Raw genomic sequence first — 57,671 nt, 5'->3', positions numbered from 1 at the left:
GGTGCTATGATTTTCCGTTCTGTTAAGGACGATCACGGTTTCCACTTACACAAAGAAGAAATTCTTGAAATTGAAGAACATCTTTACGGCAAAGGAGGAAATAAATAATGGATTTCAATACTAAATTTACTCCTCATACTTGGCCAGATCATCCTGAACAAGCGACGATGGAAGGGAAAAATAAAGTTGTTGGTTTCTGGATTTTCCTTGCCTGTGAAGTTGTACTTTTCGCAAGTTTATTCGCTACTTACCTAGCACTTAAGAACAAAGGGCCTGCTGGCATGGAGTTCACAACACAAGATTTATTTGAATTACCTTTAGCTTTTGCTATGACGATGTTATTATTAACATCTTCACTAACATCTGTTTATGCCATTTACCATATGCGTAACTTTAACTTTAAAGCTATGCAAACTTGGTTTGGTATAACATTACTTTTAGGTCTTGGATTCTTAGGTCTTGAAATCTATGAATTCAATCATTATGTAGGTCTTGGTTTTACATTTGACCAATCTGCATTCTCAACTGCGTTTTATTCATTAGTTGGTACACATGGTTTCCACGTAACATTAGGTCTTGTGTGGTTTGCTACGTTAATGCTTCGTAATGCTAAGCGTGGTCTTAACTTATACAATGCACCTAAATTCTTCGTGGCTGCTTTATACTGGCACTTTATCGACGTAGTTTGGGTATTCATCTTTACGGTAGTATACTTGATGGGAGTGATCGGATAATATGTCTTCACACGATACACCTATAGTTGCTAAGTCTCAGGCACAATACGAGTATGATCGTCATCATAATGCCGTTCATATGCGTAAACAAGTTATCAACTTTGCGATTATGATTTTCTTTACGTTTATCGCATTCGCAGTAGTTGCAGCTGATTTTTCTAAATACTTAATATTACCGCTTATTTTATTGCTTGCTGGTGTTCAAGTTGTTCTTCAACTTTACGCTTTCATGCACTTAGAAGACAAAAAAACACACTTCGGTGGTGTAATTGGCTTCTTCATGTGGATGGGTATTTTAATCGCATTTACATTCTTCTTAGCATTTTTAACAATTATTTGGTGGTAATCACCAAAAAAGCACGTTCTCTACTTCGGTAGGAACGTGCTTTTCTTTTTGGGTTCTATTCACGTTATAGTGATGAGCCGGTATGAATTAATATAATTCATGTGAGAATGATTTTCGTTCCAGGTTACTCGCGTTCCTGTGGGCGAGCGTCGAGCCGCTTCCTTCGCTGTTGTTGTTGCTGTCGCTACGCTTTCGCACAGATAAAACATTTGCTGCCGCTACGTTAGCACTACGCTTTCGCACAGAAAACATCCGCTCCGTGCAGGGTCTCGCCTGTCTCGCTTTCCCACGGGAGTCGAGTAGCCTTCCACTCCAATCAGCAATAGCGTAGAATTTTTATAAATTTTATTCATTTCAATAGTGGACGCTATGGATAACACACCATAATGAATAGAATAGACTTGTAACAGTGACGTAATTGTACATTTCTGTTGGTTTTACACAGACAAACCCTTTTGCTAAAGATACGTTTTCATTTAAATTAAGAGAATACATGCTATGTGAATCAGTTGATTGGAGTGGAGACTGGGCGACTCCTCGGGGATTAGCAATAGAGGAGCGAAGGCTAAAACCATCACGTCCTGTGATAACGCCTTCGTGACCAACATCGTGTTGGCCCGAGACCCTGGAGCGAGCAGCGCGAGTGAAGCGGCTCATCGGACGCCCCCAGGAAAGCACCCAGCCGGAACGGAAATCACCCCACGTTATGATGATGAGCTAGCAAAAAATAATATAATTCATGTTGGGTTTTTATACTCTGAATATTTTTTCTATAAATATGATAATCCTGTAAGAGAGGTAAACTGTAGATAGTAATTTGTTCACCTTTCGTTCATTGCAGAATAAGTGTAAGCGTTCTATAATAGGGGTACTGAAGTTAAAGGAGTGCGTTCTGTATGCCACTTAGTATATTTGGTTTCCAAGCTTTATGGAGCCCATACTTAATAGGGGTTCTTGTTTTCATAACAGTCATCTATTTTCTAGTCACAACAAAGTGGCGCAAGGATTTTAAAGTAAGTGAGCCTTTGAAAAAGGAAGAGGCTATTTATTTTGTACTGGCAATGGTAACGATTTATATTATTAAAGGATCACCGATAGATTTAATGGCGCATATTATGTTTACGATGCATATGGTGCAAATGGCTATTTTATTGTTACTTGTACCGATTTTCATAATTAAGGGAATTCCTTGGTGGGTATGGAAAGTAGCGATTGAAGCACCGGTTGTTAAATCTTTATTTAAAGTATTTACACTCCCTGTCGTTGCGGTATTTGTGTTTATTGGTTTATTTTCTTTTTACCACTTACCTGCAGTATTAGACTACATTAAATTAACCGAAACTTTACATGGTACATATACGTTTGTATTATTTGTTTCTGCAGTTTTAATGTACTGGCCTTTGATTCAAAAGATGCCTAATCGTCCGCAAATGAAACCTTTGTATAAATTAGGCTATATCATTGCGAATGCGGTATTAATTACACCTGCGTGTGCGTTAATAATTTTTGCACCAAACGCTATGTATGAAACATATACAAATGGTGATGCATGGCTAAAGGCAATGGAACTTTGCGTACCAGTTTCCACATTATCTAGTTTATCTCTTTCAGGACCAGAGCTCTTTACAAATATGTCAGCTGTTGCCGATCAGCAACTAGGCGGTGTTTTAATGAAGATTTTACAAGAGCTTATTTTTGGGGTATTACTCGGATCAATCTTTATTAAATGGTATCGTTCAGAACAAAAGGATCCTGATAAAATTACTGCTGATGCATTAAAAGAACATCAAAAGAAATGGGAAAGTCAACAACAACAACATCAGTTGTAAAAAAGAAACTTAAATTTGTATAAGGGGTTTTGTAAATGGAATTGCAAATTTTGCCTACTATAAGTACGTCATTCATCGTTATTAGTGCTGTACTTGTAGCTATTGGTTGGGGCTTAATTATAAAAGGAAAAGTAGAGGCACATAAAAAAGTAATGCTTGCAGCAGGAGTTGCAGCACTTATCTTCTTTATTATATATGCTACACGTACAGTCTTTATTGGTAACACGGCTTTTGGTGGCGGAGAAGATTTAAAGCCATATTATACTTTCTTCTTAATTTTCCACATTACTCTCGCAACAACTGGAGCAGTATTTGGAATTGTTAGTATTATTTCTGGTTTGAAAACTAATCTCAAGCTTCACCGTCGTATTGGACCGATTACAAGTATTATTTGGTTCTTCGTAGCTATTACCGGAGTTTTAGTATACATTTTACTATACGTAATGTTTGAACCAGGTGAAACAACATCTGTCTTTAAAGCTATATTAGGCATTTAACCTCTTTCGGCAGGTGTTTAAACATTTAGTACTACGCTTTCGCACAAAGAACATCTACCGGCTTAAACACAAAGCCAATTCAGGACGCAATTATGCTGAGGCATAATTGATAAAAAAAATCTCCCTCCTTATTTTTGAGAAGGTGGGAGATTTTTTATGGATGTTTGATTAAATAGGGAAACGATGACAACAACGAGTAAAGGACCAATTAAAATACCGAAAAATCCAAACATTTTAAAACCGATAAACATGGCAATAAAGGTTGTTAGTGAGGAGAGTCCAACTTTATTTCCAATAACTCTAGGCTCAATCATTCGTCGAACTAAAAATTGTGCGATCGTAAGTATGACTAATATAAAAGCATAGATATATTCGCCTGTAAAGGCTTTGTATATTGCCCAAGGAATAAGTAAAATAAATGAATCTAAAAAAGGTACGAAATCTAAAATGACTAGTAAGAGTGCTAAAATAAATGGGAATGGTGTTTTAAGAAAATAAAAGGTTCCAAAAGCTATAGCAAAAATGCAAATACCAACTAAAAATTGTGCTTTTACAAAACCAAATAAAGCCAGTTTTACACGCTGTCCAATAAATAGTATTTTTTGATGATAGTGAAACGAAATAGGTGCTAACATTTTACGGTTAATATTCGGTAGTTCTAAAAGAAACATATATAGTACAATCCAATAAACAAAAATATCGAACAAACGAGAAGTTATATACGTAATTGAAGATGACCAAACATTTACATTTGTTAAAGAAAGAGCATATTTCTCGATTGAAGATAGAGCCCGTGCTATCATAAGTTGAATCTGTATAACAAGATCTAAGGGCAAGTGATAAGTATAGTTGGAAAGCTTGGATTGTGTTTGAATCCATATTGCTGATAACTGATTGAGGTACTCTGGAATATGAATGATAAATGTTGAAAATTGTTTCCAACTTATAAATATAATGAGAATACATAATAGTAATGTCATGCTTGAAAAGAACAAGAAAAAAATAGATGCGACTATTTTGCGTTTTTTTCGGAACCGTTTACTAATTCGTATGATGACAGGTTCCAATAATAATGCAGTTACGTAGGCAAGCAGTATGGGTAATGACAGGGATATAAACCAGAGAATTGCAATTCCGATAGCTATAACGATGATCGGATGGCGAAAAAAGGGGTGTTTTAAAAATTGTAACATTTATCTCACCTACATCATGTAAAAGATATAGTTAGTATGAGGAGAAATAAAATTTTTACTCAAAATAAAAAAGACTGGACCACCAGTCTTTTCAGATTTAGCTATTGCACTGCATGCTACTGTTGCCGATTTACTGTTAACCCTAATAAAAAATAAAATAATTTCGATGTTTAATCGACATGTATGCAAAGTGAAAATAACTATCTAAAATTATGCATGAATTTCAAAAGCTTCTAGGTCTAGTTTAACCTTTTTTAAGATTTCTTCACATTTTTTTACAAGATGAGCTGGATAAACTTCATCATCACCATACTCAACACCGTGTGGATAGTAGTACTTACCAAGTGCTGGTTTCATTAATGTTAGAATTGCATCGTGTGCACCAACATCACCAGATTTAGCATATGAGAATACACGTAGATAATAACGACCTTCGCGAGTATCGAAACGCTTATCAAATGTCATACGTTCGTAATCCCAGCCGCCATCACATTCTAAACCGTTTTTTTTCATGACGCTTACAATAAGTTCTTGATCAGCTGTTAAATTTTCAAGGTTAGTATTTTCGAAATACATCTATAATCCTCCTTTAGGTTCTCGTACAAAGTATACGCTCATTTTTATAATAGAGCATATTCGACATTGTTGCAATGACAACATTGTGTCAACCCAATTACAATTGATATAGTAAATAGAATAATGTGATAAGAAGGAGTCATGTATGAAAGCTTTATTTCGCATTTTTATGGCATGTGCTGCAATTGCATTGATTGGCTTTATGTTTTTTAATACACCACCACGTGAAAATGAGCCATTAAAAGGCCCAAATGCCAATTCAAATATTATTCCCAAAACTGAATTAAAACAGCCTGAAATGGGAGCAACGACACGTCCGAAAAGCGGGATGTCGACATTAATCGGTCAAGAAGCTAAGGTAGTTTTGGAGAAATATGGTGAACCAGCACGAAAGGAACCATCCTCCTTTGGATATGATTGGTGGGTCTATAACTCCAGTTCCTCTACATTTTTTATGGTAGGCGTTGACAATAATATTGTGACACAAGTTTACATTGCTGGTGAAGGTTTGGATGCTACTCCTTTTAAGGTTGGTCAGAAGCGCGATGATATATACCGAATGACAATTATTGATTATGAAGTAACTGCGAATGTCGGTAAAAATATTTTCGTTTTCTCGATGAGTGAAGAAGATATGCAGACACGACTGCTTGTGAAATTCGATGGGCTTTTTGCACAACTTTATATAGATAGAGAAACGGGTAAGCTACAAGGAATACGCTTTACTAATAGTAAAACCCTTGTTCTTCATCAACCGTATGAAATGACTTATCAAGGTGAGCTAGTTATACCAACACCACCATCTTCCTTTTTACAGCAGGAAATTAATGTAGCAAGTGCTGCACAGCTTGACGATTTAATAAATGTAACAAGAGTTCAACATGATTTAACACCATTAAATATTGATGATTCATTAGAAGAAGTTGCAAAAATGCATAGTGAAGATATGAAGGTTCACAATTTCCTTGCTCATGAATCACCAACAAATGGAGATTTAAAAAAGAGATTAGGAACACAGGGAATCGAATATAGTGAGGCGAATGAAAATCTTGCGACTGATTATTTTGATGCGATTGAAGCAATGCATGGCTGGCTTAATTCACCTGAGCATCGAAATGTCATTTTAAATGATAAATATACGACAGTGGGATCTGGAGTATTTTTAAACTATTATACGCAAATATTTTTAGAATCTTCTTCTCAGGGGCTGGATAGTGAGAATAAAGACTCTGAGGAACCAGTAGAAAATATTGATGAATCATCACCATAAATAGAAATTTGAGACTGAAGATAAACTTGGCGAAATCAAGTTTATTTTCAGTCTTTTTCATTTTTAACTTCTTTCAGCAATTGTATTGTATAGCGAAAACGAAGCGCCAGCTACAAATGTCTTTTGTACCGAAAAGCGTAGAAAAGGTACATAAGACTCCCACCTCTATAGGTGAGATTAAGCACAATAATCGCCTACATTTTTCGTCACATCGTTACATACGCCGTCATATGATAGAGAACCGAAAGGGGGAATGAAGCTTGCAATTAGCGGAGCTATTAAAAGATTGGCCATGTAGCGTAACTGGGGGATCAATTCGCACAACTATTACAGGAGTCGAGGATTATGCTCAGGCAGTAAAACCTGGGGACATTTTTATTGTACGTAAAGGTAAGAAAACATCGGGAAGTCGTTTTGTAAAAGAAGCATTAGCTCGGGGTGCTGCCGCGATAGTATCAGAGGAAAGTATTTCAATGCCTATTACCGATCAAAATATTCCTTTTGTTTGGGTTCCAAATACATCCTTATTTTTATCGTATGCAAGTGCAAAGCTTTCAGCCTTTCCCGCAGAAGCATTAACAGTCATTGCGATTACAGGTACAAATGGTAAAACAACAGTGAGTCATTTTGTGAGCCAATTATTAAGAGCCCTACATAAAAACGTTGCAGTTATTGGAACTGTAGGATTTTTCATCAATGAACAGAAACAACAAACTGTGTATGAGCAATTAACTACATTACAGGCAAAAGAGTTGCATCCGATTTTAAAGCAATGTGTACGAAATGGTGTTACACATGTTGTTTTAGAAGCTTCATCAATGGGATTACAGCAAAATAGACTTGATCATTGTGATATCGATTGTGGTGTTTTTTTAAATTTATCGGAGGACCATTTAGAAGATCACGGAGGACTTGAGGCATATAAGCGTGCGAAAAAAAGGTTGGCAGATTTATCAAAAAAGCTAGTGCTAAATGGAGATGATAATTTTTGCCGTTCCGTCGGTATTTATGATAAGAAAAAATCCTGCTCATTTGGCTTTGATAATCATAATGATTTACATATCCAAATTGTCAGTGAATCATTTGGAAAAACGGTACTTTGTTTACAAACATCATCGACTGAGCATATTGTAGAAATCCCTTTTGTCGGTAAATATCATGTGCAAAATGCTGTAGCTGCGTTAATGACTTTATGGCGCCTAGGCTTCTCAATTGAAGAGATAGCAGAGCATATGTGGTTGTTAAGGCTACCAGAAGGAAGACTTGAGAAAATAGACAATCCATTTGGGATTGATGTGTATGTAGATTATGCACATACTGCAGAGGCATTACAGGCTGTTCTGCAAACTTTTGATCGCTCGAAAACCCTTTACCTTGTATTTAGCTGTGGGGGAAATCGAGATAAGGCGAAACGTTTTGCGATGGGAGCAGTAGCTAGTAAGTATGCGGATGTCATTTTTTTAACAACTGATAATCCACGCGATGAAGACCCAATTTTAATTAATGAAAGTATTATTGCTGGTTTTACTGAGCAGCAATATTATGAAATCTATCTAGATCGGAAAGTTGCTATTCATCAAGCAATAGCAAAGGCAGAAAAAGGTGATATTGTACTTGTTGCCGGAAAAGGGCATGAACAGACCCAACAAATAAAAAATCAAAAATTCCCTTTTTCCGATCAACAATGTATTCGAGATTACTTTTTAAATCTTATGTCTAAGGACGGCGTTGAATGACAAAGAAAGAACCAGTCGCAATAGCAAGTTTTCGTCCTGTCTCATCCTCGATATCACATTCCATCACAAGTGTCTGACGCCCTTTATGTACGAAACGTCCACGAGCGATTAGTTCTTTATTAGTGGTTGTAGCAATATAAGAGATATTCATATTGGTTGTGACAACATTAAAGCCTTCTGGTACTGAACGTGAAGCAAGTCCTCCCATTGCTGCATCTGCAATTGTTGCAATAATCCCGCCGTGTGGTACCTTAATGGTATTATGGATAACAGGTGTAATGGGAATGCGAACTTCGCTAACTTCAGGCTCAAATTTGCCAACCATGTGTAAAGCAGCATTAATATAACGTCGATGAATACCTTGTTGTTTATCGTGAAGGCCAGACAATAAATGTAGTAAAACTTCCTCATCTTCAGCTGTACTATGTTGTAAAATCTCTGCAAGTAATTGTTCTATTTCTTTTTTAGACGATGGTACCAATTTAAAAACTCCTTCTTTTAAAAATATCAATAATGTAAAATTACCATAAAATCTGTTATGATGGGAAAGAGATTGGGGGAATTAAAAATGATGATGACCTCTGACTGGGCAATCATTTTGGATGAGGCCGATGCGCTTTGTGAGATGATTCTTTCCTCTGAGCCTGCGAAAATGCTGCAGCAAGCATATGATGCTGTGTATAGCGATGTCCAAATAGTCGAAGCTATTTATGCATTTAATCGCATGAAAGAGCAGTATGAAGATGTACAACGTTTCGGAAAATATCATCCGGACTATCATACAATTATGAAATCGATTCGTCAGCAAAAGCGCGCACTCGATTTAAATGAAAAGGTTTCAGCTTTAAGAATTGCTGAGAACGATTTTCAAGATTTACTTGATCAAATAAGCTTACTTATAGGGAAAACTGTTTCAGAAGCGGTAAAAGTTCCTGTAAGTAATCCGTTCTTTGCATCAGGTTCTTCATGTGGTGGAGGATGTGGCTCAGGCGGTTCATGCTCTTGCTCTGCATAAACAAGGTAATACTTTTTTTAGACTGTATGTAAACTCGGGTGAGTTTCTATACAGTCTTTTTTATACTATGCTACAGTAGCGACAGCCATAAACATCAGAGTGTAATTACTGCAGAAAAATTGTATAGTAATTGTATAGGCGTTATGGAAATTAAAGGAGGATTAACAGATGAAGACTTATCGAATTGCCGTTATACCAGGAGATGGGATTGGTAAAGAGGTTGTACCAGCGGCGATAGAAGTTCTTGATAAAGCCGCTCAATTAGATGGCAGCTTTCAATTTGAATGGACAACATTCCCTTGGGGTTGTGATTATTATTTAGAGACAGGTAAAATGATGCCTGATAATGGTATTGAAATTTTGAAAGGTTACGATCAAATCTTTTTAGGTGCTGTAGGCATGCCAGATCTAGTACCAGACTACATTTCATTATGGGGGCTACTTATTAAAATCCGCCGTGAGATGAAGCAATCTATTAATGTGCGTCCAGCAAAGCTACTTCAAGGTTTGCCTTCACCTTTACGTAATCCAAATGGCTTTGATTTTGTTGTTGTACGTGAAAACTCAGAGGGAGAGTATGCTGAGAGTGGTGGCAGAATACATAGTGGACAGGATGAGGTTGCGATCCAAAATGCTATTTTCACAAGGAAGGGAACAGAACGTGCAATGCGATATGCATTTGAAATGGCAAAAACTCGACGCCAGCATGTTACAAGTGCCACAAAATCTAATGGAATTACATACAGTATGCCTTTTTGGGATGAAGTATTTGCAGAAGTAGGTAAAGATTACGAGAATATAGGACAAGTATCTAATCATATTGATGCTTTAGCTGCCTTTTTAGTAATGAAGCCAGAAAACTTTGATGTTATTGTTGCATCCAATTTATTTGGAGATATTTTAACCGACTTAGGTGGTGCAATTATGGGGAGTATCGGAATTGCTCCAGCTGCAAATTTAAATATAGAACGACAATATCCATCTATGTTTGAACCAGTCCATGGCTCTGCTCCTGACATTGCAGGACAAGGGATAGCAAATCCACTTGGACAAATTTGGACAGGCAAAATGATGCTTGATTTCTTAGGTTATCATGAGCTTGGCGCCAAAGTGCTAAATGCGATGGAAGCAACATTAGCTGAAGGTATTAAAACAGGTGATTTGGGAGGAAAAGCGACATTACGTGATGTAACGGATGCCGTATTACATCATCTACAATAAAGCAAAACTTTTGGAACAGTGGGGTTTTCTAATTTTGGGTAGGAATTATTAACACCAATCCCTAAATCTATTATAGAAACGAAGCGAGGTGTAAAATCAAAAGAGGCTGGGACAAAAAGAAATGTTAGACCTAGATATAATCGGTCTAACATTTTTTTGATTTTAAATAGGGAATTCACTTTGGTGAAGCGAAAAATTATTATCTCTTTTTGTTATTTTTCAAAATAAACGAGTTCTGTCCCAGCCTCTATTTTTTCCTTAACAATGTATCCCCAAGAGGGATTCCAACCACAACAACCAAAACCGTTAGAATTACCAGGGCTTGAAAAATAAAATACGCAACTTGATCGAACATCGTATCTCTCCTTCTTTTTTTAATAATTCCTACCTTATATTCTGTAATTATCCAACCCTTGTTGAAGAGAAATAAAGCACAAAATCATTCGTGCTTTTAATAATATAGTTTACTTCATTACGACGTATGTATGCACTTTTTATATTTTGTGATCTTCAACAATAGGTCGCGATTGTTTAATATAAGCTTCGCTGTTCTTCTTAAATTAACGAGTTCTTTAGTAGCAGAACTTTGAGCTGTTCAGACAGCTCTTTTTTTATTCAACTTCGTGGCAGAATAATAAAAAGATAAGACAAATGAACAATTATTTAATAAACTAACGATTATATATTAACTACTTTTGTAGGAGGATTACTATGTTAAACTTAACGGAATATTTGTACAAAAAGATAAAACCGATTATTGAAAATTGGAATGAGGAAGGAATATATGCATTATCTTTTTTTGTATATACAAATGAAGCTTCAGATAATATCCCTAATTTTGTAATCAGTTATAATACCGAGGAAGATTGTGAGTATAGTTCACAGCTCAGTGAGCAAAGATGGAATTACGCCTTTTGGAGACAAGATGAAAATGAAATTATTGGCGATGAAGAATCAACAAACATATTATTACAATGGTTTAAGGAAAATGGCATAAAAGATATTGGGTACGAGGACGAAACATTAATGTATGATGAGGATTATAATTATATAGGAAAAGGACCGAACGGATATTATGAGTTTTTACAGGTAGTTTCTAATGTAGCAAAAAGATTACACGACAATAAAGTTATTATACATACTTTTAACAGAGAAATACCCATAATTATTCACGATTTGGAGTATTCTTGGTTTTCAGAAGAAACAACGAAAAATGGAAACCCTGATGGGATAGCCGAGATATTTTTGGAAGCATTACGTCTAGAATTTCCAGAGTGAATTCTTGTATATAATGAACATAACTTATATTTAACTTATTTATTCTTCTTAAAAACATTTAAAATTAAGGGGAGATTGTGAATTTATGTACTTAAAGGCAGCTTTCTGTGTGGGCAAGAGAGTTAGATTTATCCCGGTACCCACTAATTATATAGGTAGAGAAATTAATAAAAGGTAAGGGCTGTTAAAAGAAGGCCCTCACCAATCAATGTGTTAACCATAATAAAATGGAGATTAGGCTCCATTTTATTATTCTTATTTTTGTAGTAAATCTGCAGCAATATCAGGTCGATCTGTAATAATACCTTTTGCACCGTTTTGAATTAGTTTATTCATTGTTGCTACGTCATTGATAGTCCAATAATGAACAGGGATGTTTAAATTGTTCAGAAACTGGATAAACTTTGGAGATTCTAGTGTGATTACTCCTGATTTAGGCGGTATCTGGAATACGTCTACCTTTGGATGATATAAGTGTCCAAACTGGCTTGAGAAAGAAGCAAATGCTTTACGAACATCTGATTCACCTGCACCGAGCGCTACTTGATTTTGTGCATATAAATTAAAGCGATCGATCTGTTCACCGTAAAAGCTTGTGACAACTACTCGATTCTCAGCACCAAGCTCTTCAATTAAACGCCATAGTTTAGATGGCATTAAACTTCCTTCATACGTATCTGGTGCATCTTTAATATCAATATTTACTAACAAGTTTGGATAAGTTTCTAATAGTTCACGTAATGTGACAACGTCTATTTTTTCATCTCGATAAGGAAATTCCCTATCTAAATCTTCAAATTGATAGCCGTGGTTTAGTGCATTTATTTCCGCTAAAGTCATGTCTGCAACAAGTCCATAGCCATCTGTCGTACGATCGACAGTATCATCGTGGAAAACGATAATTTCCTCATCTTTGGTTAAGCGAATATCTATTTCAAAGCCGTCAACACCTAACTGTGCGGCTTTTTCAAAAGCAGGCATTGTATGCTCAGGTGCTATATGAGCACCGCCACGATGTGCGAGAATAATTGGGTGATCAAATTGTAATGCTTGTTTACCTTCTCGTTGTTGAGGTTTAGAAATAGCTTTACTACCTGCCCAAGCCGCTGCACTTGCCGCTGCGATTGCAAGCGCAATCTTTGTTTTCTTACCCATATTCGTCCTCCTTAACAATTAAATTAATATAAATAGTACTGGCAATTTCACTTTTTAACTTTTTTCAGCAATTGTTTTTGTAGCGAAAGCAAAGCGTCAGCTACGATTATGCCGAGGCATAATTGTGAGCAAACAAAAGTTCTACGTAAACTAGTACTCTATAACTTGCATAAGTGAATATAAAACTCTAAGTCAACGTTGTATGCTTTACCATTATAACGGAAAATTGAGCGTTCTGTCAGCTAAACTCTGTTGCTATCATTTTCCGGTCTATGGTATTCTTTTATGTAAGAAATGAGGGGAATACTATGAACGAACGCCAAGGACTAATCGTTTACGTCCATCAATTAAAACATGCGAAGTCTCTTCGAAAATATGGTCATGTTCTTTATATTTCTCGGAGGCAAAAATATGTGGTGATTTATTGCGAGCGAGAGGAAATAGAATCAATGACAACAAAACTACAACGCCTTCCATTCGTGAAAGACGTTGTAAAATCTTATCGTCCATTTGTTAAAACTGAGTATGAAAATGCAAAACCAGATAAAGCGAAAGAATATGACTATAAAGCAGGTCTATAATACTATGTCAACGCCGGGATGTAGTGATGAAGTCTCATTATTCCAATCAGGTATTGATAAAATAGTTTTGATTCCGAAAATATAGAAGAGTGCTTTATTTCTACAACAACCGCTTTTCTATCTAGTCGTTTAATACTTTCTTCAAACATTTTTTGTCGCTGTGAAGGCTGCTCTTCATTATAAGGGATGCCTTCTCGACAAATATAAATCGGCATGAATTTACTTTCACCGACTGGTTTTAAAGCGACTGCTAAAGAGGCAACCTTTTTTTCTTCTTTAGTGGATGTTAGTATAAAGGCTTGGTGGAAGCGATCTTGGTTGGTTTTCACTATTTCAAGTAGCTCATAAACATCACCATAGCCCTCACCTAATTCTATAAATTGTTGTGGCATAAAAATTGCACATCCTTTCCAATACACATAGTATCATGCTGCGGGAGGTCAAGCACATGAAATTTGCAATGAGTTTTTTTTCCATTCTAGCACTAATCATTACCGGAACGTTATTTTTTCAGTACCATGCTTATTCGTCTGACTTAGAGACAGGCAATGGCGAATTCCGTTATTCACAAGAGATAGAAATTGTCTATCGAGAAAATAGCTTGGATATTCGTCAACATTTTAAAAATTTACCCAACCAAAAAGTGAAGATAGAGTGGCCAGAAAATGCGATAAATCCTAGTTGCTTTATCGATAACGAAAAAAGCTGTGATCGCTTATCAAAAGAAGTCTCATATTTTGAAAAAGGGGAGACTAAATCACAATCTGTTTCATACATAATTCCGATTAAGGGTGGCTTAAAAGATAAAATGCTCATCCAAAATGTTTTCGCCACATTAACGAATGGTGAATCATCTTATTCTGTTGTACATATTTCAACGGATAGTAAAATTGTTGGTCAGTGGATAACAGGCTTGCCTTTAGTAGGTCAGCAAAAACTATCACTTGTTAACTATACAATGTTTAGTGGTTATGGTACAGTTCGTGATATTTATTGGCAGACGGGTAATTTAAAAGTACAAGAGCAAACTCCTGTGTTGTCTATTTATGCCCCAGGAGCTATTTCGAAGGATTTTTTGAAATCATTGGAGAATTTTAAGTTTTTGAATGATCAACATATTGCTATTATTCAAGAAAAGAATCCAGTGAAAGAACATGATGACCGACTTTTATTTTTACCAGAGCTAACTGAACAAGCTGTTGAACAGGAAGTTATACTGTCACAAATAAAGTCGCAATATAAGTTTAAAGATTCACCGGCATGGTTGCCAGAAGTGGTGGCATCCTATTTAGTGAAGGATACGATTGGCTCAGATAAAGCAAAGAAAATCGTGAAGACGTTAAAAGAATATATGACGGCTAATCAAGAGTCGGCATGGCAGGAAGCTTTGAATAAACTTGGGGAAGAGCCGATTTCCCCTGCTTCAATGGACGATCTTTTATCCGAGGTATTAGATGCAAAAACGTCTTATTTTAAGTTGAATGCTGCCCAAGAAAGTGGCACATATCCACTATTATTTGAGGATGACCGAAGTATTTACGTGAATGATGTTTTGAGAGAAGATGTTCATGTGATACTTTATGAAGGGCAAGTATTATATAATGCTGATAAATTGTTACCTTATTTAGGTTATACTGCTGGTGAAGGTGAAAATGGATATTATATCAATAGTGATAATCGTACTTTCCGTTTCCCTAAAGAACCAGGATTTTATGTATTTAATCAACGTAGATATTCGACTATTTCAGAACCGCTTATTAAAATTGCCAATAATTATTATGTTGAAGAAGCTTGGCTACAACGATTATTTTTAGTAGAATTACAAAAAAGTGATGGTCGTATCAATATTAAGTTATTAACACAAGAACAAGAATAAATTTTTTTGCAGCGGAGGTTCGTCTTTCGCTGCAAAAATGCTTTTATCTTCAATCAGCAGGTTGTTGTTGCAGCAACAACAGGGTTTTGTCTGTGCGAAAACGAAGCGACAGCAACAACAGGTTTTTTGTCTGTGCGAAAGCGAAGCGACAGCAACAACAGTTTTTTTGTCTGTGCGAAAGCGAAGCGACAGCAACAACAATTACGCTAAGGCGAAATTGATTTATGGAAAAAGAAAGTACGGTGATTTGCCTATGAGAGTTGTAGCAGGAGAACGTAAAGGGATGCCTTTAAAGGCAATTGCAGGGAACACGACGAGACCTACAACTGATAAAGTAAAGGAATCCATATTTAATATTATTGGTCCATTCTTTGATGGAGGTATAGCGCTCGATTTATTTGCAGGGAGCGGTGGCTTAGGTATCGAATCTTTAAGTAGAGGGGCTGAACACGCCGTTTTCATTGAAAAGGATGCAAAGGCGTTCCAAGTACTACAGGAAAACATAAAAAAATGTCGTTACGAGGATTGCTCTGAGCTTTTTCGTATCGATGCGAAGCGTGCTGTGAAAGCGTTATTAAAACGTGATATTACGTTTAAATTAGTATTTTTAGATCCACCATATCATCTCAAAGAATATTATGACTTAGTGCAGATTCTTGTCGACAATGATAAAATTCAACATGATGGCATTATTTTATGTGAGCATGCAAAAGAAGTAGAATTACCACAGAGATTTGGGGATTTTGTATTAAAAAGACAAGAAACATATGGCGGAACGATTATATCCGTTTATCTTCATTCAGAGGGTGTCTAAACACCCGTGGAAATTGATCGTTGCATAGAGGGAGAGGGAGAATAAGTTGTCAGAGAAGATTGCTGTAGTTCCTGGAAGTTTTGATCCAGTGACATTTGGTCACTTAGATATTATAAAACGGGCGGCAGATGTATTTGACACAGTTTATGTTGCTGTTTTAAATAATTCATCCAAGCAGCCGTTATTTTCAGTAGAAGAGCGCATGGCTTTAATGGCGGAGGTTACTAAAGCATTGCCTAATGTACGTATTGAAAGTTCATCGGGGCTATTAATAGACTATGCTAAGGAAAAAAAAGCAAAAGCGATTGTTCGTGGTTTACGTGCTGTTTCGGATTTTGAATACGAAATGCAAATTACTTCGATGAACCGTTTTCTTGATGAAACCATTGAAACGTTTTTCATCATGACAAAAAATCAATATTCATTCTTAAGCTCAAGCATTGTTAAAGAAGTTGCGAAATATGGTAGTGATGTTACTGAGCTTGTTCCTGCTTGTGTTGTAGAAGCTTTAAAAGAAAAGTATGGGTTTGAAAAATAAACTAAAAAAGAGAGGCTAGGGCAAAACTGGCCAAAGCCTTGAAAAGCGCGAGAAATCAATTTTAGCAATGTTGATTTCTCGCGCTTTTTGGATGTGAATTTTTCCCTGTTTTTATTTATTTGACAAAAAATGGATTCTAAAATTATCATAATATTTTCTGCTATTTTATGTGGTTCTTCGGAGGGAAGTTATAAGAGTAGGGAAATGATTGAATTCCTCTGCTGTGCTTACTCCTAAGTCCGATCTTTACTCCTCGCTCCAATCAAAAAAACTTAAATGCTAAACCTTTTTTTACTCTAAAGAACGATTATTTATTTTAAGAAAAAAAGAGCATAAATAGTGGGTACAATGATTATGCTAAGTAGGCGGAATTTTATATAGGGTCGAACGGAAAGCTTGGCTGATTTCGCGATTACGAAAATTTGTAAGTGAATGCTTATACTTTGCATTGTTAACAACATAACAACTAGTAACGGTAAATATGGAAAGTTTGGAAAAGCTGAGACGGTCATTTTAAGACCATTTGTAACTTCAAGAATAGCGGCTATGGAAAGCTCAGCTGTATAGGGAAGTTTAGGTAGCAGTGAGTCTAAGCCTTGTTGGACAATCGTCTGGATGGTAGTGAAAAAAATTATTGTAGTTCCAACTAATAGTATTGTCGGTGCTGTTTCTTTAATGCTTTCAGAAAATGGTGCTGTATGCAAAGGTGTATTGTGTATGGAGATGCTAGGAGGATCTGTTTTACGAAATAAGAAGTAACCAGTTATTAAACAGCAAATATTAAAACTATGTAGTAAACATAAAAACATCCATCCGAACGTATTACTGTGTAATAAATCAAGGCTTACAAATCCTAGAACGAAAAGAGGACTAGGTGCGTGACATACGGCTAATAAAAAATTTGCTTCTTTTGGATGTAGTTGCCCACTGTTTTTTAAGTAAACAATCGTTGTTGCTCCAGATGGATACCCCCCGAGTGCGCTAATAATGTAGGCTTGTACGTATAGAGAAGCTCTTTTTGTTTTCGTTCGCATAGGAGCCGTTAAACGGAGAAGCCATTGCGTTAAAATAAGGTAAGGTAATAAATACGGGAAAAGGGCCTCCATAAATAGGTTTAAACCTAAATCAGTACCGTTATGAGCAGTTTGTGGGAATAACAAGAGTAATAGAATAAGAACTATGCAAATCGCTATTTGAATTATCGCATACATGTTATCATCTCGTTTCAACTTTTTGTCATTCACATAGGCAAATGCTAAAATCAATATATGTAAAAAAGGCAAAAACATGAACGTATGGTTTTGTGAGCGTCCTAGGAGGTGTTTTTCTTTGAAGAAAAAAATTAGTATTTATGCAGTGTTATTAGTCGTGATTTGTTTTTTTATGTTGTACCGACTAGACGCTTATATCATGAAGCCAGGAAGTGCTTATGATGTCAGTAAATTTGTTAACGTCGAAAATAGCCATACCGATGATAAAGGATCCTTGAGTTTAATGACGGTGGCTATGCAGCAAGCTACGCCTTTTTCATATGTATGGGCGAAAACTCAAAAATATCAAAAATTAATGGATATTGAACAAGTTCGAAATCCATTAGAGGATGAAGAGGAATATAATGTTCGACAGTTAAAATTAATGTCTGATTCTCAATTTAATGCAAAGTATGTAGCTTTTCAGAGGGCTGGCCTCCAAACAAAAATTCTCTTTAATGGTGTTTTTGTATTAAATGTATTAGATGGCGGTGCTTCAGATAATTTGTTAAAAGCTGGTGATGAAATTATTGAGGTTGATGGACAAAAAATTAAAAACCAACAAATGCTTGTAGACCTTTTAAAGCCGAAGCAACTTGGTGATAAGGTGACAATTAAATTTGATCGTAATACAAAAGAACAAGAGGTAACGATTGCATTAAAGGAAATCCCTGAGTCAGAAGAGAAAAGGGCAGGGTTAGGTATTACTTATACTGAAAGTAAATCTATTGAAACAAATCCAAATGTGTCAATGAAAACGGAGGATATTGGAGGTCCGTCTGCTGGGTTAATGTTTACCTTAGAAATTTTAGACCAACTTCTCGAAGAAGATTTAACGAAAGGTTATGCTATTGCAGGGACAGGGGAAATGCTGGTTGATGGCTCTGTTGGAAGAATTGGTGGAATAGACTATAAAGTCATTGCTGCTGATCGCGATGGTATGGAAATCTTTTTTGCACCAGATGATGAAATTACTCCAGAAATGAAAGCTAAATATCCTGAACTGGAATCTAATTATGCTACAGCAGTAAAGACTGCGAAAGAAATTGGAACAAAAATGAAAATAGTTCCGGTTAAAACTGTGGATGATGCGATCGAATATTTAAAACAGTTACAGCCGAAATAAAGTTTTTTCTGTAGCGTGGGGTTGATTTCCGTTCCGGCTGGGCGCTTTGTTGCTGACGCTTCGCTTTCGCGCAGAGCAGAGCTTCCTAGGGGCGTCCGATGAGCCGCTTTTACGTTTTAACAAAATGACATCCAACTTTTTAGTTTGAGCGGGACCTTTTCAGGAATTATCACCCAACTTTTAAATTTTATCTACCAACTTTCATGTTTTATCACCTAACTTTTAATTTTTATCGACATCCTCCTTCAGAAGAACAAAAAGGATTCACACACAAAACTGTGAGTGAATCCTTTTACTTTATTATGTTGCCCAGTCTCGACTCCAATCAATTCATTAGTAAGTGTCTTTTAGCATTTCACTCTTTAATTTATAGTGATAGTATGCAAAATGTTTGCGTAGCAGATGTACAATAACATTCTCTATTCTGTTTGATTATGGTAAGTGGCCATAGCGTTCATTCTTAATTGCATAAATTAAAAGTACTGCGCTATCATTGATTGGAATGGAAGGCTACTTGACTCCCGTGGGAAAGCGAGACAGGTGAGACCCTGCACGGAGCGAGTGTTTTCCGTGCGGCAGCAACGTAAGCGGCTCAACGGCGAGTAGCCTGGAATGGAAATCACCCTCATTTAAAGCGCCACGACATTTCTTGACCATTTTGTTTGTCAACAACATAAAAGGATGCTAGAAGAATTTCTGGCATCCTTTTTCGTTACTTAAAAACGAATCGGTGGTGTTTGATAATCTTTAGGAAGACTTTGCTCTTTTATTCCTTGTTCTATACTTAAATTGTATACCTCTGCAGCATGAATATCTACAGCAAGCATAGCATCATCCATAGCGGCTACACGACTGATTAAAGGTAAAGGTATATCTTTTTTATGCATGCCTAAATAGCCTTGTCCCTTCTTGCTCATACCAAGTAAACGTATACTAGATGGAGCGTCAAAGCTTTGCAATTGTTCCTTTGTAAACCCAGTATAAATGTGTGTGAGCATACGTTGAAGACGCGTCCAAGTATAGCGTTTTGATTTAATTTTCTCCATAAAACTACTGAATGAATGACTTGTTTTCGCTGCTTTAATTAGAGCATTCTCAATGCCTTCTGTTACTTCAGCGTAGCGCGTAAGTTCATGAGGTGTGTGCCGAATAAGCGTAAACTGTAACAATGGCCAAAAAGTTTCCCAACTTGCAAATTCCCCATATTTTTCGTGCCAATCAGCTAAATAATCAAACGATGCTTTAGGGAGAAAATCTTCCACACTTTGTAGGGTGCTAGTTGTTGCTAGAGCCTTGCGAATTCCTGTGGCACTAGCAATAGATGCACCTTCTTGTAAAGCGTCATGGTAACCTGCAACGATGCGTGGGATTGTTAAAGGCTTAATGTTACTACTTAGCACTTTGGCAGCCTCAATATAATGAAAACCAAGTATATTGTTTGGCTGTCCCAAATCAATGTATGTTGCAGGGAATTTTTGAGAAAGCTGTTCATAGGCGTAATGTAGACTTTTAGGATAGCTTGCACCCGTTTTAAGGCTTTCTTTAATAAGAGTGTTATATTCAGTGCGATGATTATTAATGAGCTGAAACGTATTCATAAAGGGTTGAATGGAACCATCTTCGCTTCCAAAGGCAAAAGAATCGCAACCAATTGCTGATAATAAGGAAATTGCACCTTTTGCGAAATCGGTTGCAGGTGCGGTACTATAAACGTAGGGTAGCTCGATGACTATATCAACGCCACCTGTTAGAGCCATTTTTGTACGTGTCCATTTATCGACCATGGCTGGTTCACCACGCTGCAAAAAATCCCCGCTCATGATGGCGATGACAATATCCGCTTGTGCTACTTTTTTTGCCTGTTCCAAATGATAGGCATGTCCGTTGTGAAAAGGATTGTATTCAACAACTATTCCGACTGCTTGCAAATTTAAGCCCCCTTTTTCATTTGCTTCTCGTTCTTATAAATTTGGAGCCTTTTGCTTATTATAGAACGATTTGGAGCAAATTCACTTAGTATAATATATAATTATAGGTGGGTTTTATTGTGGTGACAAGAAATTATCTTGACATCTATTTTTGCACATTATATAATCAACATTGTTGTCTCGAGGTGATTAAACGAATGAAATGGTCAATTCATCAATTATCTAAATACCGCCAAAACGGGATGCCAATCGATGCCTATGTCCAGTTGGACGAGGTGATGGAGCGAAACCAGGATATTCGAGCAATTTCGCCCGTTCATGTAAAAGGGCTATGTACTTTCGGTGCATCGCAAATGACATGTCAGCTAACTGTGACAGCGACGTTAACACTACCATGTGCACGCACATGGGAAGATGTTGAGTTTCCTATCGAAGTTGAGACAGTTGAAATTTTCAGCTGGATTGACGAGGATAAACGAGGGGAAGATGACGGAGAAATTCACTATATTGATGGTGAAGTAATCGACATGAAGCCGGTTATCGAGGAGTTAGTGCTTCTTGAAATACCTTTGCAAGTGTTCAAGGAGAATACCGAAGGACAAGTGCAAGGTGGTAAAAACTGGTCTTACGCAACAGATGAAGACGTTGAACTACACAAAAAAGCTGACACACAAAAAGTGGATCCAAGACTTGCTAATTTAGCTAAGTATTTTGATCAAACAGACGAATAGACGATCTGTAAGGAGGTGCCATCAATGGCTGTACCATTTAGAAGAACTTCTAAAACTGCAAAAAGAAAGCGTCGTACGCATTTCAAACTATCTGTACCTGGTATGGTAGCTTGCCCAAACTGTGGGGAAGCAAAATTATCACACCGTGTTTGCAAAGCTTGCGGACAATACAAAGGTAAAGAAGTAGTAAGCAAATAATACAGTGTTTGCTCACTTAAAAGGCTAGTAGAGAGACCATGGCTCTTTACTAGCCTTTTTGTTAGTTTGAAGAGACGGAATTTTCCGGCAATAACGAAAAGATATATAGTACTATAATAATTGTATGATACAATTTATCCATCGGGACAAAGGGGGAAATAGTGTGGCTTACATAATTGATAACAAAGAAGGTATTATGACGTTTACGATTAATCGAGAAGAAAAACGGAATGCGGTTAATGATGAGGTTATGGATGGGCTCCAAGAAGTCATTACATATATTCGTAATCATGATGATGTTCGTTTCTTGGTCGTGACGGGCGCGGGGGATAAATCATTTTGCTCAGGAGGCGATTTATCTGAGTTTCATTCGCTTGAAACAGAGGATGAAGCGTTCGGGATGTTAGGTAAGATGGGTAAAATATTATATGACCTTGCAACATTGCCTGTACCTACGATTGCGTTAATTAACGGAACAGCGGTTGGTGGAGGTTGTGAAATTGCAACAGCTTGCGATTTTCGTCTAGTGGCAAGTCATGCGAAGTGCGGTTTTATACAGGGGACATTAGCAATTACAAGCGGTTGGGGTGGCGGTACATACTTATTCGAACGAGGATTACGCCATGATCGTGCGATGAAGATGCTAGTCGATGCGAAGCCTTATCCGGCGGAATTACTATATGAGATTGGTTGGGCAATGCGCGTTTTTGAAGGTTCAAAAGAAGCGGCATTGAACGATTTTATCGAACATATGCGTAAAATTCATCCTTCTGTTCATAAGGCTTATAAAGAAATTGAGCTTCGTAAGTGGCGTGAACGTAATATGTATGAACGTGTTATGGAGGAAGTTCGAACATGTGCGAAATTGTGGGAAAGTGAAGCTCACCACGAGGCAGTTGCTAATTTCCTAACAAAGAAAAACAATAAATAATGTATAACGGCAGTGATTATAAGAAAACATAATCACTGTCTTTTTTAATTCGATGATTCTATTTTGCTCGCTCACGCATATAGTAGTAAAAAATGCGAGGGTGATAGATTATGGAATTGAAAAAAAGAAAAGATCAATGGACAAAGGAAGACGATGAAAGATTAGCAGAAATTGTGTTGCATAATGTGCAAAATGGCAAAACACAGCTAGAAGCTTTTGAATTGGCTGCTGCTGAACTAGGTCGTACAAAACAAGCTTGTGGTTTCCGTTGGAATAAAACATTACGTAGTCAATATAGTCAGTCACTACTAGCTGTCCGAAATCAGCCACAACAATCGATGCGAAGCCATTTGAAGTTGGCATTAACAAGTTTTGATGAATTAACAGAAGCCTATCAAAGTCTCGAAGTAAGGCACCGCGAATTACAAAATGAGCACGATAAACTAGTGAAATGGTTGCAGCAAGGGTATTCTTTAATGAAAGATTAAAATAAGGAATCTGACGAAAGTTAAAAGTGCTGTAGAGTAAGGTACTTAGAAAAAATGTAAACTTGAATGAAAACATAATGCTGCGCTGAGTGTTTCAAAAAATATTTATCCCTCATTAACGGTCCGTAAAATTCCAATAGGTGAAGGCTGATAATTAATGAGAAAAAACCACTGATTAAAGTTTCGCTTATTATATTATCGTAAACACTTAGTCAATCCTGTATAATAAAAGAAGCTGCATAGGAGGTGCCTTAGAGATCATTCTAAGGCACCTCCTTCTGTAGAAAGGGACGAAAAGGATCATTTAACTTCTTTCAGCGAATGTCTAATGTAACGTAAGTGAAACGGCAGTTACGGATGTCTTTTGTAGCGACAGGTACAGGTGTCCAAACATCTGCTGGAATAGAGGAACTCAGTCCGAACGTCACGTCCTGTGGCAATTTATCTGTACGAAAGCAAAGAGACAGCAACAAGTGTTTTCTGTGCGAAAGCGAAGCAACAGCAACAGGTGTTTTTTGTGCGAAAGCAAAGCGACAGCAACAAGTGATTTTGTGCGAAAGCGAAGAGTCAGCAACAAATGTTTTCTGTACGAAAGCGAAGCGACCACCAATCAATTATGCCGAGGCATAATTGATTGGTGGTCGGTAGCGGCTAAGATGTAATTGCGGTAGAACTGTTTAGGAGGGCGTTCTCTTATGTTAGATTGTCCATTGTATATATGGGAGGTGTGATGGATTGTGGATGTAGCGATTATTGGTGCAGGTGCTGTAGGTTTGTTAACGGCAAGTTTTTTAGCTGAGTCTGGTATGTCTGTAACGTTGGTTGCAAGAAGGCTGGAGCAGGTAGATGAACTTAATGCGAGGTATTTCACACGAGAGAATGTTGATGGAACGAAAACTGTGCAAAAAGTTGCTTCAACTACGAAATTAATGGAGTTACCACAGCAAGATTTAATTGTAATCGCTGTTAAGTATGGTCAATTACAAGAGCTATACGGACAATTATCTGCGTTACCAAGTACAGTTTCGTTGTTGTTTATGCAAAATGGTTTAGCGCATTTTGATGAAGCACTGCGTTTGCCACAAAAAAATATTGCCTTTTGTTCTGTGTCATTTGGTGCTCAAATGATAGATCAGGTAACCGTGCAACATAGGGGTGTAGGTCCTTGTAAAATTGCGATAGAGCGAGGGGGCAGTGATGCCTTTAACGATTTGTTACAAATTGAAAATTCCTTGTATCCAGTTGAATTGGTTGCTAATGCTGAACAAATGTTGTTTGAGAAAGCTGTATTCAACTGCTTGATTAATCCTTTAACGGCCATATTGCAAGTGAGGAACGGAGAATTAGTAACGAATAAGCGAGCATTTTTATTAATGCAAACTATCTATCAAGAATTAACAGATGCTTTTGAAGGCATAGAACAAGCTATACCTTTTTTCAAGGTGATAGAGTTATGTGAAAAAACAGCAAGTAATACATCATCTATGCTAGCGGATCGGATACATGGGAGAAAAAGTGAAATTGACACGATTGTAGGAGTGATATTAGAAAAAGCTCTAGCAAAAGGTCATGATTTGCCTACTTTACGCACTTTATACCACCAAGTACTTGCGATAGAGGAGAGCGGTGAAAGACGTTGAAAGATTTTTTACATATAATAATAAGTATCATTATTTTTTGTCCAATACTCCTTTTTGTGATCGTCTATTTAATTAGTCGAAAGGTTAAAATTCGAGGTACTCATGCTTTTGGAGTGGCATCTGACGTGACAACGGTCTGTTTGTTTTTTTCAGTACCACTAGCAATTGGTGTGCTGTGGCATGTCAATGTTAGTGCGCTATTAATAACGTTGGCGATAATGATGGCAATGATTTTTACATATATTGATTGGCGAACGAAAAAGGAAATTGAAGTGAAATCGCTACTTAGGAAAATTTGGCGCTTTCAATTTTTATTGTTAAGTACGGCGTATATTGTTATTTGTATAGTAGGTGTTATTCAATCTGTTATAGAATATTTACAGGCGGTCTAAGCATTTTCTTTTCATGTTGAAGCCATAAGCGTTAAAATAATAGCATTAAAGATTGTTTTATATTAATAACTCTATATGTGCAAAAAATTAAATAAAATTCCAATGTACGACAACGTTTGAGTATCTGGCAAAAATCGTATACTGTTTTTCTAAATATTTGTTGGGAATTGTCGGTTTGATAAACGTTCTAATTGCTTAGTAGTATAAAAAGGGATTTATTTTATTTCAAGTTTGCTTATGAAGAGTAAGAAGATGATTTAGTGAGTAGAGGAGTTTGTGTTAAATGAAACTGGAGTCAATCCAAGTACCCATAAAAAATCGTTTGCTAGCAGATTATTGGTCGTCGAATACTGCCATCCATGAGTTTTTTGAATACGCATATAACGATAAATCTTTTGAAAAACGAGCGCAATATTTAGATCAGCATGCATATGATCAAAAAGAATTAACAGCCATCATACGTCAATTTATGGAGCCGCTCGGTTTATCAAAGAAAGCGAATGAACATTTGCAGCAACTAGAGCAAGGGGCTGTTGCAGTTGTCGGTGGGCAACAAGCGGGTATCTTAACAGGTCCTCTTTTCTCAGTGCATAAGGCGATTTCGGTCATTGCATTAGCAAAAGAGCAAAGTGTAAAACTTCAACGACCGGTTGTTCCTGTTTTTTGGATAGCTGGTGAAGATCATGATTTAGAGGAAATTAACCATACGTATACAGTACGTGGTGAAGATATTAAAAAACGTGTTTACGGTGAACGTTCAAGACGTAAAACGATGGCTTCTCAAACAAGTATAAACAAAGAATCAATGACACAATTAATTAATACGATTGCGAAGGATATGGGCGAAACAGAATTCACTGAAATGCTTGTGAAACAATTAGTGGATACTCTTAATGAGTGTGAAACATTTACGGACTTCTTTGCGCAACTTATGAATCAATTGTTTAAAGATGAAGGTTTATTGATGGTTGATGCAGCAGACTTTAAATTCCGCCAATATGAGCGTGATAATTTTACCCGTATCATTCATAAAAATGAAGAAATTGCTAGAGTGGTGACAGAAAAAGAAGAGGAGCTTGAACGTGCAGGCTATGGCACTCCTATTTTGGCATCAAATGAAGCGGCCAATTTATTCTATGTAGAAGATGGGGAGCGTCATCTTTTAGAAAGAAAAAATCAGCAATTTGTAAATCTAGCTGCAAATATCAAGCTATCACGTGAGGAAGTTTTAGAAATTGCTGAAAAACATCCTGAGCAGTTAAGTAATAACGTTGTGACGCGTCCGCTAATGCAGGAAATGACATTGCCTGTGCTTGCGTTTGTTGGTGGACCAGGGGAGCTTGCATACTGGGCGACATTGAAAGATGCGTTTGCGGTATTAGGTTTACAAATGCCGATTTTTGCTCCGCGTCTTCATATCACGATTGTCACACGTCACGTAGAACAACTTTTGCGTGAATATCGTTTAAATGTTGCCGATGTTTGGGATGGAAAAGCGGTACAGCTTAAAGAACAGTTTATTGCTGAAATACAGGATACTGAAGCGAAGCATCAAATTCAGGTGATGCAACAAGATCTTTTAGAAAAGTATGAGGCTCTTCAACTTTATTTAGAAGAACAACAACTATTACTAGATAAAATTCTTGTGAAAAATAAAGAGAATCATCTAAAGCAATTTGAGTATTTACAGCAAAAGGTTGAACAAACTGTTCTAAACAAGCATGAAACGACAATTCGAAAATTTATGACGCTACAAAATGAGTTGTATCCAAATGAAGGATTCCAGGAAAGAACTTATAATCCTTATCAATATTTTAATGAGTTTGGACCTATGCTAATTACTGAAATGCTGAAACAAAATTATAGCATTGGCAATCACCATTATTTAATTTATTTATAATTCCAATGTTTGTAACTTTATACCTAATTAACAATTTAATACAATGTTAATTTGATGAACAATGACGACATAAATAGTAAATGGAGAGCTATCCTACTAAGGGTAGCTCTTTTTTTGTGTCATTTATCATGGGTTCAATAATTTGTTAAAGGTCTATTCACGTATTAAGTGTTAAAATGTCAAGTTTTTTTTAAAAAAAGTGGTGGAAAGTGGGGGGATGTGGTACATTATTTAATAAAGTGGGGTGAATAGCATGTTCATGGGAGAATATCAACACTCTGTTGATGCGAAAGGACGACTAATCGTGCCCGCAAAATTTCGTGACGCCTTAGGTGAAACGTTTGTTGTAACACGCGGACTTGATAATTGTTTATTTGGCTATCCTATGGATGAATGGCGAAAACTCGAAGAAAAATTAAAGGGCTTACCGATGACCAAAAAGGATACACGTGCATTTGCAAGGTTTTTCTTTTCTGGGGCAACGGAAGTAGAGATAGACAAGCAGGGGCGCATTAACATTCCTTCAACTCTTATGCAGCATGCACATCTTGTAAAAGAATGTATCGTGTTAGGAGTTTCGAATCGAATTGAAATATGGGCGAAAGATGCTTGGGAAGCTTACTTTAGTGAGTCGGAACAATCCTTTAATGAAATTGCAGAAAATATGATTGGCTTTGATTTCTAAATTTTTTTTAGTTAAGGCCAGAAGGGAGCGAGTGGTATGTTCGATCATACAACCGTGTTATTAAAAGAAACTGTTGATGGGTTGAACATCGATCCTGATGGTGTATATGTGGACTGTACGTTAGGTGGAGCAGGACACAGTGAATATTTAGTACAACAATTATCTGAAAAAGGGCGTCTAATTTGCTTCGATCAAGATATGACAGCTATTAACAATGCAAAAATTCGATTGGCGCCATATATTGAGCGTGTGACATTTGTTCATTCGAATTTCCGCTATTTAAAAGAAGAGCTATTAGCGCTTGGTATTGAGCAAGTTGATGGTGTTTTATATGATTTAGGCGTATCTTCACCTCAGCTTGATACACCAGAACGTGGCTTTAGTTATCACCATGATGCGCCTCTAGATATGCGCATGGACCAAACGGCACCACTTACAGCATTTCATGTTGTGAATGAATGGGCATATGAAGATTTAGTACGTATATTTTTCCGTTATGGAGAAGAGAAATTTTCCAAGCAAGTTGCTCGTAAAATCGAAGAAGCACGTAAGGTGGCACCGATTGAAACAACCGGCCAACTTGTAGAACTTATTAAAGAGGGTATTCCAGCAGCGGCTCGCCGTAAAGGTGGACATCCAGCGAAGCGCATATTCCAAGCAATACGAATTGCTGTTAACGATGAGCTAGGCGCGGCAGAGGATTCATTAGTCGATGCGATTGATATGATAAACGTAGGTGGACGCATTAGTGTCATTACGTTCCATTCATTGGAGGACCGCCTATGCAAGACTATTTTTAAGGAAGCGTCATCATTACCGGAATTACCACCGAATTTACCAGTGATTCCAGATGACATGAAGCCAACTTTAAAGCTTATCACGAGAAAGCCGACTCTTCCTTCTGATGAAGAATTGGCAGTAAACAATCGTGCTCGTTCAGCTAAGCTTAGAGTGGTGGAGAAAATTAACGACAAAGGGCGTGAGTAAATGGCAGCAGTTCGTGTAAGGCAGCACCAGCAACAACAAGTGCAACAACCGATAACACCCCCTAGTCCACAACCCACTATCATACGTCGCAAAAAAACGAACCAGAAGTTTGAAAAAACAATGCTAATTTTTTTAGTTAGCATTGTTGCTGTATTATCGGTACTAGTTTTGAACAAGCAAGCAGCAATTCAAACGACAAGCATGGACATTCAAAAAATCGAAACTGAAGCAGGAGAGATTGCAAAAAAGAATGTTGACTTGACAGTTCGTGTGAGTGAACTTTCTACATACGACAACATATGGAAAAAAGCTAAAGAACTCGGTTTAACTCAAAATGAGAAAAATGTAAAGGTAGTGCCGGGAGAATGAAAAAAAAGAGATTTCGATTCCAATGGGGAGCCTTTCTATTATTAATTTTTTATGGAGGGCTCTTTTTTCTATTATTCTCAAGAATGTTTATGTTACAGGCGACAGGTGAAGTGGAAGGACAAGAGCTTGCGGCAAGAGCAGCAGCGAAATATAGCAAAGAAAGTGCAATATCAGCAAGCCGTGGGAAAATTTACGATACAAATGGACAAGTTATCGCGGAGGATACACTTAGTTATCGACTAATCGCAGTCGTCAATAAACAAGCCACGACGGATGCAAAAAACCCTCGACATGTAGTAGATGCTGAAAAAACTGCGAAAATATTACATGAATATATTCCTTCTATGGATGAAGAAAAAATCTATAAGCAGCTTACTAGGTTGAAAAGTGATGGTACAAAGCCTTATCAAGTTGAATTTGGTAGTGCGGGTCGTGGAATAAGCCATGAGATTATGAGTAAAATCAAAGCGGAGAAATTACCGGGGATTTTATTTGTAAACGATTTAAAACGTTATTATCCAAATGGTATATTCGCCTCGCACTTAATTGGTTTTGCACTAAAAGAGGAAAATGAGGATGGTACGTTCACGACAAAAGGGAAAATGGGTCTTGAGCTTACTTATAACAAAGAACTAACCGGAAAAGACGGTAAGGTTGAATATGAGACAGATGCTTTCAGTTATTTATTGCCGAATAGTGAAAAAATGGTGACACCTGCGAAAAATGGTGATGACATTTATTTAACACTAGATAAAACTATTCAAAGCTTTTTAGAGGAAGCGATGACAGCGGTTGAAAAGGAATATAACCCTGAAGCGATGACAGCTATTGTGGCAGATCCGAAAACTGGTAAAATCCTTGGGATGTCACAGCGACCTACGTTTAACCCTGATACACGTGAAGGCGACAACATGAAATGGTTGAACGAGGCTATTGAAGAGACTATAGAACCAGGCTCGACGATGAAAACGTTCACGCTCGCCTCGGCTATTGATACAGGGGCGTGGCAACCAAATGCAAAATATATGTCAGGTCAATACAGAGTCCTTGATCGTGTAATTAAAGATTACAATAAAGTTGGTTGGGGTAAGATTACTTATTTACAAGGCTTCCAACGTTCATCTAATACTTCGATGGCATATTTATTAAAGCTTATTGGTGAAGATGTATTTTTTGATTATTTAGATCGATTTGGATTTGGTAAAAAAACAGGTATTGATTTACCGAATGAAGCATCAGGAAAGCTTTTATCGAAATATCCAATAGAACGAGTGACAACAGCGTTCGGTCAAGGTTCTACGGTAACGCCGATTCAGTTAATTCAAGCATTGACAGCGATTGCGAATGAAGGGAAAATGATGCAACCCTATGTCATAGATCGTATCGTTGATCCTTCGACGGGAAAAACGATTAAAAAGCATGAGCCGATTGAAAAGGGACAACCAGTTTCAGCCGACACGGCGAAGCAAGTAAAAGAAATTCTTGCATCTACGTTAACAGCTGAGTTAGGAACGGCGACGGACTTTGCCCTTGATGAATATGAAGTTGCAGGGAAAACAGGTACTGCTCAAATTCCACTTGGAAATGGTGATTATTTTGCAAATGAGTATCTTTATTCATTCCTAGGAATGGCTCCTGTAGATAATCCGCAGCTCATCATGTATGTCTCAGTAAAAAGACCAAAGACAAAAACCGGCGCTGTACCAGTTTCAAAAGTATTTAAACCAGTTATGTTAAATAGTTTAAAGTATTTAAATGTGAATACCGAAGATGTAAAGCATGTTGACAATACAGCAATACAAGATTATACAGGTCAAAGTGCTGAGGCTATACAAGTAGAGCTTGCGAACGATGGTCTACAGCCAGTTATTGTTGGTAGTGGCGGTAAAATTATTGATCAATATCCAAAAGGTCCTCAAAAACTTGTAAAAGGTAATTTTGTATTTTTAAAGACTGAGGGTGATATAACGTTGCCAGACTTCACCAATTGGTCGTTACGTAATGTACTTGCTTTTAAGACAATGGCAAATTTAGAAATTGAAGTTGTTGGAGAGGGCTTTGTAGCTAGTCAAAGCGTCTCGGCAGGTACGGTAATTTCAGATAGTTCACCGATTGTCGTGAAGCTGAAAACGCCAGCTGAAAGCTTTAAGCAAGATGTAGAGACCCCATCTGAGGGTGAAACAACTGAATAAACCCTGAATAGAAGCCCACTTTATTTCATACGTTGTAAAAAACAAGGTGTGATGTCGAATGAAGTGGATTTCTATCCATTCTAAAAAGCGATTGCGTATTTTATATGTATTGTTTATGTTTGTAGCTGTTGCGGTTGTTATTAGGCTTGTCTTCTTACAAGTATTAGATCAAAAAGATCTGACAAAGAAAGCCGAAGAGAATTGGGACCGAGAAATTCCTTTCGCCAATGAGCGAGGGCATATTACTGACCGTAAGGGGAAAAATATTGTCACAAATAAGCTTGCGCCAACTTTATATTTCATGCCTTCGCAAAGTAAGGATATTGAAGGAGCGGCAGCGAAAATTGCACAAGTTTTGGGAGTAGATGAACAAAAGCTGTTAAAAAAAATGAAGGAAAAAGAATACTTAGTAAAGCTGGCACCTGAAGGAAAAAACATTCCCTATGAAAAAGCAGTAGAGTTACAAGGTATGCAGATTGAGGGATTATATAGTGGTGTCGATTATTCAAGGGATTATCCATACGGTACCCTACTATCTCGTTTTTTAGGCTTCACAGGTTATGATGCCCAAGGTTTAGCAGGAATTGAATATGAATACGATAAGTTGTTACAGGCTAATTCTTCTGCAATACGGATCTTTACAGATGCGAAAGGAAATAATTTACCGAACGTAAAGAGCGCCTGGAAGGCTGGTGAAGATGGTGCAACGATCGAGCTAACGGTAGACGTAGATGTACAACAGGTAGTCGAGCGTGAGCTGTCACAGGCAATGGAGCGTTATGATGCTGACCAAGCAATGGCGATTGCCATGAATCCAAACACTGGCGAGATTTTAGCGTTATCCTCATATCCAACTTTCAATCCGGCAGCATATCAAACGGTAGAGCCTGCTATCTACAATCGGAATTTACCAGTTTGGATGACATATGAGCCAGGGTCGACGTTCAAAATTATAACTCTTAGTGCTGCTTTAGAAGAAAATGTAGTGGATTTAGAGAAGGATACTTTTTATGATCCAGGCTATTCAATGGTTGCAGGAGCAAGATTGCGCTGTTGGAAGCGTGAAGGTCATGGTTCTGAAACCTTCCTTGAAGTTGTAGAAAATTCTTGTAACCCTGGTTTTATTGAATTAGGTCAGCGAATAGGTAATGAAAAACTACTACAATATGTTAAAGATTTTGGTTTTGGCCAAAAAACAGGTTCTAACATCGCTGGCGAATCTTCAGGGATTCTATTCTCCAAGGATTCTTTTGGACCAGTTGAGCAGGCCACAACTTCATTTGGCCAAGGTGTTGCCGTTACACCAATTCAGCAAGTGCAAGCAGTAGCCGCAGCAGTAAATGGGGGCAAGCTTTATACGCCATATGTTGTGAAGAAAATTATTAATCCTAATACTGGAGAAATTATAAAAGAGACTAAACCGGAAGCTAAAAAACAGGTTATTCGTGAGGAGACGTCTGCAAAGGTACGAGGCGCATTAGAATCTGTTGTTGCAAAGGGCTCAGGACGTCAAGCTTACCGAGATGGATTACGAATTGGTGGCAAAACAGGTACAGCACAAAAGGTAGAGAATGGTCGTTATAAAGACGGTGAATATATTGTATCGTTTATTGGCTTCGCACCTGCGGATAATCCGCAAATTGTCGTTTATGTAGCAGTAGATAACCCGAAAAAGGGAACACAGTTTGGTGGTGTGATAGCAGCGCCAATCGTTGGTCAAATTATTGAAGACGTTGCACCTTTTGTTGGCATTGAAAAATCGAAGGAACAGCTTGAAAAGGATTATCGTTGGGGTGACCCAATCACTGTGAAGGTACCAAGTTTTATTGGTCAAACGAAGGACGATATTGCCAAGCAACAATATCCATTCCGTATTGAATGGCATGGAGAAGGAACTAAAATTGGCAATCAACTGCCTGAAGTGGATAGTGTTATTAACCAAGATGGCACCATTCACCTTTATTTAGAGAACTAATATAACTTTACCTTTAAAAAATGGGAAAGAACCACTATTATAATGAAGGGTAGTAATAAATACATGAAAGTTTGTGCTTTTTTCTTCAAGAAGAAAGTGAAACAAGATTTAAAGGAGATTTTTCAATGAAACTCGCAACAACACTTACCATTTTAGCTCTTGCTTTTATAGTAACAGTTATCCTGGCACCAATTAGTATTCCACTTCTTCGCCGATTAAAGTTCGGTCAAAGTATTCGTGAAGAGGGACCACAATCCCATATGAAAAAAGCTGGTACACCAACAATGGGGGGCATTATTTTCTTACTTGCCATTATCCTCACTACTGTTGGTGTAGGTAGCTTTTTAGATTTATTTACATCATATACCTTCATACTGTTATTAGTATTAGTAGGGTTTGGGGTAATCGGCTTGTTAGATGATAGCTTAAAGGTTGTTTTTAAACGTAACCTAGGATTAACATCACTTCAAAAGCTTATTGGTCAGATTGTCATTGCGGTCTTGGCCTATTTCTTACTAAATGTAGGATCGTTTGATACAACACTTGCTATACCATTTACAGATTGGACGATTGATCTTGGTATTTTCTATGTAGCCTTTTTAATTTTCTGGTTAGTGGGCTTCTCGAATGCAGTAAATTTAACAGATGGATTAGATGGACTTGTAGCAGGTACTGCATCTATTGCCTTTGCAGCATTTGGTGTTATTGCTCTGTTCCAAGATCAAGCTGATATCGCCTTATTTACATTTGCGGTAACGGGTGCATTACTAGGATTTTTACTTTTTAATGCGAATCCTGCAAAGGTATTTATGGGGGATACGGGTTCGTTAGCATTAGGCGGAGCTTTAGCCATGGTCTCTGTTTTAGAAAAAGCAGAATTCCTACTGTTATTAATTGGATTGGTGTTTGTTATTGAAACATTATCCGTTATTTTACAGGTTGGTAGCTTCAAACTTCGTAAAAAACGTATTTTTAAAATGAGTCCTATTCATCATCATTTTGAATTATCAGGTTGGTCAGAATGGAAGGTAGTACTTGTCTTTTGGTCAACTGCTTTAGCAGTAGCATTGATTGCAGTTTTATCGGAGGCGTTCTTATGAGAAACTTTTCAGATTTACAACATAAAAAAGTCCTTGTTTTAGGTCTAGCTAAAAGTGGTGTGGCTGCAGCTGAGATTTTACATGAGCTCGGCGCCTTTGTGACGGTCAATGATTCCAAACCATTTGATGAAAGTCCAGATGCGCAAGGTCTATTGCAAAAGGGAATTACGGTTATTTGTGGCCGTCATCCAGAGGATTTACTTGATGAAGGCTTTGAATTAGTAGTGAAAAATCCAGGGATTCCTTATAGCAACAAAATAGTAGCGGATGCAATAAACCGTGGAATCCCCGTCTGTACAGAAATTGAGCTTGCCTATTTAATTAGTGAAGCACCGTTTATCGGTATTACAGGATCAAACGGTAAAACAACTACGACAACAGTAATTTTCGACATGCTGAATAACGGTGGTTTAAAACCGTTAATTGCAGGGAATATAGGAACAGTCGCATGTGGTGTTGCAAGAGAAGCACATAAGGATAATGTAATTGTTACAGAGTTATCGTCTTTCCAATTAATGGGCACAAAAACTTTTAAGCCGAAAATTGCTATATTAACAAATCTTTATGATGCGCATCTTGATTATCATGGGACGTTTGACAACTATGCAGAGGCTAAGTTTGGTGTTACACGTAATCAAGATGAAAGCGATTATTTTATCTATAATGCTGATCAGCCGATTGTTGTTGGCTATGCAGCACAATCAAAAGCTAAAAAGGTACCATTTAGTTCAAAAGGACGTACGGATGAAGGAATTAGTGCGGATGATACAACAATTTACTGGCAAGGCGAGCCTTATCTAAATCGAGCAAATATCGCTTTGCCTGGTAAGCATAATTTAGAAAATATTTTAGCGGCTGTCGCAGCTTGTATTTTAGTCGGCTGTGACAAAGCTAAAATGGAAGAAGTTTTAGCGACGTTTGGAGGAGTTCGTCACCGTACTCAGTTCGTGCGTGAATGGAACGGCCGCAAGATTTACAATGACTCAAAAGCAACAAACTGCTTAGCGACAAAAAGTGCTTTAGATGCATTCCAAGCACCAGTTATTTTACTGGCAGGTGGCCTAGATCGAGGACATTCGTTTGAAGAATTACGTCCATGCATGAGCCATGTAAAGGGTGTTGTTGCCTTTGGAGAAACAGGACTACGCTTTGTAGAATTTGCAAAATCATGTGGTGTACAACAAACTGTCATTGCCCAAAATGTTGAGGATGCAGTACATTACGCGGCGCCAATGTCAGCAGAAGGCGATGTTATTCTATTATCTCCAGCATGTGCAAGTTGGGATCAATATGACAGCTTTGAAATACGAGGCGATGTTTTTATTGATGCTGTAATGAAGCTGTAATGAGCTTGTAACTATTTTAGAATATACTTGACTTGGAAGGATGGCAATACTGAGAGGGAAAGAAAGCTATTTATTGCTCGTCACAACATTGATGCTTTCTATAATCGGCATTATTTTCGTCTATTCTGCAGGTACCTATTGGAGTGCCGTTCATTATAGTGGAAAAATGCCGTTTTATATGAAGCAAAGTCTATACTTTGCGGTAGCTATTGTAGTGTTTTTAATCACTATTCGATTAAATATTTTGAAAGAGCAGTCCTTTTGGAAAATGGCCTATATATTTTCGTTAATTTTACTAGTCCTCGTACTTATACCAGGAATTGGACTAGTTCGTAATGGTTCTCAAAGCTGGATTGGCTTAGGTCCTTTAACAATTCAGCCAGCAGAGCTAACGAAAATTACAGTCATTGTATACATGAGCCATATTTTAGCGCAGCATAAAACTGGTACGTCGATTATTAATTGGCGGCATGGATTGATTTTATTATTGCCTGTTGTACTTATTATGCTACAGCCTGATTTTGGGTCAGTTTTTATTCTCGTAGTGTCTGTGTTTTTATTGTTTTTTGTGGCAGGGTATCCTTTAAAGCTTTATGCGATGTTTATGGTTGTTGGGATTGCTGGATTAGTAGGCTTGATTGTCACAGCGCCATACCGACTAAAGCGGATTCAGGCATTTATCGATCCGTGGGTCGATCCTTTAGGTAGTGGGTTTCAGGCTGTACAATCATTAATGGCTATAGGCCCTGCTGGAATTTTCGGGCATGGTTTTGGACAAAGTAGGCAAAAGTTTTTATATTTACCCGAACCACAAAATGACTTTATTTACGCAATAATTCTTGAAGAGGTTGGATTGCTTGGTGGACTTGTTATTTTAGCACTTTTCGTACTGGTGATTTATGCAGGCTATAAATTTGCAGTGCGGGCTAAAACAAGAACATCATATTACGCAATCATTGGACTAGTAACAATGCTGGCCGTACAAGCATTTCTAAACATAGCAGTCGTGATTGGCTTAGTTCCTGTAACAGGTGTTACATTGCCTTTTATCAGCTATGGAGGAACATCTTTAGTAACAATGTGGCTAATAATAGGTATTATTTATCAATTAGCGAAATAAATATAAAGGAGGAGTACTTTTTTGGAGAAAGTAATTGACATAGAAGATCGCATACCTACGCTAAAAAAGCGACGAAAAAAGCGTACAAATCGGAAATTTATAGTGCTAATATTACTTTTCTTTATCGTGTTAGCAGTACTCCTTTATTTTCAATCTCCTTACAGTAAAATCAACAACATAACAGTCAACGGTGCTCGATTAGTAGAAGAACAATATTATATGAAGACAAGTACTCTTACAACTGGGAAGTCGATGTGGGGATTTAAAGTAGAAGACGTAGAGAAATTATTACTAAAGGATAAATGGGTGAAAGAAGCACATGTTAAACGTAATTGGCTTCAAGGCGTGACAATAGAAATTAAAGAATGGAAAAAGGTTGCGTACTTAGCTGGTGACGGTACTTATTATCCATTGCTTGAAAATGGCAAGCGCTTTGAACAAGCTGGGGATGATATCCCGATTGATGCACCTGTATTTATCGGCATAACTGGCGAAAAGACAATTAAGAAGCTGGTCAAGCAATTAGCTCAATTAAAACCAGAAGTATTAGCTTTAATTTCTCAAGTCAATACAAATAGTAATGAGACAAATCCTAATGCAATCAAGCTCTATATGAACGATGGCTACGAAGTTCGTGCTGTTATTCAAACTTTAGCAGAAAAACTAAATCATTACCCCTCACTTGTAGCACAAATTCCAAATTTGGAAAAGGGGGTTATCGATTTAGAGGTCGGCTCGTATTATCGCCCTTTCAATAATGAGTACAACCAAGCAAACCTTGATATGGATAAAGATGCGGCCAACCAGGAAGTGAAAAAAGATGAACAACAAGAAAAAGAATAGCAAAGAAAATTTCTTTTCAAGAAAACAATTTCAGTTGCTTATCGTTTGTATAACTATGGGGTTTATCATTGGCTATTCCTACAACCAGGCAAAAGATAATCGAGATGCAGGTTCGACTAATAAGAAGCTTTTCGAACAAGAGGATTCTTATCGTGAGGAGTTAATTGCACAGCAAGAGCGCAATAAAGAATTATCAGAAGAGGCGAATGCTTTGCAAGAAAAAATTCGCAAGTATGAAAAATCATTTGTCGCAAGCAAAAAGGATTATACAAAGCTTGTTGAAGAAGCAGAGGATTTACGTTTATTGTTAGGCGATTTAAATTCAGAAGGAAAAGGGATACGTATTACCCTTCAAGATGGTGATTACAATCCAAAGTCCGCTAATCCTAATGATTATATCGTGCATGAAAGTCATATTTTTAAATTGCTCAATGAGCTTAAAATTTCTGGTGCGCAAGCAATTGCTATTAATGGTCAACGTGTTTTGGCGAATTCTTATATACGCTGTAATGGACCAGTCATCACTATTGATGGCAAGCAACATCCAGCTCCATTCGTCGTCGAAGCTGTAGGAGATTCAGCAACGTTAATAGCTTCCTTAAACTTAACTGGTGGCGTTGTGGATCAATTATTAAACGACAATATTGTTGTTTCATTAGAAGAAGATCAAAAGCTTACAATGCCAAAAGCAAAAGTAGAAAGTTAAACGATTACTAGTTAATATTTACAGATTAAATTTGGTTATAGCCTCTAGGTAGCTTATAGATAATTTTGCATAATTCAAGATCTAAGGCGTAAATCTGTGAGGGGTTACGATACGTCTAGGAGGGGCTATTTTGAAAAAAAATATGTTTACCCGAATAACGATCGTGCTATTTATTATCGGTTTGATGATAGCGGTACAATACAATACCATAAAGCAACCAGCTGAGCGAGATACACGAGATATTTGGGCCATAAGAGAGGAATTAGCAGAAGAGAAGCAAAGGCATTCCGCATTATTAGCAGAAATTCGCTCACTTAATGAAGTAGTGGGTCGCTATGAGCAATCTGAGAAAGCAAATTTACAGTCAGCATTAAATGAAACGCTGAATCGTTTAAAACTACAGGCCGGGCTAACGGAAGTCACAGGCCCAGGAGTTATACTTCGAGTTGAACCAGCACCCGAATTAGTTGAAATGGGGTTTGAAATCAAAGAAATTACACCTGATTTACTAACCCAATTACTAAATGCTCTGTTTAAAAACAATGCAGCGAGTGTCTCGATAGATGGAAATCGCGTTGTTCAGACGACAGCCATTCGAGACATAAATGGAAAGACTACAGTGAACAGTGTACCACTGTCCGCACCACCCTTTGAAATTTATGTTGGGACAAGCTCTTTTAAAGAAGCTCAAAAAATGTACAACTCGTTACAGGCTTCTACATTTATCGATTCCTTTTATTTGGATAACTTTAATTTAATAATAGAGGAACCAACTGAGCATTTAACAATCCCAGCATTTGAGCAGCCATTGACAAATGATTATTTAACAGAGGTGGAAAAAGGAGAATAATATATGTGGCTACCATTTTTAGGTTTGATATTTGGACTTGCCCTTGGCTTGTTAACAAATATACAAATACCCTCTATATATGAAAATTATCTGTCAATAGCTGTTTTAGCAGCTTTAGATACATTATTTGGCGGTATTCGTGCTCAATTACAGCAAGTATATGACGATAAAGTATTTGTGTCAGGATTCTTTTTTAATATAGCTTTGGCAGCGGGATTAGCCTTTTTAGGTGTGTATTTAGGGATAGATTTGTATTTAGCTGCTATTTTTGCCTTCGGAGTACGTTTGTTCCAGAATATAGCAATCATTAGGCGTATTTTACTAACTCGCTTAGATGAGAAACGTCACAAAAGGAACAAAAATTCCATAGAATGAGAGAAAAATTGAGCAAAATACTCGATTTGCTTAGACATTATGCCGAATTTACAATAGAATGAGAATAAGAGCATTTTTTCAAGGAGGTGCAGCTAATTGAATCAGCAAGATTTATATATTTCTCTTGATATAGGGTCTTCCTCTATCAAGGTATTAATAGGTGAAATGAGCGACGGCCAATTACATGTAATTGGTGTCGGAAATGTAAAATCGAATGGAGTTCGAAAAGGTGCAATTGTTGATATTGATGCAACAGTTCAATCGATTCGAAAAGCAATAGAGCAAGCTGAACGAATGACAGGGTATCAAATTAATGAAGTCGTTTTAGGTGTTCCTGCTAACCAGACGATGTTACAGCTAGTTAAAGGTGTTGTCGCTGTAAATAGTGAAAATAGAGAAATTACAGATGATGATTTAGATAGAGTGGTAGAATCTGCACAAGTCATGTCAATACCTCCTGAACGTGAATTAGTAAATATTATTCCAAGACAATTTATTGTGGATAATTTAGATGAAATCAAAGATCCACGAGGTATGATTGGTATTCGTTTAGAAATGGATGCCACAATGATCACAACTTCCAAAACACTTTTACACAATGTATTACGTTGTGTAGAACGTGCAGGTCTAAGTATTCGAGAAATCTATTTACAACCATTAGCAGCAGGTTACTTTGCATTAACAGAGGATGAAAAAAACCAAGGTACCGCTTTCATTGATTTAGGAGGCGGTTCAACGACTATCACAGTATTCGAAGAAGGACTGTTAACTCATACGGGTGTCATACCAGTTGGTGGCGATCATATTACGAAAGATATTTCAATCGTCTTAAAAACACCAACAGAACAGGCAGAACAAATTAAACATCAATTTGGACATGCCTTTTATGATGACGCATCAGATGATGAACTCTTCGAAGTACCGGTTGTAGGGACAGATTCAACAGATCAGTACAGTCAGCGCTTTATATCAGAAATAATTGGCGCTCGTTTGGAAGAATTATTTGAGTTAGTCATCGACGAGTTAGCCCGTCTAGGTGTTAGAGATTTACCAGGCGGTGTTGTTTTGACAGGAGGCGTTGCAAAGCTTGAGGGAATTGCTCAACTGGCACGCCAGATTCTGCAAACACGTGTTAGAATATATACACCTGACTATATTGGCGTTAGAGAGCCTTCATTTACGACGGCAGTTGGACTTATTCGTTACGCCTATTTAGAAGATGATTTTTATGGAAAAGGTACTAATACGCAGCCTATTGAATATGCAGTTGTAGGATCCCCTACAGCCACACCTAAGAAGCAAGAATATGCTGCACCTTCAGAATCAAAAGGAAGCGTAATCGGAAGAGCAAAAAAATTATTTGATAAATTTTTTGATTAACTTCTTTCAGCAGAAGTCTCCCACCTCTATAGGTGGTGAGAGATGAATGCGGATTTAAGCTACTTTTCAGCAGATGTCCAAACACCTGCTGAAAGAAGTTAATGCCTCCGGCGGATGTCACGGAATCGGAAAGGAGTTCTTTGTGCCAGCACAAAGCCGATTCCGGACGCAATTATACCGAGGCATAATTGATCTTGAATGCGTAATGAATGATACAGAGTCGAGTTACCGTGGGAGGAAAAAGAAATGTTAGAATTTGATACAAGTGTTGATCAACTTGCAGTAATAAAAGTCATTGGTGTTGGTGGCGGCGGTAACAACGCTGTCAACCGAATGATAGAACATGGTGTACAAGGTGTTGACTTTATCGCAGTAAACACAGATGCACAGGCGCTAAATTTATCGAAAGCAGAAATAAAGCTACAAATTGGTACAAAACTTACACGTGGATTAGGTGCAGGTGCAAATCCTGAAGTAGGGAAAAAAGCTGCTGAAGAGAGTCGTGAACAATTAGAAGAGGTTCTACGTGGGGCAGATATGGTATTCGTTACAGCTGGAATGGGCGGAGGAACTGGTACCGGTGCCGCGCCAGTAATCGCACAAATTTCTCGCGATTTAGGAGCTCTTACAGTCGGTGTTGTAACACGTCCATTTACGTTTGAAGGTCGCAAACGACAAACACAAGCTATCGGTGGTATTGGTGGCATGAAAGAGTCTGTTGATACTTTAATCGTCATTCCGAACGACAAGCTATTACAAATTGTCGATAAATCTACGCCAATGCTAGAGGCCTTCCGTGAAGCAGATAATGTTTTACGACAAGGTGTACAAGGTATTTCAGATTTAATTGCAACACCAGGTCTTATTAACTTAGACTTTGCAGACGTAAAAACTATTATGTCTAACAAAGGTTCAGCGTTAATGGGTATTGGTATTGCTACAGGTGAAAACCGTGCTGCAGAAGCAGCTAAGAAAGCTATTTCAAGTCCTTTACTTGAATCATCAATTGATGGCGCTAAAGGTGTCCTCATGAATATTACTGGTGGCTCAAATCTTAGCCTATTTGAAGTACAAGAGGCTGCAGATATTGTAGCATCAGCATCAGATGAAGAAGTAAATATGATTTTCGGTTCTGTTATTAACGAAAATCTAAAGGATGAAATTATTGTGACAGTAATTGCGACTGGTTTCTCAGAGGAAGCTCTACAGCAACAGCGTAATGTTACAAGACCGACGTTAAATGCAAATAGAAATGCTGCACCGCAACAGCAAGCTCCGATTCGTGAGCAACGTCAAGAGGTGCACGTACAACAAGAGCAACCACGTCAAAACCAACAAAATTATGTACAGGATGACACGCTTGAGGTACCAGCATTTTTACGTAACCGTAAAAATCGCGGATAAATCAGCATCCAACCTTCTAAAAAGCTCGTATTTTACATTATGTGAAATACGAGCTTTTTGTGTTGATATGAAACATTAAATACAGTATGGCTTTTCTGCAAAACGAGGGGTTGATTTCCGTTCCGACTGAGCGCTTTGTGCTTTCGCACAGAGCAGAGCTTCCTGGGGGTGTCCGATGAGCCGCTTTGTTGCTGCCGCTACGTTAGCACTACGCTTTCGCACAGAAAACATTCGCTTCGCTGCAGAGTCTCGGGCCAACAGATGTTTTTTGCGCGAAAGCGAAGCGGCAGCAGCACCGATGTTGGTCATGAAGGCGTTATCACAGGACGTGATGGTTTTAGCCTTTGTTCCTCTATTTGATGATCCCCAAGGAGTCGCTCAGTCTTCACTCCAATCAACCAATTCACATGACATACCTTTTAACAAAATGACATCCAACTTTTTAGTTTTATCGAAACACTTTCAGGAATTATCGCCCAACTTTTAAATTTTATCGACTAACTTTCACGTTTTATCACCCAACTTTTAATTTTTATCGACATCCACCTTCAAAAGAGCAAAGGGGCTGGGACATAACTAAATGGTTCCTTCATAAAGCCGAATAATCTCTAAATTAACAAAACACGATAAATAGAAAAACCGAACTATTCCGAAACACTTCATGAGAGTTTCATTGGATAGTTCGGTATTTTTGTTGGCTGAAACACATTTGTCCCAGCCTCACTTCATTATGTAGCCTAGTCGGAACGTAAATCGACTGATTCACATGGCAACAACAATAGTGGAGGAAACGGCTCGACGTTCGCCTCTCAGAAAAGCGGCGAATAGCCTGAACAGAAATCATCCTCATATAAAACGCTCCAACATTCATAAAAATTTCCTTGACCATTTTCAACGTCTAAAAAATTAATTATGTTCAAATGTGTAAGGAAAAGATGTATTTTGTCAAAACATTTTAATGAAATGATGCGATTGTTTGACAATATTTGTGGGAGTAACATGCTAACTTTGTATGTAGGAGGCGGCTGTTATGTATGGAGAATGGCTGGTGCTCATTAATACACTTTTTAATCTAGCGATACTCAAGTTTACGGCAAAAGTAACAGGGGTTTTTGTAAAGAACACGAGATTATTAATGAGTTCTATTTGTAGTAGTTTTGTAGCTGTAATAGGTGGACAAATGCTGTTGACGACGCTACTGAGCTTTATCTTACTGATTGGACTAGCTTTTCGCTTCAAGATTCGAAGCTTTCAAAAGCAAGGACCGATCGTTTTAACAGCAACAATTATTATTGGTGGATTATTAACAGCATTACAACCGTATTTAAAGAATCTTTCTGTTGTCCATTTTATAATTATTTGCCTACTATTAGCTGTTGGTAATCTTGTAGCTTTTTATAAGCAATGGGGATTTGTAAAGCTTGAGCGGTTAAGTGGTCAGTTTGTGTTTGATACAACGTTAAAAATTTTTGATGTAAAGATACCGCTTTCTGCATTTGTGGATACGGGAAATCAAGCGATTGAGCCACTTTCAGGAAAACCTGTTCACTTTGTCTCTTATTCAGCACTACGTCCACATTTACCTGCAGCATTTAGCAAATCATTGTTAGAATGGCAAGAAACTGATCCGTATAATGTATCCATGTTTTCAGAAGATTATCAGCGTTACATTCGATTTATTCATGTCAATACAGTACAACAGCAATCGGTTGTATTAGGTTTTCGCTTTGAAGAGTGGCATATAAAGGGGGAGCACTCACAAGTGAAATCGAATGAATATATCGTTTTAACAAAAAAGGCTAAAAATTTTCCACATAGCACAGCAGCAATTTTACATTTTTCAGCGCTTTCAAATAACTCATAGAGGGGGAGAACTATTGCTTCTTAGGCTACTTGCTAGCTTGAAAAAATTTTGGAGTAAGTTTCGGAGTCGTGAAACGTACTATATAGGGGGAAATGATTCATTGCCAGTGCCATTAAGTCGAGAAGAAGAAGTTACAGTCATTGCATCCTTTATGAATGGTGATTTACGAGCTAGAGATACACTAATTGAACGTAATTTACGTCTTGTTGTTTATATTGCTAGACGTTTTGATAATACGGGTACGCCGATTGAGGATTTAATAAGTATTGGCTCTATCGGTTTAATAAAGGCGATTGAAACGTTCAATACAGATAAAAATATTAAGCTTGCCACATACGCATCTCGTTGTATTGAAAATGAGATTTTGATGCATTTACGTAAAACAAGTCGCATGAAGGGTGAAGTTTCACTAGATGAACCATTAAACTCCGATGCTGATGGAAATGAGTTGTTATTGTCTGATATTTTAGGAACGGAAGAGCATATTATTTTAGACAATGTAGAGAAGAAAATTGAGCGTCAACATATGTTTCATGCCATAAATTTACTAGGTGCACGTGAACGATATATTATGGAATGTCGTTTTGGTCTCAATGGAAAAATTGAAATGACTCAAAAAGAAGTTGCTGATCATTTAGGCATTTCGCAATCTTATATTTCCCGATTAGAGAAGAAAATTATTCAAGATTTACGTGAAAATCTGAATCAGCCAATATCTTAGGGAGGGAAATTTAACCTACCTAAAATTGGTCGTAGCTTTTGTGCATATTCTCGTTTCTCTCGGACAAACTGATGTAACGGTTTAGTCAGAGAATAACATCCGGAGGAATCGAATATGCGAACTAAAGTTGATCTTTGCGGCTTAGATACATCGACTTTGCCAATTTTAAAACACGAGGAAATGAAGGAACTATTCATTCGTTTACAAGCTGGAGAAAATGAGATTAGGGAAGAGCTTGTAATGTGCAATTTAAGGTTAGTGCTCAGTATAGTCGGTAGATTTGCCTACAGGGGTGAACAGGCAGATGATTTATTTCAGGTAGGCTGTATTGGCCTCATGAAAGCTATTGATCATTTTGATTTGAAGCATAATGTACGATTTTCAACATATGCTGTTCCAATGATCATTGGTGAAATTCGTCGCCATCTGCGTGATCATCATGCATTGCGCGTTTCTCGTTCTCTAAGAGATATTGCATACAAGGCAATGCAGGCAAAAGAACAATGGATAACCGATAATTTACGAGAGCCAACAATTGAAGAAATTGCTGAGATGATTGACATGAAAAAGGAAGATGTTTTATTTGCTTTAGATGCCATTCAAGACCCAGTTTCCTTACAGGAACCCATTTATTCAGACGGTGGAGACGCTGTTTATATGATGGACCAATTACGTGATGATGATGTATCAGAAGATCAATGGGTTGCCTACGTGTCAGTAAAGGAAAGTTTGCAAAAGTTAGATGATCGTCAACAAATGATTGTTGCAAAGCGTTTTTATTACGGTGAGACACAAACTGAAATTGCAAAAGAATTGGGGATTTCTCAAGCGCAAATTTCACGTCTAGAAAAAAATGCAATTGAAACAATGCAGAAAGATTATAAGTAAAAAACAATGCGCATCCGAATTTAGGGTGCGCATTTTAATTTATATCAATGGTATAAATTAAGTAGGGCAGGGGTTGATTTCCGTTCCGACTGGGCGCTTTGTAGCTGCCGCTTTGCTTTCGCTACAGAAAACAATTGCCGCTGTCGCTTCGCTTTCGCGAAGAGCAAAGCTTCCTGGGGCGCCCGATGAGCCGCTTTTACGTTTTATCTACCAACTTTTAAATTTTATCTACCAATTTTCATGTTTTATCTACCAACTTTTAAATTTTATCTACCAACTTTCACGTTTTATCACCTAACTTTTAATTTTTATCGACATCCTCCTTCAGAAGAACAAAAAGGATTCACACACAAAACTGTGAGTGAATCCTTTTACTTTTTTATGTTGCCCAGTCTCGACTCCAATCAATTCATTAGTAAGTGTCTTTTAGCATTTCACTCTTTAATTTATAGTGATAGTATGCAAAATGTTTGCGCAGCAGATGTACAATAACATTCTCAATTCTGTTTGATTATGGTAAGTGGCCATAGCGTTCATTCTTAATTGCATAAATTAAAAGTACTGCACTATCATTGATTGGAATGGAAGGCTACTCGACTCTCATGGGAAAAGCGAGACAGGTGAGACCCTGCACGGAGCGGATGTTTTCTGTGCGAAAACAAAAGCGGCTCGACGCTCGCCCACAGGAAAGTGAGTAGCCTGGAACGGAAATTATCTCTTCTTTTTGCCAAAGAGAGATTCCTTAATCATTTCATGTTCATTTAAACAACAATAAACACATAAATATAAAGAGAAAACATAGTTTGTTGAGATAAAACGATGTTGAGAGTAATTGATTTAGGGAGGGATAAAATGCGTTTCTCAATGTTACAGCAAAAAGAAGTTATTGAAGCAGGTAATGGACGCTTTTTAGGATTTGTGGTAGATGCAGAGGTATCCAAAGAAACAGGCTATGTAACGGCTTTTATGATTGCTGAACCCCGTAAATATCTAGGCTTTTTTCGCGGAGAAGAATCTGTTAGGAAAGTGTATATGAAAGATGTACTTGTAGTGGGGAAAGATGTAATTTTAGTAAAAGCATTATCCTAAAGAGAAAAATATTTTGCATATTAAAATATTTAAGCAATTTTAAAGCATAGGTAGGGTATAAGGACTTTCACATAGGTCAGGCTATTCATTGATAATTCAAGCATTGCTTGTTACAATAAAAGAAACTATTGTTGTAAAGTTGGGAAAAACATTGACAAAAATCTTAGCAAATTTGAAGAAAATTAATGATCTTATACAAACAGCAAAAAAACGTGCAAATCGTGAAACAGAAAAAGTCCAAATTATTGCAGTGACAAAAGAAGTTTCTGTAGAAAGAACACAAGAAGCAATTGATGCAGGGCTTATACATTTAGGTGAGAACCGTCCTGAAGGCTTAAATCGTAAAATTGAAACGATTCAAGCTGATGTACATTGGCATTATATCGGGTCTTTACAAACACGTAAGGTCAGACAAGTTATTAACAGTATTGATTTTTTACATTCATTAGATCGTTTAGGTTTAGCGCAGGAAATTGAAAAAAGAGCAGACAAACCTGTCAAATGTTTTGTACAAGTTAATGTATCTGGCGAAGAAGCAAAACATGGTTTATCGATTGAAGAAGTTCTGCCTTTTATTGAATCATTAAAGGATTTTACAAAAATTCAAGTTGTTGGTTTAATGACAATGGCACCAAACACAGATGAGGATACAATTATTCGCTCTGTTTTTAAGCAATTAAAACAATGTCAACAGCAAATAGCCGAGCAAGGATTCGCGCACGCTCCTTGTACCGAGTTATCAATGGGCATGTCTAATGACTTTGAAATTGCGGTAGAAGAAGGGGCTACATTTGTTCGAGTTGGAACGGCTCTTGTTGGAAATGAAAGAAGGGAACAGGATGAGCATGAAAAATAAAATTAAAAATTTCTTTTATCTTGAGGAAGAACTAGAAGAAGAAATCACGCAAGCTCCTATTCAACAGCAACAACCCGTACAACAACAGCAACAGATTCAATCTGCGAAGCCTAAAAAAATGATGAAGGAGCGTAAAGCACCGGTTCAGGAAATTTTTCCGCAAAGTACAACACCTACAAACAACATAGTAAGTTTGCAGGCAGCCATGAATTCTAAAGGCGCAAAAGTTGTCTTAGTTGAACCTAGAGTTTATGCCGAAGCTCAGGATATTGCGGAACACTTAAAAAATAAGCGTGCAACGATTGTCAATTTACAACGTATTGAGCGAGAACAAGGTGTACGGATTATTGATTTTTTAAGTGGCACAGTTTATGCGCTTAGCGGTGATATTCAAAGAATCGGTAAAGATATTTTCCTATGCACACCTGATAATGTAGAAGTGTCTGGCGAAATTTCGAATTTTATTTTAGACGATAATTAATAGCGAGGATTGTAGTTTATATGGATTTATGGATAATTCTAGGTTATATATCATTAGCATTTAACGTGTATTCTTATATGTTAGTTGGATATGTTTTAATGTCATGGGTGCCTGCTGTACAAGATTCAGCAATTGGCCGTTTCCTTAAAAAAGTATGCGAGCCTTATTTGGGGATTTTCAGGAAATTCATCCCTCCAATCGGGATGATTGACATTTCACCAATTGTGGCAATTTTTATGCTTAATTTTATTAAAAATGGGCTTTTTATTGTAATTCAAAAAATATACTTTATGTTTTAATATAAGAAATCCTCACGAATGGTGGGGATTTTTTATTTATGGGGAATACTTAATTTAAACAATTTAGTGGTGATCCCCTAGAATTCCTAAGCGTGAGTAGCGAGACCCTGGAGCGAAGCGAGGCGGCTCGTCGGACGCCCCGTGCCCCCTGTGAGCCTATTTTTTAGATATCCTTAAAATACCAATGAAATTGTACAAATAAAAGAGTGATAATAGAGGTGAAGTTATATGGAGCATTTAATACAGCATTTTAGAAAAGATGAACAGCCTTTCATTGAACAGGTTATGGGCTGGCAGCATGAGGTAGAGGATCGATATGCTCCAAAGCTTACGGATTTTCTAGATCCTCGACAGCGCTTTATTGTAGCATCGATAATTGGACAGTATGACACATTAAAAACAGCTAGTGCTGGGCTCTTTGATGAAGCAGAAAGACAACGCATGCTGATTTATCCTACTTATTATGAGCCTATGGAGGAAGATTTTCAGCTTACAGTATTTACGATTCAATATCCTGTGAAATTTGTCCAATTAGGACATCCAGATGTCCTTGGAGCTTTGTTATCTTTAGGATTGGATCGTGGCAAATTCGGTGATATTCGTGTCAATGACCATCTTGTACAATTTGTAGTAGCGATTGAGGTAGCTGATTATGTACGCTTACATTTAACAGGCATCGGCAAGGTAAAGGTACATGTAGAATCGATTAAAGAGACGGAGTCATTGCTACAAAACGAGGATGAGTGGCTAGAAGAATCTCATACGGTTTCTTCTATGCGTTTAGATGTGATTATCTCAACGGTTTTAAAAATTTCTCGTCAGAAGGCACAAGCATTAATTACAGGTAAAAAGGTACGTGTCAATTGGACTGAACGGGATACAGTTGCTTTTGAATTACAAGAAGGAGATATTTTATCTGTACGCGGAAGCGGTCGAATAAAAATGATGATGACTGAAGGTCGTACAAAAAAAGATAAAATTCGTTTACAAATCGGTCGATTGACCCAAAAAAGCTAAAAATCAAGTAAATTTCATTAATTTTTACTGCTAAGTTGTTGGAACAATTGTATAATAGAAAGTACGAATGTACATGTAAAGGAGAGAAGGATCGTATGCCATTATCACCTATTGATATACATAATAAGGAGTTTACTAAATCTTTCAGAGGTTATGCTGAAGATGAAGTAAATGAATTTTTAGATCAAATTATCAAAGATTATGAAATTTTGTTACGTGAAAAAAAGGAAGTAGACAGACAACTAGAAATTTCCTTAGAACAAGCGAGACATTTTAACACATTAGAGGAAACGTTACAAAAATCAATTGTTGTTGCACAAGAAGCAGCTGATGAAGTACGAAGAAATTCTCAAAAAGAGGCTAAACTCATTGTGAAGGAAGCAGAAAAAAATGCTGATCGTATTATCAATGAGGCTTTAACAAAGGCTCGTAAAGTAACAATTGAAATTGATGAGCTGAAAAAGCAATCAAAGGTATTCCGTAATCGTTTTAAAATGCTTGTAGAGGCACAACTGGATTTACTAAATGCAGACGATTGGGACCATTTGCTACAATACGATATTGACCTTACTGAAATTCAAGCATCTGTTGAAGAAGCACAGGAAGCCGATCAAGTTTAATCCTATATTAGGTAGCAATAAGTGAAACTTGACGTGATTGTATGATTTTCATATACTAATGTAATAGTAATTATTTTGAACACATATGCAAAACAGGCAGAGACGAAGACAGTATTTGTTAGGCGTAGGTAAGCGATTTGGGGATAGTGTGAGCCCGAACAAGCAAATAACAATGAACATCACTTCTGAGCTAAAATAACTGAATGTAGTAAGTTATTTCGTGATGCACAACGTTAACGTGCTTTAAGAGTGGTAGTACAATTTTGTGCTACAATTAGGGTGGTACCGCGAGTATAAGCTTCTCGTCCCTTTGAGGGATTGAGAGGCTTTTTTATGTTCAAATGGAGGTAACTTATACTTCTGTTGTTAAAACGTGTTGATTTTGCCGATAAATAGAACTTGAGGATGGTATTTCACAAAACGTATGTCATGTATATAAGTTGATTGGAGTGTAGGCCGGGCGACTCCTTGGGGATTAGCGTCACAGATGAGACCCTGCAGCGAAGCGAAGCGGCTCATCGGACGCCCCCAGGAAAGCGCCCAGCCGGAACGGAAATCAACCACGCTTTATGGTGATGAGTCAAGAATATGGAGTATCACCAAGAAAATGTATTGGGATGAAAAAGTGATTATTCATGCGATATAATTAACTATTAATCAACTGAATTGCTATCTTACTGAAAATGAAAAGTTATATAATGATATTGAATATATAAAATGCTTAGTATGTTTTATTCAAAAGTGTTAAATGCAAACAACATTATTATGAAAGCTAAGAGTAATCGTAAGAAAGGGGAAAACTCATATGCTGAAAAATAGTATGGTTATACGAATGACTATAGGTAAAGTACTTGTGGTGAAAAACTTTGGAGGAGCTGTCGTGCAAGGTGACTGATCTAACGAATCCCGTTACTGAATTAAAGGGAATCGGGAAAGAAACAGCAGGGCATTTAGAGGCATTGGGCATCGAGACGATTGCGGATTTGTTATGGACATTTCCGCATCGACATGAGGATTTTCGTTTAAAGGATTTAGCACAAACACCACATAATGAACGTGTCACAGTTGAGTGTAAAGTTGAACGGGAACCGACAGTACTGTTTTTAGGTCGCAATAAATCACGATTACAAGTCACGGTGCTGGCAGGTCGACATTTAGTTAAGGTTGTTTTTTTTAATCAAGGCTATTTGAAGCAAAAGCTTGTACCGGGAGCTATTATAACCGTTACGGGAAAATGGGACCGTGGCAGACAAGTAATCAATGGAACGTCTGTAACGTTTGGCCCTAAGACAGATCAAGTTGACTTTGAACCTGTTTATAGTCTAAAAGGTTTGATTCCACAAAAGCGTTTTCGTAAATATATGCGACAAGCATTAGATGAGTTTGGTGCAGAGATACCGGATGCTGTTCCGCAGCATTTACAAGCCGATTATAAGCTTGCTACAATGCGTGAAGGGCTTGAGGGAATTCATTTCCCTGTTGATGCTGGGCATGCGAAACAGGCTAGAAGACGTTTTGCCTATGAAGAGTTACTAAACTTTCAAGTACGTATTCAAGCGTTACGTAAAATTAGGAAAGATAGTGAGCGCGGTACAGTTATACAGTTTGATTTGCAAAAGTTACGTGCTTTTATCGCGTCATTACCCTATGAATTAACAGGTGCGCAAAAACGCGTTGTCAATGAAATTTGTAAAAATTTGAAAGAGCCACATCGTATGAACCGCTTACTTCAAGGTGATGTAGGGTCGGGGAAAACAGTTGTTGCGGCAATATGTTTATATGCTGCTGTAACTGCTGGTTTTCAAGGGGCGTTAATGGCGCCGACGGAAATTTTAGCTGAGCAGCATGCTGAAAATTTAAAGGAATGGTTTGAGCCGTTTGGCGTACGTGTAGCTTTACTATCAGGATCGACGAAAGCAAAGGAGCGTCGTTTACTTTTAGAAGAACTGGCAAACGGAGACATAGATATTTTAATTGGTACACATGCGCTAATTCAGCCTGATGTTGTTTTTTACAAACTTGGTTTTGTTATAACAGATGAACAGCATCGTTTTGGTGTAGAGCAGCGTAGAATATTGCGTGATAAAGGGGAAAATCCAGATGTACTCTTTATGACGGCGACACCAATCCCGCGTACACTCGCGATTACAGCATTTGGAGAAATGGATGTTTCAATGATTGATGAAATGCCAGCGGGGCGTAAGCAAATTGAAACGCATTGGATGAAAAAAGAGCAATTTGGCTCTGTTATGTCAAAGCTAGAATTAGAGCTTGCTGCAGGTAGACAGGCTTATGCTATTTGTCCACTAATCGAGGAATCAGACAAGCTGGATGTACAAAATGCTGTAGAAATCTATGAGCAACTTGCAACATATTTTAATGGGCGTTACAATGTCGGATTAATGCATGGTCGCCTATCAGCGGATGAAAAAGACGCTGTCATGCGAGCCTTTAGTGAGGGAACTATTCATGTGCTCGTGTCTACAACTGTTGTCGAGGTAGGAGTTAACGTACCGAATGCAACTTTTATGATTATTTATGACGCTGAACGCTTCGGCTTAGCACAGTTGCATCAGCTGCGTGGGCGTGTTGGGCGTGGTGAACATCAGTCATATTGTGTGTTACTAGCAGATCCAAAATCCGATGAAGGTAAAGAGCGAATGCAGTCGATGACGGAAACGAATGACGGCTTCCGCCTAGCTGAAAAGGATTTGGAATTACGTGGTCCAGGTGATTTCTTTGGGCGTAAACAAAGTGGTTTGCCTGATTTTAAAGTAGCGGATTTAGTGCACGATTATCGCATACTAGAAACTGCGAGAAAAGATGCAACGGATATGCTTGAGACGGATGCTTTTTGGCATGATGATGAGTACAAATATTTGCGTGAAATGCTTGAAAATTCAGGTGTTTTACAAGGGGACCGCTTCGATTAACTGAATCTTTGATGTTCAATTAGGAATGTGAGCGCTTGTTTTAAAAACAAGTCTTGCATTCTTTTTTTATACTCTATATACTGATATTAGTACCAAGTGCTAATAACAACTAAAAAGGTGGCGAATGATGTTGAGACGAACGAAAAAAGAGCGACAGCGACAATTATCCGAAACGATAGCTGATAATCCATTCGTCACAGATGAACAGCTAGCAACACAGTTTCAGGTTAGTGTCCAAACAATTCGTTTAGATCGTATGGAATTATCTATTCCGGAATTACGAGAACGAATTAAAGATGTTGCTTCGAAAACCTATGAAAATGAAGTTAAATCACTACCGATTGATGAAGTGATCGGAGAAATAATTGATATTGAATTGGATAATCGTGCATTATCTATTTTTGACGTAAAAGAAGAACATGTTTTTCAGCGCAATGGCATCGCACGTGGACATCATTTGTTTGCACAGGCAAACTCATTAGCGGTAGCAGTAATTGACGACGAACTAGCATTAACAGTACATTCTAACATTACCTTTGTGAAACCTGTTAGAGCTGGAGATCGTGTTATTACAAAAGCGATCGTTATCGGACGTGATGAAAAAAATCATCGTACAAAAGTAGAGTTAACGTCCACTGTTAACGGTGAAACAGTTTTTGTTGGTGAATTTGATATGTACCGCACGAAAGGTAAAGGTGAACAACAATGAAATTAGCGCTTGATGGAATGGGTGGAGACAACGCACCAAAATCAGTTGTTGAAGGTGCGTTATTAGCATTAGAACAAATTCCAGATTTAGAAATTCAATTATATGGTCAGCAGCAAAAGCTTGAACCATTTTTAAAAATACATGATCGATTAACTGTAGTACAGTGTGATGAAGTTGTCGAAGGAACAGACGATCCAGCACGTGCTGTTCGTCGTAAAAAGGATTCATCCATGGCACGCATGATGGATGCGGTTGAAGAAGGAAAGGCGGATGCTTGTCTTTCAGCGGGTAATACAGGTGCTTTAATGGCAGGAGGCTTATTTAAAGTAGGACGTATTGAAGGGATTGCTAGACCTGCTCTAGCCACTACACTTCCTACTTTAGATGGTAAGGGCTTTTTAATGCTCGATTTAGGGGCAAATGCGGACGCACGACCTGAGCATTTATTGCAATATGCGATTATGGGCGATATTTATGCGAAAAAGGTAGGAGGCTTACAAAAGCCACGTATCGGCTTATTGAATATCGGTACTGAAGATAAAAAAGGGAATGAATTAACGAAGGCAGCTTTTGGCTTATTAAAAGAAGCTGATTTAAATTTTATTGGTAATGTTGAAGCTCGAGATTTACTTGAAGGGGTAGCGGATGTTGTTGTAACAGATGGCTTTACAGGTAATATGGTGCTGAAATCGATCGAAGGTACTGCTGGCGCGTTATTTTCAATGCTAAAAGAAGCGTTTATGTCTTCAACAAAAACGAAAATTTCGGCAGCACTTATGAAAAATAATTTACGTGACCTAAAAAATAAAATGGATTACACAGAGTACGGTGGTGCAGGCTTGTTTGGTTTGCAAGCACCTGTCATTAAGGCGCACGGCTCATCCAATGCCAAAGCAATATACAGTGCAATTCGCCAAGCAAATACGATGGTTGAGCATACAGTCATCTCGACGATTACAGATACAGTACGTCACTTAGAAATTGATTAACTTATTTCAGCGGGTGTCCAAACACCCACTGAAATAGAGGAACTCAGTCTAAGAACGCCACGTCCTGTGGCAATTTATGTGTGCGAAAGCGAAGCGACAGCAATAGGGTTTTATCTGTGCGAAAGCGCAGTGTCAGCAACAACACACGACTGAGTGACCAACATCATGTTGGCCTAAAGCCTCCGGCGGACGCAAATTAGGCCGAGGCATAATTGATTAAAAAGGGGATTAATAAAAAATGACGAAAATAGCATTTATTTTTCCAGGACAAGGTTCTCAAGTAGTTGGGATGGGGCAAGAGTTTATTGAGAATGCGGCAGAAAGTAAAGCATTTTATGAGCGTGCAAATCAATCGCTTGGCTTTGAGCTATCTAAGCTGATGTTAGAGGGACCAGCTGAGGAGCTAACATTGACTTACCATGCACAACCGGCACTCTTAACTACTGGTGTAATGGTTGCAGAAAAATTACGTGCGGCAGGTATAACACCAAATTTTGCAGCTGGACATTCACTTGGAGAATATGGTGCATTAGTAATCGCTGGTGTGCTCTCGTTTGAGGATGCAGTTTCTGTTGTGCATAAGCGGGGGCTTTATATGAATGAAGCTGTACCTGCAGGGCAAGGTGCTATGGCAGCTATTCTGGGGATGGAGCTTGAGGCACTGCATGAAGTAACTGAAAAAGTATCTGCAGCAGGTGAGCCAGTTCAGGTAGCGAATGTAAACTGTCCAGGGCAAATCGTTATTTCTGGTACAAAAGAAGGCGTTGAAAAGGCTTCTTTAGCGGCAAAAGAAGCTGGTGCAAAACGAGCAATTCCTTTAGTTGTTAGTGGTCCATTCCATTCAGAGCTAATGCGACCATCATCTGAAAAATTAAAAGCAGCGTTGACTGATATATCATTATCAGCTCCACAAATTCCTGTAATCGGCAATGTAATGGCGAAAGGATTAGAGGATGTTCCAGCTGTTCAGCATGAATTAGTAGAACAAGTATATAGCGCTGTGCAATGGGAAGCATCTGTGCGTGAAATGATTGCGCAAGGTGTGGATGTCTTTATTGAGTGTGGACCAGGCAAAGTATTAAGTGGATTAGTGAAAAAAATCGACCGATCTGTTGCAACATACTGCGTTTATGATGAAGCATCATTAGAGGCTGTACTAGAAGCGGCGAAGGAGTGGACAATTAATGCGTAAATTAGAGGGTAAAGTAGCTGTTGTAACGGGTGCTTCACGTGGAATAGGAAGATCTATTGCATTAAAGCTTGCTGACGAGGGTGCTAAAGTTGTCGTTAACTACAGCGGTTCACAGGCGAAGGCAGAGGAAGTTGTCGCGGCGATTCAAGAGAATGGCGGCGAGGCAATAGCTGTACAAGCGAGTGTTTCAAAAACAGAGGAAGTTTCAGCATTAATGGATGTAGCGGTGAAAACATTCGGCTCGCTTGATATTTTAGTCAATAATGCGGGCATTACGCGTGATAACTTGTTAATGCGTATGAAAGAAGATGAATGGGACGCTGTGCTAGATACGAACCTAAAAGGTGTTTTCCTTTGTACGAAAGCAGTAACACGTCAAATGATGAAGCAACGTGCAGGCCGTATCATCAATATTTCATCGATTGTCGGTGTAGCTGGTAATGCAGGGCAAGCTAACTACGTAGCTGCAAAAGCCGGTGTTATTGGGTTAACTAAAACAACTGCAAAGGAATTAGCATCACGTAATATTTTAGTAAATGCAATTGCACCAGGCTTTATAGAAACTGAAATGACTGAGCAACTACCAGAAGATTTAAAGCAAGGTATGCTTACGCAAATTCCTCTAGCAAAACTTGGGCAGCCTGAGGATATTGCAAAGGCCGTAGCTTTTCTAGCTTCAGATGATGCTAACTATATGACAGGTCAAACGTTACATATAGATGGCGGTATGGTAATGTAATTTCAATTAGTCATAGATAATGATTTTTTGTATAATCATTGAGGGGAGGTGAATGTTTTGTCTACAGTATTAGAACGCGTAACAAAAGTAATCGTGGACCGTTTAGGTGTTGAAGAAAGTGAAGTTACACTAGAAGCTTCTTTCCGTGATGATTTAGGTGCTGACTCATTAGACGTAGTTGAGCTTGTAATGGAGCTTGAAGACGAATTCGATATGGAAATTTCTGATGAAGATGCTGAGAAAATTTCAACAGTTGGTTCTGCAATTTCATACATCGAAAGTAAATTAAACTAATCCGTTTAACTTTATTGAGCAGAAATTAATCACCTCTATCGGTGTTGACATGAATGCGGTCATTATACAATAAATGTTTATGATTAAATAAAGTTAAAGCCTTTGGCAGAAGTTACTCATGCTTTACTTCAGTGGAAGAGCAGATACTATGCTGAGGTGTATTTAAAAAGAGGACGAAATGGTTCGTTTAGCGAACCGTGAACGTCCTCTTTTTTATCTTTATTCAGTAGAAGACACTCACTTGTGAAGGTGGTAAGAAGAATACAATAGTCGTTCCTTTTTGTGAGTGTCCTAACACCTACTGATATTAAGGAACTCAGTCTAAGAACGCCACGTCCTGTGGCGACGACTGAGTAACCAACATCACGTTGGCCTAAAGCCATCGGACGCATTGTTTATCTGCGC

General features: G+C 37.8%; 61 protein-coding genes and 1 other annotated feature (1 of these 62 only partly in view). Of the genes, 53 read left to right on the top strand and 8 right to left on the bottom strand.

Annotation, left to right across the window (positions count from 1 at the left end):
* The 3 genes in view from ctaD to ACQKOG_RS01725 are tightly spaced (at most 1 nt apart) and all read left to right on the top strand, a layout consistent with a single transcriptional unit that may run on beyond the window.
* On the top strand, positions 1 to 108 hold the 3' end of the coding sequence (gene ctaD, locus ACQKOG_RS01735) for a cytochrome c oxidase subunit I (RefSeq protein WP_415731790.1). Its footprint begins 1,776 nt before the window's first position; only the last 108 of its 1,884 coding nucleotides appear in the window; its start codon lies beyond the left edge, outside the window; the stop codon is at positions 106 to 108.
* Complete coding sequence (locus tag ACQKOG_RS01730; protein WP_132357625.1) at positions 108 to 734, top strand: cytochrome c oxidase subunit 3; 627 nt, start codon at positions 108 to 110, stop codon at positions 732 to 734. Before ctaD ends, ACQKOG_RS01730 begins: the two co-directional genes overlap by 1 nt.
* A gap of 1 nt (position 735) precedes the next feature.
* A complete protein-coding gene (locus ACQKOG_RS01725; RefSeq protein ID WP_053594672.1) occupies positions 736 to 1,080 on the top strand; it encodes a cytochrome C oxidase subunit IV family protein in 345 nt (114 codons plus the stop codon).
* 354 nt (positions 1,081 to 1,434) lie between these two features.
* On the opposite strand, the gene ACQKOG_RS01720 is transcribed toward ACQKOG_RS01725, so the two are convergent.
* Positions 1,435 to 1,737, bottom strand: coding sequence for a hypothetical protein (locus ACQKOG_RS01720; protein ID WP_427444636.1), 303 nt, complete (start codon positions 1,735 to 1,737; stop codon positions 1,435 to 1,437).
* Between the two features lie 239 nt (positions 1,738 to 1,976).
* On the opposite strand from ACQKOG_RS01720, the gene ctaG reads away from it, so the two are divergent.
* Together ctaG and ACQKOG_RS01710 are read left to right on the top strand one after the other, a co-directional pair.
* Positions 1,977 to 2,909 carry a cytochrome c oxidase assembly factor CtaG gene (gene ctaG, locus ACQKOG_RS01715; RefSeq protein WP_402868251.1) on the top strand — a complete coding sequence of 311 codons (933 nt, stop codon included), beginning with the start codon at positions 1,977 to 1,979 and terminating at the stop codon, positions 2,907 to 2,909.
* Positions 2,910 to 2,944: 35 nt separating this feature from the next.
* Complete coding sequence (locus ACQKOG_RS01710) at positions 2,945 to 3,406, top strand: DUF420 domain-containing protein (RefSeq protein ID WP_370083100.1); 462 nt, start codon at positions 2,945 to 2,947, stop codon at positions 3,404 to 3,406.
* Positions 3,407 to 3,534: 128 nt separating this feature from the next.
* Here the strand turns inward: ACQKOG_RS01710 and ytvI are convergent, their stop codons facing one another.
* Complete coding sequence (gene ytvI, locus ACQKOG_RS01705; RefSeq protein WP_370083098.1) at positions 3,535 to 4,599, bottom strand: sporulation integral membrane protein YtvI; 1,065 nt, start codon at positions 4,597 to 4,599, stop codon at positions 3,535 to 3,537.
* Between the two features lie 210 nt (positions 4,600 to 4,809).
* The gene (locus tag ACQKOG_RS01700; protein ID WP_370083096.1) at positions 4,810 to 5,175 is read right to left on the bottom strand and encodes a YugN family protein; all 366 of its coding nucleotides are present in this window, start codon (positions 5,173 to 5,175) and stop codon (positions 4,810 to 4,812) included.
* A 145-nt stretch (positions 5,176 to 5,320) separates the two neighbouring features.
* Between ACQKOG_RS01700 and ACQKOG_RS01695 the strand changes: the two genes are divergently transcribed.
* The gene (locus tag ACQKOG_RS01695) at positions 5,321 to 6,445 is read left to right on the top strand and encodes a CAP domain-containing protein (protein ID WP_427444631.1); all 1,125 of its coding nucleotides are present in this window, start codon (positions 5,321 to 5,323) and stop codon (positions 6,443 to 6,445) included.
* 260 nt (positions 6,446 to 6,705) lie between these two features.
* The gene (locus ACQKOG_RS01690; protein ID WP_370083092.1) at positions 6,706 to 8,181 is read left to right on the top strand and encodes a UDP-N-acetylmuramoyl-L-alanyl-D-glutamate--2,6-diaminopimelate ligase; all 1,476 of its coding nucleotides are present in this window, start codon (positions 6,706 to 6,708) and stop codon (positions 8,179 to 8,181) included.
* Here the strand turns inward: ACQKOG_RS01690 and ACQKOG_RS01685 are convergent.
* Positions 8,162 to 8,662 carry a PaaI family thioesterase gene (locus tag ACQKOG_RS01685; RefSeq protein ID WP_370083090.1) on the bottom strand — a complete coding sequence of 167 codons (501 nt, stop codon included), beginning with the start codon at positions 8,660 to 8,662 and terminating at the stop codon, positions 8,162 to 8,164. The two genes, ACQKOG_RS01690 and ACQKOG_RS01685, sit on opposite strands and share 20 nt — an antisense overlap.
* A gap of 87 nt (positions 8,663 to 8,749) precedes the next feature.
* Between ACQKOG_RS01685 and ACQKOG_RS01680 the strand changes: the two genes are divergently transcribed.
* The 3 genes from ACQKOG_RS01680 (at position 8,750) to ACQKOG_RS01670 (ending at position 11,695) form a co-directional block, all read left to right on the top strand.
* Positions 8,750 to 9,196, top strand: a complete 447-nt coding sequence (locus tag ACQKOG_RS01680) for a YlbF family regulator (protein ID WP_370083088.1) — start codon at positions 8,750 to 8,752, stop codon at positions 9,194 to 9,196.
* 168 nt (positions 9,197 to 9,364) lie between these two features.
* A complete protein-coding gene (locus ACQKOG_RS01675) occupies positions 9,365 to 10,417 on the top strand; it encodes a tartrate dehydrogenase (protein WP_427444626.1) in 1,053 nt (350 codons plus the stop codon).
* Positions 10,418 to 11,128: 711 nt separating this feature from the next.
* Positions 11,129 to 11,695: a hypothetical protein gene (locus ACQKOG_RS01670; protein WP_427444624.1), complete on the top strand. Its 567-nt coding sequence runs from the start codon at positions 11,129 to 11,131 to the stop codon at positions 11,693 to 11,695.
* Between the two features lie 255 nt (positions 11,696 to 11,950).
* Here ACQKOG_RS01670 and ACQKOG_RS01665 read toward each other — a convergent pair whose 3' ends face one another.
* Entirely contained in the window at positions 11,951 to 12,850 is a 900-nt protein-coding gene (locus tag ACQKOG_RS01665; RefSeq protein ID WP_427444621.1) for a glycerophosphodiester phosphodiesterase, read from the bottom strand.
* Between the two features lie 308 nt (positions 12,851 to 13,158).
* Between ACQKOG_RS01665 and ACQKOG_RS01660 the strand changes: the two genes are divergently transcribed.
* Complete coding sequence (locus tag ACQKOG_RS01660; protein WP_132357596.1) at positions 13,159 to 13,431, top strand: YlbG family protein; 273 nt, start codon at positions 13,159 to 13,161, stop codon at positions 13,429 to 13,431.
* Between the two features lie 2 nt (positions 13,432 to 13,433).
* On the opposite strand, the gene ACQKOG_RS01655 is transcribed toward ACQKOG_RS01660, so the two are convergent.
* On the bottom strand, positions 13,434 to 13,823 hold the full coding sequence (locus ACQKOG_RS01655) for a DUF7147 family protein (protein WP_370083080.1): 390 nt from the start codon (positions 13,821 to 13,823) through the stop codon (positions 13,434 to 13,436).
* A 56-nt stretch (positions 13,824 to 13,879) separates the two neighbouring features.
* On the opposite strand from ACQKOG_RS01655, the gene ACQKOG_RS01650 reads away from it, so the two are divergent.
* The 3 genes from ACQKOG_RS01650 (at position 13,880) to coaD (ending at position 16,659) form a co-directional block, all read left to right on the top strand.
* Positions 13,880 to 15,307, top strand: a complete 1,428-nt coding sequence (locus ACQKOG_RS01650) for an RNA polymerase II (protein WP_370083078.1) — start codon at positions 13,880 to 13,882, stop codon at positions 15,305 to 15,307.
* 253 nt (positions 15,308 to 15,560) lie between these two features.
* Positions 15,561 to 16,121 carry a 16S rRNA (guanine(966)-N(2))-methyltransferase RsmD gene (rsmD, locus tag ACQKOG_RS01645; protein ID WP_370083076.1) on the top strand — a complete coding sequence of 187 codons (561 nt, stop codon included), beginning with the start codon at positions 15,561 to 15,563 and terminating at the stop codon, positions 16,119 to 16,121.
* Between the two features lie 46 nt (positions 16,122 to 16,167).
* Positions 16,168 to 16,659: a pantetheine-phosphate adenylyltransferase gene (gene coaD, locus ACQKOG_RS01640; RefSeq protein WP_370083074.1), complete on the top strand. Its 492-nt coding sequence runs from the start codon at positions 16,168 to 16,170 to the stop codon at positions 16,657 to 16,659.
* Between the two features lie 311 nt (positions 16,660 to 16,970).
* On the opposite strand, the gene ACQKOG_RS01635 is transcribed toward coaD, so the two are convergent.
* Positions 16,971 to 17,870 carry a hypothetical protein gene (locus ACQKOG_RS01635; protein ID WP_370083072.1) on the bottom strand — a complete coding sequence of 300 codons (900 nt, stop codon included), beginning with the start codon at positions 17,868 to 17,870 and terminating at the stop codon, positions 16,971 to 16,973.
* A 118-nt stretch (positions 17,871 to 17,988) separates the two neighbouring features.
* Between ACQKOG_RS01635 and ACQKOG_RS01630 the strand changes: the two genes are divergently transcribed.
* Positions 17,989 to 19,035: a SepM family pheromone-processing serine protease gene (locus ACQKOG_RS01630; protein WP_427444616.1), complete on the top strand. Its 1,047-nt coding sequence runs from the start codon at positions 17,989 to 17,991 to the stop codon at positions 19,033 to 19,035.
* A gap of 716 nt (positions 19,036 to 19,751) precedes the next feature.
* On the opposite strand, the gene ACQKOG_RS01625 is transcribed toward ACQKOG_RS01630, so the two are convergent.
* Entirely contained in the window at positions 19,752 to 20,963 is a 1,212-nt protein-coding gene (locus ACQKOG_RS01625; protein ID WP_370075333.1) for a nucleotidyltransferase, read from the bottom strand.
* 197 nt (positions 20,964 to 21,160) lie between these two features.
* Between ACQKOG_RS01625 and ACQKOG_RS01620 the strand changes: the two genes are divergently transcribed.
* From ACQKOG_RS01620 to acpP, 38 genes are all read left to right on the top strand, one after another.
* The gene (locus ACQKOG_RS01620) at positions 21,161 to 21,694 is read left to right on the top strand and encodes a YceD family protein (protein WP_370075332.1); all 534 of its coding nucleotides are present in this window, start codon (positions 21,161 to 21,163) and stop codon (positions 21,692 to 21,694) included.
* Positions 21,695 to 21,718: 24 nt separating this feature from the next.
* Positions 21,719 to 21,892: a 50S ribosomal protein L32 gene (gene rpmF / locus ACQKOG_RS01615; RefSeq protein WP_010858320.1), complete on the top strand. Its 174-nt coding sequence runs from the start codon at positions 21,719 to 21,721 to the stop codon at positions 21,890 to 21,892.
* A 163-nt stretch (positions 21,893 to 22,055) separates the two neighbouring features.
* Positions 22,056 to 22,823, top strand: coding sequence for an enoyl-CoA hydratase/isomerase family protein (locus ACQKOG_RS01610; protein WP_402868243.1), 768 nt, complete (start codon positions 22,056 to 22,058; stop codon positions 22,821 to 22,823).
* 110 nt (positions 22,824 to 22,933) lie between these two features.
* Positions 22,934 to 23,311: a transcriptional regulator gene (locus ACQKOG_RS01605; RefSeq protein WP_132357574.1), complete on the top strand. Its 378-nt coding sequence runs from the start codon at positions 22,934 to 22,936 to the stop codon at positions 23,309 to 23,311.
* A 357-nt stretch (positions 23,312 to 23,668) separates the two neighbouring features.
* On the top strand, positions 23,669 to 23,941 hold the full coding sequence (locus tag ACQKOG_RS01600; RefSeq protein WP_427444611.1) for a hypothetical protein: 273 nt from the start codon (positions 23,669 to 23,671) through the stop codon (positions 23,939 to 23,941).
* 107 nt (positions 23,942 to 24,048) lie between these two features.
* Positions 24,049 to 24,951, top strand: coding sequence for a ketopantoate reductase family protein (locus tag ACQKOG_RS01595; RefSeq protein ID WP_427444608.1), 903 nt, complete (start codon positions 24,049 to 24,051; stop codon positions 24,949 to 24,951).
* The gene (locus ACQKOG_RS01590) at positions 24,948 to 25,343 is read left to right on the top strand and encodes a DUF3397 domain-containing protein (RefSeq protein ID WP_402868239.1); all 396 of its coding nucleotides are present in this window, start codon (positions 24,948 to 24,950) and stop codon (positions 25,341 to 25,343) included. Before ACQKOG_RS01595 ends, ACQKOG_RS01590 begins: the two co-directional genes overlap by 4 nt.
* 283 nt (positions 25,344 to 25,626) lie before the next feature.
* Positions 25,627 to 27,243 carry a bacillithiol biosynthesis cysteine-adding enzyme BshC gene (bshC, locus tag ACQKOG_RS01585; protein ID WP_427444605.1) on the top strand — a complete coding sequence of 539 codons (1,617 nt, stop codon included), beginning with the start codon at positions 25,627 to 25,629 and terminating at the stop codon, positions 27,241 to 27,243.
* Between the two features lie 253 nt (positions 27,244 to 27,496).
* Positions 27,497 to 27,928 (top strand): division/cell wall cluster transcriptional repressor MraZ, encoded by a 432-nt coding sequence (gene mraZ / locus ACQKOG_RS01580; protein ID WP_402868235.1) that lies wholly within the window; start codon positions 27,497 to 27,499, stop codon positions 27,926 to 27,928.
* Positions 27,929 to 27,964: 36 nt separating this feature from the next.
* Positions 27,965 to 28,915, top strand: a complete 951-nt coding sequence (rsmH, locus tag ACQKOG_RS01575) for a 16S rRNA (cytosine(1402)-N(4))-methyltransferase RsmH (protein ID WP_402868233.1) — start codon at positions 27,965 to 27,967, stop codon at positions 28,913 to 28,915.
* On the top strand, positions 28,916 to 29,284 hold the full coding sequence (gene ftsL2, locus ACQKOG_RS01570) for a cell division protein FtsL (protein ID WP_370075325.1): 369 nt from the start codon (positions 28,916 to 28,918) through the stop codon (positions 29,282 to 29,284).
* Positions 29,281 to 31,476 (top strand): penicillin-binding protein, encoded by a 2,196-nt coding sequence (locus ACQKOG_RS01565; RefSeq protein ID WP_427444600.1) that lies wholly within the window; start codon positions 29,281 to 29,283, stop codon positions 31,474 to 31,476. Before ftsL2 ends, ACQKOG_RS01565 begins: the two co-directional genes overlap by 4 nt.
* 58 nt (positions 31,477 to 31,534) lie before the next feature.
* Positions 31,535 to 33,451 (top strand): stage V sporulation protein D, encoded by a 1,917-nt coding sequence (locus ACQKOG_RS01560; protein ID WP_370075323.1) that lies wholly within the window; start codon positions 31,535 to 31,537, stop codon positions 33,449 to 33,451.
* Between the two features lie 125 nt (positions 33,452 to 33,576).
* On the top strand, positions 33,577 to 34,551 hold the full coding sequence (gene mraY, locus ACQKOG_RS01555; protein ID WP_402868227.1) for a phospho-N-acetylmuramoyl-pentapeptide-transferase: 975 nt from the start codon (positions 33,577 to 33,579) through the stop codon (positions 34,549 to 34,551).
* Positions 34,548 to 35,897 (top strand): UDP-N-acetylmuramoyl-L-alanine--D-glutamate ligase, encoded by a 1,350-nt coding sequence (gene murD / locus ACQKOG_RS01550; RefSeq protein ID WP_427444595.1) that lies wholly within the window; start codon positions 34,548 to 34,550, stop codon positions 35,895 to 35,897. The genes mraY and murD overlap by 4 nt, the downstream gene beginning before the upstream one ends.
* 40 nt (positions 35,898 to 35,937) lie before the next feature.
* Entirely contained in the window at positions 35,938 to 37,017 is a 1,080-nt protein-coding gene (gene ftsW / locus ACQKOG_RS01545) for a putative lipid II flippase FtsW (RefSeq protein WP_370075320.1), read from the top strand.
* A 21-nt stretch (positions 37,018 to 37,038) separates the two neighbouring features.
* Complete coding sequence (locus ACQKOG_RS01540) at positions 37,039 to 37,860, top strand: cell division protein FtsQ/DivIB (RefSeq protein ID WP_370075319.1); 822 nt, start codon at positions 37,039 to 37,041, stop codon at positions 37,858 to 37,860.
* On the top strand, positions 37,838 to 38,566 hold the full coding sequence (locus ACQKOG_RS01535; RefSeq protein WP_370075318.1) for a DUF881 domain-containing protein: 729 nt from the start codon (positions 37,838 to 37,840) through the stop codon (positions 38,564 to 38,566). Before ACQKOG_RS01540 ends, ACQKOG_RS01535 begins: the two co-directional genes overlap by 23 nt.
* 130 nt (positions 38,567 to 38,696) lie before the next feature.
* Positions 38,697 to 39,416 carry a DUF881 domain-containing protein gene (locus ACQKOG_RS01530; protein WP_370075317.1) on the top strand — a complete coding sequence of 240 codons (720 nt, stop codon included), beginning with the start codon at positions 38,697 to 38,699 and terminating at the stop codon, positions 39,414 to 39,416.
* A 3-nt stretch (positions 39,417 to 39,419) separates the two neighbouring features.
* Complete coding sequence (locus tag ACQKOG_RS01525; RefSeq protein WP_370075316.1) at positions 39,420 to 39,791, top strand: small basic family protein; 372 nt, start codon at positions 39,420 to 39,422, stop codon at positions 39,789 to 39,791.
* Positions 39,792 to 39,887: 96 nt separating this feature from the next.
* Positions 39,888 to 41,171, top strand: coding sequence for a cell division protein FtsA (ftsA, locus tag ACQKOG_RS01520; protein ID WP_370075315.1), 1,284 nt, complete (start codon positions 39,888 to 39,890; stop codon positions 41,169 to 41,171).
* Positions 41,172 to 41,417: 246 nt separating this feature from the next.
* Complete coding sequence (gene ftsZ / locus ACQKOG_RS01515) at positions 41,418 to 42,575, top strand: cell division protein FtsZ (RefSeq protein ID WP_370075314.1); 1,158 nt, start codon at positions 41,418 to 41,420, stop codon at positions 42,573 to 42,575.
* A gap of 175 nt (positions 42,576 to 42,750) precedes the next feature.
* Positions 42,751 to 43,062: a hypothetical protein gene (locus tag ACQKOG_RS01510; RefSeq protein WP_370075313.1), complete on the top strand. Its 312-nt coding sequence runs from the start codon at positions 42,751 to 42,753 to the stop codon at positions 43,060 to 43,062.
* A 543-nt stretch (positions 43,063 to 43,605) separates the two neighbouring features.
* Positions 43,606 to 44,439: a sigma-E processing peptidase SpoIIGA gene (locus ACQKOG_RS01505; RefSeq protein ID WP_370075312.1), complete on the top strand. Its 834-nt coding sequence runs from the start codon at positions 43,606 to 43,608 to the stop codon at positions 44,437 to 44,439.
* Positions 44,440 to 44,452: 13 nt separating this feature from the next.
* On the top strand, positions 44,453 to 45,160 hold the full coding sequence (gene sigE / locus ACQKOG_RS01500; RefSeq protein ID WP_049668349.1) for an RNA polymerase sporulation sigma factor SigE: 708 nt from the start codon (positions 44,453 to 44,455) through the stop codon (positions 45,158 to 45,160).
* A 114-nt stretch (positions 45,161 to 45,274) separates the two neighbouring features.
* Positions 45,275 to 46,048: an RNA polymerase sporulation sigma factor SigG gene (gene sigG / locus ACQKOG_RS01495; protein WP_142507543.1), complete on the top strand. Its 774-nt coding sequence runs from the start codon at positions 45,275 to 45,277 to the stop codon at positions 46,046 to 46,048.
* A gap of 852 nt (positions 46,049 to 46,900) precedes the next feature.
* The gene (locus tag ACQKOG_RS01490; RefSeq protein ID WP_049668351.1) at positions 46,901 to 47,137 is read left to right on the top strand and encodes a PRC-barrel domain-containing protein; all 237 of its coding nucleotides are present in this window, start codon (positions 46,901 to 46,903) and stop codon (positions 47,135 to 47,137) included.
* A gap of 151 nt (positions 47,138 to 47,288) precedes the next feature.
* Entirely contained in the window at positions 47,289 to 47,993 is a 705-nt protein-coding gene (locus ACQKOG_RS01485) for a YggS family pyridoxal phosphate-dependent enzyme (RefSeq protein WP_370075311.1), read from the top strand.
* The gene (locus ACQKOG_RS01480) at positions 47,977 to 48,474 is read left to right on the top strand and encodes a cell division protein SepF (RefSeq protein WP_370075310.1); all 498 of its coding nucleotides are present in this window, start codon (positions 47,977 to 47,979) and stop codon (positions 48,472 to 48,474) included. Before ACQKOG_RS01485 ends, ACQKOG_RS01480 begins: the two co-directional genes overlap by 17 nt.
* A 20-nt stretch (positions 48,475 to 48,494) precedes the next feature.
* Positions 48,495 to 48,773 carry a YggT family protein gene (locus ACQKOG_RS01475; RefSeq protein WP_370075309.1) on the top strand — a complete coding sequence of 93 codons (279 nt, stop codon included), beginning with the start codon at positions 48,495 to 48,497 and terminating at the stop codon, positions 48,771 to 48,773.
* A 228-nt stretch (positions 48,774 to 49,001) separates the two neighbouring features.
* The gene (locus ACQKOG_RS01470) at positions 49,002 to 49,790 is read left to right on the top strand and encodes an RNA-binding protein (protein ID WP_370075308.1); all 789 of its coding nucleotides are present in this window, start codon (positions 49,002 to 49,004) and stop codon (positions 49,788 to 49,790) included.
* 95 nt (positions 49,791 to 49,885) lie between these two features.
* Positions 49,886 to 50,410, top strand: a complete 525-nt coding sequence (locus tag ACQKOG_RS01465; RefSeq protein WP_142507538.1) for a DivIVA domain-containing protein — start codon at positions 49,886 to 49,888, stop codon at positions 50,408 to 50,410.
* A 90-nt stretch (positions 50,411 to 50,500) separates the two neighbouring features.
* Positions 50,501 to 50,723: a binding site (T-box leader), on the top strand.
* A 574-nt stretch (positions 50,724 to 51,297) separates the two neighbouring features.
* Positions 51,298 to 53,343 carry an ATP-dependent DNA helicase RecG gene (gene recG, locus ACQKOG_RS01460; RefSeq protein ID WP_427444583.1) on the top strand — a complete coding sequence of 682 codons (2,046 nt, stop codon included), beginning with the start codon at positions 51,298 to 51,300 and terminating at the stop codon, positions 53,341 to 53,343.
* Positions 53,344 to 53,473: 130 nt separating this feature from the next.
* Positions 53,474 to 54,052 carry a transcription factor FapR gene (fapR, locus tag ACQKOG_RS01455; RefSeq protein ID WP_132357884.1) on the top strand — a complete coding sequence of 193 codons (579 nt, stop codon included), beginning with the start codon at positions 53,474 to 53,476 and terminating at the stop codon, positions 54,050 to 54,052.
* Positions 54,049 to 55,041, top strand: coding sequence for a phosphate acyltransferase PlsX (plsX, locus tag ACQKOG_RS01450; protein ID WP_370075257.1), 993 nt, complete (start codon positions 54,049 to 54,051; stop codon positions 55,039 to 55,041). The genes fapR and plsX overlap by 4 nt, the downstream gene beginning before the upstream one ends.
* Before the next feature lie 238 nt (positions 55,042 to 55,279).
* Positions 55,280 to 56,233, top strand: coding sequence for an ACP S-malonyltransferase (gene fabD / locus ACQKOG_RS01445; RefSeq protein WP_427444580.1), 954 nt, complete (start codon positions 55,280 to 55,282; stop codon positions 56,231 to 56,233).
* Positions 56,226 to 56,972, top strand: a complete 747-nt coding sequence (gene fabG, locus ACQKOG_RS01440; RefSeq protein WP_402868163.1) for a 3-oxoacyl-[acyl-carrier-protein] reductase — start codon at positions 56,226 to 56,228, stop codon at positions 56,970 to 56,972. Before fabD ends, fabG begins: the two co-directional genes overlap by 8 nt.
* A gap of 57 nt (positions 56,973 to 57,029) precedes the next feature.
* Positions 57,030 to 57,266: an acyl carrier protein gene (gene acpP, locus ACQKOG_RS01435; protein ID WP_036124798.1), complete on the top strand. Its 237-nt coding sequence runs from the start codon at positions 57,030 to 57,032 to the stop codon at positions 57,264 to 57,266.
* The last annotated feature ends 405 nt before the right edge of the window (positions 57,267 to 57,671 follow it).

Source organism: Lysinibacillus sp. NPDC093216, assembly GCF_050280325.1.
In the GTDB taxonomy this organism is placed as follows: Bacteria; Bacillota; Bacilli; order Bacillales_A; family Planococcaceae; genus Lysinibacillus.
Note: the sequence above shows the minus strand (reverse complement) of the source record. Positions and strands in the feature narration are given on the sequence as shown.

What these genes read in the sequence shown, in the direction of transcription:
- ACQKOG_RS01730 (WP_132357625.1), top strand. Translation starts at nt 108, where the DNA reads ATGGATTTCAATACTAAATTTACTCCTCATACTTGGCCAGATCATCCT.
- ACQKOG_RS01725 (WP_053594672.1), top strand. Translation starts at nt 736, where the DNA reads ATGTCTTCACACGATACACCTATAGTTGCTAAGTCTCAGGCACAATAC.
- ACQKOG_RS01720 (WP_427444636.1), bottom strand. Translation starts at nt 1,737, where the DNA reads ATGAGCCGCTTCACTCGCGCTGCTCGCTCCAGGGTCTCGGGCCAACAC.
- ctaG (WP_402868251.1), top strand. Translation starts at nt 1,977, where the DNA reads ATGCCACTTAGTATATTTGGTTTCCAAGCTTTATGGAGCCCATACTTA.
- ACQKOG_RS01710 (WP_370083100.1), top strand. Translation starts at nt 2,945, where the DNA reads ATGGAATTGCAAATTTTGCCTACTATAAGTACGTCATTCATCGTTATT.
- ytvI (WP_370083098.1), bottom strand. Translation starts at nt 4,599, where the DNA reads ATGTTACAATTTTTAAAACACCCCTTTTTTCGCCATCCGATCATCGTT.
- ACQKOG_RS01700 (WP_370083096.1), bottom strand. Translation starts at nt 5,175, where the DNA reads ATGTATTTCGAAAATACTAACCTTGAAAATTTAACAGCTGATCAAGAA.
- ACQKOG_RS01695 (WP_427444631.1), top strand. Translation starts at nt 5,321, where the DNA reads ATGAAAGCTTTATTTCGCATTTTTATGGCATGTGCTGCAATTGCATTG.
- ACQKOG_RS01680 (WP_370083088.1), top strand. Translation starts at nt 8,750, where the DNA reads ATGATGATGACCTCTGACTGGGCAATCATTTTGGATGAGGCCGATGCG.
- ACQKOG_RS01675 (WP_427444626.1), top strand. Translation starts at nt 9,365, where the DNA reads ATGAAGACTTATCGAATTGCCGTTATACCAGGAGATGGGATTGGTAAA.
- ACQKOG_RS01670 (WP_427444624.1), top strand. Translation starts at nt 11,129, where the DNA reads ATGTTAAACTTAACGGAATATTTGTACAAAAAGATAAAACCGATTATT.
- ACQKOG_RS01665 (WP_427444621.1), bottom strand. Translation starts at nt 12,850, where the DNA reads ATGGGTAAGAAAACAAAGATTGCGCTTGCAATCGCAGCGGCAAGTGCA.
- ACQKOG_RS01660 (WP_132357596.1), top strand. Translation starts at nt 13,159, where the DNA reads ATGAACGAACGCCAAGGACTAATCGTTTACGTCCATCAATTAAAACAT.
- ACQKOG_RS01655 (WP_370083080.1), bottom strand. Translation starts at nt 13,823, where the DNA reads ATGCCACAACAATTTATAGAATTAGGTGAGGGCTATGGTGATGTTTAT.
- ACQKOG_RS01650 (WP_370083078.1), top strand. Translation starts at nt 13,880, where the DNA reads ATGAAATTTGCAATGAGTTTTTTTTCCATTCTAGCACTAATCATTACC.
- rsmD (WP_370083076.1), top strand. Translation starts at nt 15,561, where the DNA reads ATGAGAGTTGTAGCAGGAGAACGTAAAGGGATGCCTTTAAAGGCAATT.
- ACQKOG_RS01635 (WP_370083072.1), bottom strand. Translation starts at nt 17,870, where the DNA reads ATGTATGCGATAATTCAAATAGCGATTTGCATAGTTCTTATTCTATTA.
- ACQKOG_RS01620 (WP_370075332.1), top strand. Translation starts at nt 21,161, where the DNA reads ATGAAATGGTCAATTCATCAATTATCTAAATACCGCCAAAACGGGATG.
- rpmF (WP_010858320.1), top strand. Translation starts at nt 21,719, where the DNA reads ATGGCTGTACCATTTAGAAGAACTTCTAAAACTGCAAAAAGAAAGCGT.
- ACQKOG_RS01605 (WP_132357574.1), top strand. Translation starts at nt 22,934, where the DNA reads ATGGAATTGAAAAAAAGAAAAGATCAATGGACAAAGGAAGACGATGAA.
- ACQKOG_RS01600 (WP_427444611.1), top strand. Translation starts at nt 23,669, where the DNA reads ATGTCTTTTGTAGCGACAGGTACAGGTGTCCAAACATCTGCTGGAATA.
- bshC (WP_427444605.1), top strand. Translation starts at nt 25,627, where the DNA reads ATGAAACTGGAGTCAATCCAAGTACCCATAAAAAATCGTTTGCTAGCA.
- mraZ (WP_402868235.1), top strand. Translation starts at nt 27,497, where the DNA reads ATGTTCATGGGAGAATATCAACACTCTGTTGATGCGAAAGGACGACTA.
- rsmH (WP_402868233.1), top strand. Translation starts at nt 27,965, where the DNA reads ATGTTCGATCATACAACCGTGTTATTAAAAGAAACTGTTGATGGGTTG.
- ftsL2 (WP_370075325.1), top strand. Translation starts at nt 28,916, where the DNA reads ATGGCAGCAGTTCGTGTAAGGCAGCACCAGCAACAACAAGTGCAACAA.
- ACQKOG_RS01565 (WP_427444600.1), top strand. Translation starts at nt 29,281, where the DNA reads ATGAAAAAAAAGAGATTTCGATTCCAATGGGGAGCCTTTCTATTATTA.
- ACQKOG_RS01560 (WP_370075323.1), top strand. Translation starts at nt 31,535, where the DNA reads ATGAAGTGGATTTCTATCCATTCTAAAAAGCGATTGCGTATTTTATAT.
- mraY (WP_402868227.1), top strand. Translation starts at nt 33,577, where the DNA reads ATGAAACTCGCAACAACACTTACCATTTTAGCTCTTGCTTTTATAGTA.
- murD (WP_427444595.1), top strand. Translation starts at nt 34,548, where the DNA reads ATGAGAAACTTTTCAGATTTACAACATAAAAAAGTCCTTGTTTTAGGT.
- ftsW (WP_370075320.1), top strand. Translation starts at nt 35,938, where the DNA reads ATGGCAATACTGAGAGGGAAAGAAAGCTATTTATTGCTCGTCACAACA.
- ACQKOG_RS01535 (WP_370075318.1), top strand. Translation starts at nt 37,838, where the DNA reads ATGAACAACAAGAAAAAGAATAGCAAAGAAAATTTCTTTTCAAGAAAA.
- ACQKOG_RS01525 (WP_370075316.1), top strand. Translation starts at nt 39,420, where the DNA reads ATGTGGCTACCATTTTTAGGTTTGATATTTGGACTTGCCCTTGGCTTG.
- ftsZ (WP_370075314.1), top strand. Translation starts at nt 41,418, where the DNA reads ATGTTAGAATTTGATACAAGTGTTGATCAACTTGCAGTAATAAAAGTC.
- ACQKOG_RS01510 (WP_370075313.1), top strand. Translation starts at nt 42,751, where the DNA reads ATGAGCCGCTTTGTTGCTGCCGCTACGTTAGCACTACGCTTTCGCACA.
- ACQKOG_RS01505 (WP_370075312.1), top strand. Translation starts at nt 43,606, where the DNA reads ATGTATGGAGAATGGCTGGTGCTCATTAATACACTTTTTAATCTAGCG.
- sigG (WP_142507543.1), top strand. Translation starts at nt 45,275, where the DNA reads ATGCGAACTAAAGTTGATCTTTGCGGCTTAGATACATCGACTTTGCCA.
- ACQKOG_RS01490 (WP_049668351.1), top strand. Translation starts at nt 46,901, where the DNA reads ATGCGTTTCTCAATGTTACAGCAAAAAGAAGTTATTGAAGCAGGTAAT.
- ACQKOG_RS01480 (WP_370075310.1), top strand. Translation starts at nt 47,977, where the DNA reads ATGAGCATGAAAAATAAAATTAAAAATTTCTTTTATCTTGAGGAAGAA.
- ACQKOG_RS01475 (WP_370075309.1), top strand. Translation starts at nt 48,495, where the DNA reads ATGGATTTATGGATAATTCTAGGTTATATATCATTAGCATTTAACGTG.
- ACQKOG_RS01470 (WP_370075308.1), top strand. Translation starts at nt 49,002, where the DNA reads ATGGAGCATTTAATACAGCATTTTAGAAAAGATGAACAGCCTTTCATT.
- ACQKOG_RS01465 (WP_142507538.1), top strand. Translation starts at nt 49,886, where the DNA reads ATGCCATTATCACCTATTGATATACATAATAAGGAGTTTACTAAATCT.
- plsX (WP_370075257.1), top strand. Translation starts at nt 54,049, where the DNA reads ATGAAATTAGCGCTTGATGGAATGGGTGGAGACAACGCACCAAAATCA.
- fabD (WP_427444580.1), top strand. Translation starts at nt 55,280, where the DNA reads ATGACGAAAATAGCATTTATTTTTCCAGGACAAGGTTCTCAAGTAGTT.
- fabG (WP_402868163.1), top strand. Translation starts at nt 56,226, where the DNA reads ATGCGTAAATTAGAGGGTAAAGTAGCTGTTGTAACGGGTGCTTCACGT.